Origin of the sequence: Achromobacter spanius (assembly GCF_039673305.1) — a bacterium.
In the GTDB taxonomy this organism is placed as follows: domain Bacteria; phylum Pseudomonadota; class Gammaproteobacteria; order Burkholderiales; family Burkholderiaceae_B; genus Achromobacter; species Achromobacter spanius_F.
In genome coordinates this window covers 1-56629 of sequence record NZ_JBDJLJ010000017.1, presented here as the reverse complement: position 1 = coordinate 56629, position 56629 = coordinate 1, and the positions used below count along the sequence as shown (strand labels likewise).

Annotated in this window: 52 protein-coding genes, 1 tRNA gene and 1 pseudogene (1 of these 54 cut by a window edge); 18 read left to right on the top strand and 36 right to left on the bottom strand. The window is 65.2% G+C overall.

Features of this window, described 5'->3' with window-relative positions; translation table 11 throughout:
* A protein-coding gene (locus ABE485_RS15935) for a hydroxymethylglutaryl-CoA lyase (RefSeq protein ID WP_346516235.1) crosses the window boundary here: on the bottom strand, positions 1-378 show its 5' portion. The gene continues 579 nt to the left of window position 1, outside the view; 378 of the gene's 957 nt are visible here — the first part of the coding sequence; it begins with the start codon at positions 376-378; the stop codon falls past the left edge of the window.
* Positions 379-496: 118 nt separating this feature from the next.
* On the opposite strand from ABE485_RS15935, the gene ABE485_RS15930 reads away from it, so the two are divergent.
* The 3 genes from ABE485_RS15930 to ABE485_RS15920 all read left to right on the top strand — a co-directional run bounded on the left by ABE485_RS15930 (position 497) and on the right by ABE485_RS15920 (position 2549).
* Positions 497-1402 (top strand): LysR substrate-binding domain-containing protein, encoded by a 906-nt coding sequence (locus tag ABE485_RS15930; RefSeq protein WP_346516234.1) that lies wholly within the window; start codon positions 497-499, stop codon positions 1400-1402.
* A 124-nt stretch (positions 1403-1526) separates the two neighbouring features.
* The gene (locus ABE485_RS15925) at positions 1527-2129 is read left to right on the top strand and encodes a LysE/ArgO family amino acid transporter (protein ID WP_346516233.1); all 603 of its coding nucleotides are present in this window, start codon (positions 1527-1529) and stop codon (positions 2127-2129) included.
* A gap of 81 nt (positions 2130-2210) precedes the next feature.
* A complete protein-coding gene (locus ABE485_RS15920; RefSeq protein WP_346516232.1) occupies positions 2211-2549 on the top strand; it encodes a hypothetical protein in 339 nt (112 codons plus the stop codon).
* A 32-nt stretch (positions 2550-2581) separates the two neighbouring features.
* On the opposite strand, the gene bamE is transcribed toward ABE485_RS15920, so the two are convergent.
* Positions 2582-3052 carry an outer membrane protein assembly factor BamE domain-containing protein gene (gene bamE / locus ABE485_RS15915; RefSeq protein ID WP_346516231.1) on the bottom strand — a complete coding sequence of 157 codons (471 nt, stop codon included), beginning with the start codon at positions 3050-3052 and terminating at the stop codon, positions 2582-2584.
* A 69-nt stretch (positions 3053-3121) separates the two neighbouring features.
* Between bamE and ABE485_RS15910 the strand changes: the two genes are divergently transcribed.
* A complete protein-coding gene (locus ABE485_RS15910) occupies positions 3122-4033 on the top strand; it encodes a DNA/RNA non-specific endonuclease (RefSeq protein WP_346516230.1) in 912 nt (303 codons plus the stop codon).
* 15 nt (positions 4034-4048) lie between these two features.
* Here the strand turns inward: ABE485_RS15910 and ABE485_RS15905 are convergent, their stop codons facing one another.
* From ABE485_RS15905 to ABE485_RS15860, 10 genes are all read right to left on the bottom strand, one after another.
* The gene (locus ABE485_RS15905; protein ID WP_346516229.1) at positions 4049-5131 is read right to left on the bottom strand and encodes a flavodoxin family protein; all 1083 of its coding nucleotides are present in this window, start codon (positions 5129-5131) and stop codon (positions 4049-4051) included.
* Between the two features lie 55 nt (positions 5132-5186).
* Positions 5187-6407 (bottom strand): beta-ketoacyl-[acyl-carrier-protein] synthase family protein, encoded by a 1221-nt coding sequence (locus ABE485_RS15900; protein ID WP_346516228.1) that lies wholly within the window; start codon positions 6405-6407, stop codon positions 5187-5189.
* Positions 6404-6868, bottom strand: a complete 465-nt coding sequence (locus ABE485_RS15895; RefSeq protein ID WP_346516227.1) for an acyl carrier protein — start codon at positions 6866-6868, stop codon at positions 6404-6406. Before ABE485_RS15895 ends, ABE485_RS15900 begins: the two co-directional genes overlap by 4 nt.
* A 268-nt stretch (positions 6869-7136) precedes the next feature.
* Complete coding sequence (locus tag ABE485_RS15890) at positions 7137-8297, bottom strand: fimbrial protein (RefSeq protein WP_346516226.1); 1161 nt, start codon at positions 8295-8297, stop codon at positions 7137-7139.
* Entirely contained in the window at positions 8294-10798 is a 2505-nt protein-coding gene (locus tag ABE485_RS15885; protein WP_346516225.1) for a fimbria/pilus outer membrane usher protein, read from the bottom strand. The genes ABE485_RS15890 and ABE485_RS15885 overlap by 4 nt, the downstream gene beginning before the upstream one ends.
* A complete protein-coding gene (locus tag ABE485_RS15880) occupies positions 10795-11535 on the bottom strand; it encodes a fimbrial biogenesis chaperone (RefSeq protein ID WP_346516224.1) in 741 nt (246 codons plus the stop codon). The genes ABE485_RS15885 and ABE485_RS15880 overlap by 4 nt, the downstream gene beginning before the upstream one ends.
* Positions 11536-11636: 101 nt before the next feature.
* Entirely contained in the window at positions 11637-12182 is a 546-nt protein-coding gene (locus ABE485_RS15875) for a fimbrial protein (protein WP_346516223.1), read from the bottom strand.
* A 202-nt stretch (positions 12183-12384) separates the two neighbouring features.
* On the bottom strand, positions 12385-12912 hold the full coding sequence (locus ABE485_RS15870; RefSeq protein WP_346516222.1) for a fimbrial protein: 528 nt from the start codon (positions 12910-12912) through the stop codon (positions 12385-12387).
* 49 nt (positions 12913-12961) lie between these two features.
* Positions 12962-13387 (bottom strand): hypothetical protein, encoded by a 426-nt coding sequence (locus tag ABE485_RS15865; protein ID WP_346516221.1) that lies wholly within the window; start codon positions 13385-13387, stop codon positions 12962-12964.
* Positions 13388-13392: 5 nt separating this feature from the next.
* Positions 13393-14811, bottom strand: coding sequence for an amino acid permease (locus tag ABE485_RS15860; RefSeq protein WP_346516220.1), 1419 nt, complete (start codon positions 14809-14811; stop codon positions 13393-13395).
* A 297-nt stretch (positions 14812-15108) separates the two neighbouring features.
* Between ABE485_RS15860 and ABE485_RS15855 the strand changes: the two genes are divergently transcribed.
* Positions 15109-16074, top strand: coding sequence for a Bug family tripartite tricarboxylate transporter substrate binding protein (locus ABE485_RS15855; RefSeq protein WP_346516219.1), 966 nt, complete (start codon positions 15109-15111; stop codon positions 16072-16074).
* A gap of 76 nt (positions 16075-16150) precedes the next feature.
* Here ABE485_RS15855 and ABE485_RS15850 read toward each other — a convergent pair.
* The 6 genes from ABE485_RS15850 to ppk1 form a co-directional block, all read right to left on the bottom strand.
* A tRNA-Pro gene (locus tag ABE485_RS15850) sits at positions 16151-16227 on the bottom strand.
* 274 nt (positions 16228-16501) lie between these two features.
* Entirely contained in the window at positions 16502-17278 is a 777-nt protein-coding gene (pstB, locus tag ABE485_RS15845) for a phosphate ABC transporter ATP-binding protein PstB (RefSeq protein WP_346516218.1), read from the bottom strand.
* Positions 17279-17331: 53 nt separating this feature from the next.
* Positions 17332-18186: a phosphate ABC transporter permease PstA gene (pstA, locus tag ABE485_RS15840; RefSeq protein ID WP_008158036.1), complete on the bottom strand. Its 855-nt coding sequence runs from the start codon at positions 18184-18186 to the stop codon at positions 17332-17334.
* Between the two features lie 26 nt (positions 18187-18212).
* A complete protein-coding gene (gene pstC, locus ABE485_RS15835; RefSeq protein WP_346516217.1) occupies positions 18213-19229 on the bottom strand; it encodes a phosphate ABC transporter permease subunit PstC in 1017 nt (338 codons plus the stop codon).
* Between the two features lie 102 nt (positions 19230-19331).
* A complete protein-coding gene (gene pstS, locus ABE485_RS15830) occupies positions 19332-20372 on the bottom strand; it encodes a phosphate ABC transporter substrate-binding protein PstS (protein WP_346516216.1) in 1041 nt (346 codons plus the stop codon).
* Between the two features lie 433 nt (positions 20373-20805).
* Entirely contained in the window at positions 20806-22878 is a 2073-nt protein-coding gene (gene ppk1 / locus ABE485_RS15825) for a polyphosphate kinase 1 (RefSeq protein WP_346516215.1), read from the bottom strand.
* 218 nt (positions 22879-23096) lie between these two features.
* On the opposite strand from ppk1, the gene ppx reads away from it, so the two are divergent.
* Entirely contained in the window at positions 23097-24584 is a 1488-nt protein-coding gene (gene ppx, locus ABE485_RS15820) for an exopolyphosphatase (protein ID WP_346516214.1), read from the top strand.
* 168 nt (positions 24585-24752) lie between these two features.
* On the opposite strand, the gene ABE485_RS15815 is transcribed toward ppx, so the two are convergent.
* The 5 genes from ABE485_RS15815 to ABE485_RS15795 form a co-directional block, all read right to left on the bottom strand.
* A complete protein-coding gene (locus ABE485_RS15815; RefSeq protein ID WP_346516213.1) occupies positions 24753-25562 on the bottom strand; it encodes a GNAT family N-acetyltransferase in 810 nt (269 codons plus the stop codon).
* A gap of 216 nt (positions 25563-25778) precedes the next feature.
* Entirely contained in the window at positions 25779-27122 is a 1344-nt protein-coding gene (gene glmM / locus ABE485_RS15810) for a phosphoglucosamine mutase (protein WP_346516212.1), read from the bottom strand.
* A complete protein-coding gene (gene folP / locus ABE485_RS15805; RefSeq protein ID WP_346516211.1) occupies positions 27119-27964 on the bottom strand; it encodes a dihydropteroate synthase in 846 nt (281 codons plus the stop codon). Before folP ends, glmM begins: the two co-directional genes overlap by 4 nt.
* A gap of 18 nt (positions 27965-27982) precedes the next feature.
* Positions 27983-29869 (bottom strand): ATP-dependent zinc metalloprotease FtsH, encoded by a 1887-nt coding sequence (gene ftsH / locus ABE485_RS15800; RefSeq protein WP_346516210.1) that lies wholly within the window; start codon positions 29867-29869, stop codon positions 27983-27985.
* A gap of 220 nt (positions 29870-30089) precedes the next feature.
* Positions 30090-30722 (bottom strand): RlmE family RNA methyltransferase, encoded by a 633-nt coding sequence (locus ABE485_RS15795; protein ID WP_175126048.1) that lies wholly within the window; start codon positions 30720-30722, stop codon positions 30090-30092.
* Positions 30723-30740: 18 nt separating this feature from the next.
* On the opposite strand from ABE485_RS15795, the gene ABE485_RS15790 reads away from it, so the two are divergent.
* Positions 30741-31343 (top strand): YhbY family RNA-binding protein, encoded by a 603-nt coding sequence (locus ABE485_RS15790; RefSeq protein WP_346516209.1) that lies wholly within the window; start codon positions 30741-30743, stop codon positions 31341-31343.
* A gap of 130 nt (positions 31344-31473) precedes the next feature.
* On the opposite strand, the gene greA is transcribed toward ABE485_RS15790, so the two are convergent.
* Positions 31474-31950 (bottom strand): transcription elongation factor GreA, encoded by a 477-nt coding sequence (gene greA / locus ABE485_RS15785; protein ID WP_008158056.1) that lies wholly within the window; start codon positions 31948-31950, stop codon positions 31474-31476.
* A 302-nt stretch (positions 31951-32252) separates the two neighbouring features.
* Complete coding sequence (locus ABE485_RS15780; RefSeq protein ID WP_346516208.1) at positions 32253-33563, bottom strand: solute carrier family 23 protein; 1311 nt, start codon at positions 33561-33563, stop codon at positions 32253-32255.
* 151 nt (positions 33564-33714) lie between these two features.
* Here ABE485_RS15780 and ABE485_RS15775 point away from each other — a divergent pair, with 151 nt between their 5' ends.
* From ABE485_RS15775 to ABE485_RS15750, 6 genes are all read left to right on the top strand, one after another.
* A complete protein-coding gene (locus ABE485_RS15775) occupies positions 33715-34134 on the top strand; it encodes a FlxA-like family protein (RefSeq protein ID WP_346516207.1) in 420 nt (139 codons plus the stop codon).
* 119 nt (positions 34135-34253) lie between these two features.
* On the top strand, positions 34254-35579 hold the full coding sequence (locus ABE485_RS15770) for an ABC transporter substrate-binding protein (protein ID WP_346516206.1): 1326 nt from the start codon (positions 34254-34256) through the stop codon (positions 35577-35579).
* Between the two features lie 92 nt (positions 35580-35671).
* Positions 35672-37384: an ABC transporter permease gene (locus tag ABE485_RS15765; protein WP_346516205.1), complete on the top strand. Its 1713-nt coding sequence runs from the start codon at positions 35672-35674 to the stop codon at positions 37382-37384.
* Complete coding sequence (locus ABE485_RS15760; RefSeq protein WP_346516204.1) at positions 37381-38466, top strand: ABC transporter ATP-binding protein; 1086 nt, start codon at positions 37381-37383, stop codon at positions 38464-38466. The genes ABE485_RS15765 and ABE485_RS15760 overlap by 4 nt, the downstream gene beginning before the upstream one ends.
* A 15-nt stretch (positions 38467-38481) precedes the next feature.
* Positions 38482-39390, top strand: a complete 909-nt coding sequence (locus tag ABE485_RS15755; protein ID WP_346516203.1) for a LysR family transcriptional regulator — start codon at positions 38482-38484, stop codon at positions 39388-39390.
* 26 nt (positions 39391-39416) lie between these two features.
* On the top strand, positions 39417-40061 hold the full coding sequence (locus ABE485_RS15750; RefSeq protein ID WP_346516202.1) for a histidine phosphatase family protein: 645 nt from the start codon (positions 39417-39419) through the stop codon (positions 40059-40061).
* 22 nt (positions 40062-40083) lie between these two features.
* Here the strand turns inward: ABE485_RS15750 and ABE485_RS15745 are convergent, their stop codons facing one another.
* The 3 genes from ABE485_RS15745 to carA form a co-directional block, all read right to left on the bottom strand.
* The gene (locus ABE485_RS15745; RefSeq protein WP_346516201.1) at positions 40084-40848 is read right to left on the bottom strand and encodes an SDR family oxidoreductase; all 765 of its coding nucleotides are present in this window, start codon (positions 40846-40848) and stop codon (positions 40084-40086) included.
* Positions 40849-40924: 76 nt separating this feature from the next.
* The gene (carB, locus tag ABE485_RS15740; RefSeq protein ID WP_346516200.1) at positions 40925-44164 is read right to left on the bottom strand and encodes a carbamoyl-phosphate synthase large subunit; all 3240 of its coding nucleotides are present in this window, start codon (positions 44162-44164) and stop codon (positions 40925-40927) included.
* Between the two features lie 10 nt (positions 44165-44174).
* A complete protein-coding gene (carA, locus tag ABE485_RS15735; protein WP_430795431.1) occupies positions 44175-45329 on the bottom strand; it encodes a glutamine-hydrolyzing carbamoyl-phosphate synthase small subunit in 1155 nt (384 codons plus the stop codon).
* Between the two features lie 237 nt (positions 45330-45566).
* Between carA and tal the strand changes: the two genes are divergently transcribed.
* Positions 45567-46520 (top strand): transaldolase, encoded by a 954-nt coding sequence (gene tal / locus ABE485_RS15730; RefSeq protein ID WP_346516199.1) that lies wholly within the window; start codon positions 45567-45569, stop codon positions 46518-46520.
* A 37-nt stretch (positions 46521-46557) separates the two neighbouring features.
* Here the strand turns inward: tal and ABE485_RS15725 are convergent, their stop codons facing one another.
* Positions 46558-47085, bottom strand: a complete 528-nt coding sequence (locus ABE485_RS15725; RefSeq protein WP_346516198.1) for a carboxymuconolactone decarboxylase family protein — start codon at positions 47083-47085, stop codon at positions 46558-46560.
* Between the two features lie 99 nt (positions 47086-47184).
* Between ABE485_RS15725 and ABE485_RS15720 the strand changes: the two genes are divergently transcribed.
* From ABE485_RS15720 to ABE485_RS15705, 4 genes are read left to right on the top strand one after another with little or no spacing between them, the layout of a single operon-like run.
* Positions 47185-49374: an ATP-binding protein gene (locus ABE485_RS15720; RefSeq protein WP_346516197.1), complete on the top strand. Its 2190-nt coding sequence runs from the start codon at positions 47185-47187 to the stop codon at positions 49372-49374.
* Positions 49375-49391: 17 nt separating this feature from the next.
* Entirely contained in the window at positions 49392-49757 is a 366-nt protein-coding gene (locus ABE485_RS15715) for a response regulator (protein ID WP_346516196.1), read from the top strand.
* A gap of 53 nt (positions 49758-49810) precedes the next feature.
* Positions 49811-50431 carry a hypothetical protein gene (locus tag ABE485_RS15710; protein WP_346516195.1) on the top strand — a complete coding sequence of 207 codons (621 nt, stop codon included), beginning with the start codon at positions 49811-49813 and terminating at the stop codon, positions 50429-50431.
* A complete protein-coding gene (locus tag ABE485_RS15705; protein WP_346516194.1) occupies positions 50428-50997 on the top strand; it encodes a biliverdin-producing heme oxygenase in 570 nt (189 codons plus the stop codon). Before ABE485_RS15710 ends, ABE485_RS15705 begins: the two co-directional genes overlap by 4 nt.
* A gap of 25 nt (positions 50998-51022) precedes the next feature.
* On the opposite strand, the gene ABE485_RS15700 is transcribed toward ABE485_RS15705, so the two are convergent.
* The 7 genes and pseudogenes from ABE485_RS15700 to ABE485_RS15670 form a co-directional block, all read right to left on the bottom strand.
* Positions 51023-51817: an ABC transporter permease gene (locus ABE485_RS15700; protein WP_346516193.1), complete on the bottom strand. Its 795-nt coding sequence runs from the start codon at positions 51815-51817 to the stop codon at positions 51023-51025.
* A gap of 3 nt (positions 51818-51820) precedes the next feature.
* Entirely contained in the window at positions 51821-52630 is an 810-nt protein-coding gene (locus ABE485_RS15695) for an ABC transporter ATP-binding protein (protein ID WP_346516192.1), read from the bottom strand.
* Complete coding sequence (locus ABE485_RS15690; RefSeq protein WP_346516191.1) at positions 52623-53663, bottom strand: ABC transporter substrate-binding protein; 1041 nt, start codon at positions 53661-53663, stop codon at positions 52623-52625. The genes ABE485_RS15695 and ABE485_RS15690 overlap by 8 nt, the downstream gene beginning before the upstream one ends.
* 11 nt (positions 53664-53674) lie before the next feature.
* Positions 53675-54934, bottom strand: a complete 1260-nt coding sequence (locus ABE485_RS15685) for a CaiB/BaiF CoA transferase family protein (RefSeq protein ID WP_346516190.1) — start codon at positions 54932-54934, stop codon at positions 53675-53677.
* Positions 54935-55003: 69 nt separating this feature from the next.
* Positions 55004-55612 (bottom strand): recombination mediator RecR, encoded by a 609-nt coding sequence (gene recR, locus ABE485_RS15680; RefSeq protein WP_346516189.1) that lies wholly within the window; start codon positions 55610-55612, stop codon positions 55004-55006.
* 22 nt (positions 55613-55634) lie between these two features.
* On the bottom strand, positions 55635-55961 hold the full coding sequence (locus ABE485_RS15675) for a YbaB/EbfC family nucleoid-associated protein (protein WP_008158099.1): 327 nt from the start codon (positions 55959-55961) through the stop codon (positions 55635-55637).
* A gap of 44 nt (positions 55962-56005) precedes the next feature.
* Positions 56006-56629, bottom strand: a pseudogene (locus ABE485_RS15670) (DNA polymerase III subunit gamma/tau); the annotation flags it as partial.

The window sequence follows — 56629 nt, the reverse complement described above, 5'->3', positions numbered from 1 at the left end:
CACTTCCCGGGGCGTCTTGCGCAGATTCGCCAGGCTGTGTGCGTGGCTGGCCGACAACGGCACCAGCATCAGGTCGGCGCCACTGGCCAGGGCGCGTTCGGCGCCTTTCATGTTGGGCACCAGCACCGACACCGACAGGCCGGGCAGGCGCCGTGCATGGGCGACCAAGTCGCCGGTGTCCGCCAGCTGCGGCAACAAGGCGGGGGGCACGAAAGAGCCCACCTCGATCTCGCGCTGCCCCGACGCGTAGGCCGCGTCGATCCACGCCAGCTTGGTTTGCGTGGGCAGCACCACGGGCAGGCTCTGCAGGCCGTCGCGCAGGCCGACTTCACGTACGGTGACGGCGGGGGGACGGACGGAAATCTCAGAGGCATTCATGGCGGACGAAACCGGCGAAATCTGGGAATGCCAGTTTTAGATATTCTCAAAATCACCACAAGCGCTATTTTGGAACCGCTAAAATTCCTGTTTGGAATATCTTAGGCAGACTTCCCTCATGCGCGATCTGGACATCACCACGCTGCGGCTGTTCATCTCCGTCTGCGACACGGGGAGCATCGCCCGAGCCGGCCAGCGCGCCAACATCGTGGGTTCGGCCATCAGCAAAAGGCTGGCTCAGCTTGAGGACACCGTCGGCGCCAAGCTCCTGACGCGCAGGCGCCGCGGCGTGGAACCCACCGAGGCCGGCGAAACGCTGCTGGAGCACGCGCGCGCCATCCTGGCCAGTTCCGAACGCATCGAGCGCGACATGTCGGCGTACGCCAGCGGCGTGAAGGGACAGGTGCGGATCCTGGCGACTGCTTCGGTGCTGGCCGAATCATTGGCCGAGGACATCGCGGCGTTCCTGCAGGCGCCGCCGCACCGCAACATCCGCGTCGACATGGAGGAACGGGTCAGCCACGAGGTCGTGCGCGGCGTCCAGGAGGGCATCGCCAGCCTGGGCATCTGCTGGGACGCGGCCGACTTCCACGGATTGGCCCGCCGTCCCTACCGCGGCGACCGCCTCGCCGTGGTCACCGCCCCGGAGCATCCGCTGGCGCGGCGCGACGCGGTCTGGTTCCAGGAAGCCCTGGACTACGAGCACGTCAGCATGCCCGCGGCCGGCGCCGTGCTACGCATGCTGCAGACAGCGGCGAGCCAAAGCGGCAAGACGCTGCAGCACCGGGTCACGGTCAGCAATTTCGACTCCGCGTTCCGGGTGGTGCTGGCCGGGCTGGCGATCAGCGTCGCCCCGATCGAGGTCGCCACCCCCTATGCCATGGCGCACGGCCTTCGGGTGCTGCCGTTGAAGGACGACTGGAGCCGCCGCCGCTTTGCCATCTGCATGCGCAGCGAAACCGGATTGACCGCAGCCGCCGCCCTGCTGCTGGAACATCTGGCCGCGGCGGGCGCGGCCGGCTGACACACCTGGCGTTCGCCACGTCGGCGGAGAACCTTAGATTGCCTAAATAATGATTAGGGAATTTAGTTTTTCTAATCATTTCAATCCCGGTAGGCTGTGCGCCTCGCCTCTCCGATTTTCCCGCATGACCACCGCCTTCATTCCCGGCTTCCTGCTCGGCCTGAGCCTGATCGTGGCGATCGGCGCGCAGAACGCCTTCGTGCTGCGCCAGGGCCTGCGCAAAGAACATGTGTTCGTGATCTGCCTGGCCTGTGCGCTGTCCGACGCCATTCTCATCGCGGCCGGCGTGGCGGGCTTCGGCATCGCGGTCGGCGCCCTCCCCTGGCTGGAACCCGCCATGCGCTATGGCGGGGCGCTGTTCCTGTTCCTGTACGCCGCGCGCAGCCTACACTCGGCGCTGCGCAAGCACCATGGCCACCTGTCGCCGTCCTCGCGGCCGTCCGTGGGACGGGGAGCGGCGCTCGCCACCTGCCTGGCCCTTACCTGGCTGAATCCGCACGTCTACCTCGACACCGTCATGCTGCTTGGCTCCATCTCCAGCCAGTACGAAGGAAGCAAGACGGCCTTCGCGCTGGGCGCGATCTGCGCCTCGTTTTTCTTCTTCTTTGCGCTGGGATACGGCGCCCGGCTGCTCCAGCCGGTATTCGCCAGCGCAACGGCGTGGCGGGCGCTGGATGCGGGCGTAGGCATCGTGATGGCGGCCATCGGCTTAAGGCTTGTGGCCTAGCCGCCTTCATCCCTACGCAGGACGCCGCTGCGCAATCCCCGCTGATACGCTGGCCTGCCACTCAGCGACGGGATACCGGCCATGAGAATCTCCCTTGGCGCCGCTTGCGCGCTTGCCGCCTTGCTTTGGCAAGGCCCGGCGTGCGCGCAGTATGTGGTGCAGACCCAGGAAATGGGCGGCAAATGGAGCGTGCCCAATCCCCACTACCCGGGCGTGCCGGAGTTGTTCCGGGCAAGCACGGGCGCCAAGCGCGCCTGCCTGGAACGCGCCTCGCCAAGCAACCTCTATCGCGCCACCAAGGTCATCGACCTGCGCACCGGCGAAGAAGTGCTGCTGGTCGATTGCATTCCCATCCGCAAGGAACAGCGCGAACGGTCCGAGCAGATCCGGGCAAATGCCGCAAAGCCGGCGGCGCCGTAAAAGACGCCAGGCCTGGCAAGGCGCCTGGGCTGCTAGCGGACCGGCTGGGCGGCCGTTTCTCCCGCGGACGCGTTCATGTAGTCCTTGACCGTGTGGTCCCGGTTGTAAGTCACCGTCAGCGTGCGCTGATCCTGCATTGCGCCATATTCGCTGTTGTTGAAATAAAACCAGGTCGCCGTCCGCAGGCCCTGCGCATTGATGTGCTGGGTTCTTGGCGGTCCGAAATCCCGGACCATCTCGTCGAACGTAGTGACGTTGATCTTGATGGCTTCCACTTTCTGCTGAGTGACCAGGTTCCCCGGCGCGGGGGCGGCGCAGCCCGCCACGATGGCGGCCACGAAAAGCAAGGGCAATCTCATGCGGTTTCCCCGTTTTTGCAAGCCGCCGTGCGCGGCTGACGTGTTGTTGAATTCCGGACGCCCATAAGAATACCTTGACCACGCCGGACCGCTGCGCACGCTTGCGTGGAGGCGACCATCAGCAAACAGCCCGGCGGCCGTCATTTTGCGGTCATCTACAATGCGGCCAGTTGCCGCGCGCGAAGAGGCGCCGGCCCGCAACACATAGGCAGCATGACGCGCGCGAAGAAATCAGCCCCCAGAAAGAAAGCCCCGGCAGCCCGAAACAAAGCCGCATCCTCCAGCGGCCTCTATCGATTCCTGCGAACGTTCGTCCTCACCTCGCTGGCCAGTTTTGGCGCGGCCACGTATGCGCTGAACCCGCAATGGCGCGCCCACTTTTCGCCCGACGAAATCCTGGCGCGCCTGGGATGGCCCAGCGGAGAAACGTACGCCCCGGCGGCGGCGCCGGCCGGCGGCATGGCCCACACCCGGTTCGCCGATTGTCCGCAGTTCTTCCCGAAGGAACGGGCGCCCATCGTGCCCGGCGGACAGGCCCTGCGCGAACTCTGCTTTTCCACCTTCGCCATCCTGCACAACGGCCAGACGAAGACGCCGGTTTTCGTGGCTGAACGGCTGAACCGCAAGATGCTGACCCAGGCCCAGGGCATGCCCCGATCGGACAAGTTCTATGCCGAGGCGCGCGTGCCGCGCGCCGAACGCGCCGAGCTGCAGGATTACCGCGGATCGGGCTATTCGCGCGGACACATGGCGCCGGCCGGAGACATGTCCACCCGCGAGGCCATGGCGCAGAGCTTCTCGCTGGCCAACATGGTGCCGCAGGACCAGAGCCACAATGCCGGCCCCTGGAGCCAGATCGAGCAGGACACCCGGAAGTACGCGATGCGTGCGGCGGGCGACGTGTACGTCTTCACGGGCCCCTACTATGGCGACCAGCCCAAGGCGATCGGGTCGGGCGTGGCCGTGCCCAGCCATCTCTTCAAAGTCGTCTATGACGCGACGACCGGCCGGTCCTGGGTGCATTGGCAAGCCAACAGCGCGCACACCAGTGTCAGCGCGCCCATCAGCTACGAGGAATTCACACGGCGCACCGGCATGCAGTTGCTGCCGTCCGCCGCGAACTGACGCCACGCCACCGGTTTACTTGGGCCGCGGCGACGGGAAGTCCTGGTCCACCGCCGGCCACTCGCCCGCCCGCAGCCGCGGCAGGCACTTGACCATTGCCCTGGCGACGTTGCGCACTTCTTCCTGGACTGCCAAGTCCCGGTCCAGGTCCGCGTGGCTGGTGGCATAGGGCGCGTAATAGCCGATGTAGCGATCCAGGCGGGACGACGCCCCCGCATCCACCAGGCCCATCCAGTCGAGCCAGTCGCTCAGCGCGCGCCGCTGGCCTTCGATGCCGGCCACGTCGCCATGCACGACCAGCCCATACGCCCGCCCCGCCAGGTGCTTCGGATAGGGCCAACCGTCCAGTTCAAGCTGCTTGGCCTTCATCGGGTCCTTGCCCGAAGTCGAGGTGGGATCGGGATTGCCGCCGTCGGCGCAGACAAGCCGGTCGATCATCAGCTTCAAGGGACTGGGCGACTGGTACCAGTAGGTCGGCGCCACCAGCACCACGCCATGCGCCGACACCCATTGCTCGTAGATGCCGTTCATCGCGTCGTTATCCTGGCCCAGCGAGTGGTTGGGGTAACAGCTGCAGGGCCAATGGCAAAGCGGCATCGCGGTGGACACGCAGCCTTTGCAGGGATGGATCAGATACTGGTATTCGGAAGTCAGCCGGCTCAGGTCCAGCATGTCCGCCTGCATGCCGGCGGATTCGATTTCGTCCCGCACGATCTGCGCGAGCCGCCAGCTTTTGGAAACCTCGCCCGGACAGGTGCCATCGTTGCGGGCCGCACCGATCACCACCAGGACGCGCGTGCGTGTGCCGGACTCGCGCTGGATCCGCGCAGCGCGCTCGAGACGGTCGTGCGTCTCCTTCCACTCCACCGACAGATCGTAGGCCGGATCGGCATAGCCGGGACCGGCCTTCTCGGTGACAGGCGCCTTGCGCCCCTGCTCGTAGGCGTCCCAGGCAATGGCCTCCAGACGCTCCAGGGCATCGCTTTCAGCCTGAAAGGCGGGATCGTAAAACCGGCGCATGAAGCGCAACCGGAAGGTATCGCGCGCCAGTTCGCCGGCGTATTGCCCGGTGCGGACATCGAGAGTGGGTTTGGCCATGGCGATCTGCCTGCGAAGACTGACCGGACCAGGCAGCAAATTCCGTTCCCGGCTATCAATCCAGCCGGCGAATGGCGAGCGTCGTGTTGTTGCCCCCCATGCCAAACGAGTTGCTGAGCGCCAGCGTCAGCCCCGGCAGGGCTCGCGGCGTTCCGGGGACATAATCCAGATCGCAATGTTCATCGCCCGGCTCGAAAAACAGTGTCGGCGGCACGATGCCTCGAGACACGGCCATCGCCACGACGCCCGCCTCGATGGCGCCGGCCGCGCCGATCGCATGGCCGATCGCGCCCTTGATGCTGCTGATCGGCAGATCGCGCGCGCGCTCGCCAAAAACGCGCTTGATCGCCGCGGTTTCGATCCTGTCGCCCACCAGGGTCCCCGTCGCGTGGGCGTTGAGATAGCCCACGTCCGACGGTGACAGGCCGCCATCGGCCAGGCAGCGCGACATCGCCAGCGCTTGTCCATCCGGGTCCGGACGCAGCGGATGCGTGCCATCGTTGCTGACGCCATAGCCGCAGATTTCGGCGATGGGCGTGGCCTTGCGGGCGGCGGCATGTTCGGCCGATTCCAGGACCAGCATCGCCGCCCCTTCGGCCAGCGCGAAGCCGGTGCGCCGCAGGCTGAACGGCCGGCAGCTTCCTTCCTGGTCATCGGCAGGATCCGCGCACAGGACATGCAACTGGGTCCAGGCCGCCATGATGATCGGCGTCAGCATGGCTTCCGTCCCGCCGGCGATCGCCACGTCCAGATAACCGTCGCGGATGCGGCGGAAGGCCTCGCCGATGGCAACCGCGCCGGCAGAACAGGCGGTGGTGTAGGTCTGCGCCTCTGCCTGCGTCCTGAGCAGCTGCGCAATGTGCGCCGTGGGCGCGTTGGGCATGGTCGCGGGCACGACCAGCACCGACCGCTTGGGAACGACGCCGTGGTAGGCCTCAACCGCTTCGACCAGCGTGCGGACCCCGCCGATGCCCGTCCCCACGAACACGCCGCAATGGGTCTTGCGACCGTCGTCCAGGCCGGCCTGCGCGATGGCCTGGCTGGCGGCATGCTGCGCCATGAGCGTGACGCGATCCATCATGCGGGCCTGTGCCGGGTGCACGCCAGCTGCGACATCCGCGCGGACATGACCCACACGCCGCCCGATCCCGGTATCGGGTGGCAGGTCCACGCCGCATCTTCCTTCGATCAATGACTCGAAAGTCTGCCCGGCGGTATCGCCAACGGGCGTCGTCATGCCGATGGCGGTGATCACGACCTTTTTCCTGTGCGTCATGGCGACCGCTCCGGCACATCGCTGGCTGCGACGGCAGCGTCCGGCGACGCCGCAGCCGCGGGCCTGGCATTTTCCGCAGGCGCAGCACGCCGCTCGGCCGCGCGCGCCATGCGCGCCGCCACGCTGCCCTCGGCGGGACCGGCGGCCAATCGTTCGACGACCTGATGCATGTAGGCGATCAAGCCGGAGAGATTCGAGGGAAAGATGCTGGTGATTTCCTGCGCCCCGACCTCATGATCCTTGGGCAGCATGTCATCGGTCTGGATATGGAACTCGGTTTCGATCTCGAGAAGGATCTCAAGAATGGCCAGGGAGTCGAACTGCGTGATCACGGCGGAAAACTGCTGGTCTTCGAGCAAGGGAGCAGGCTCGCAGCGGCACACGTCAGCGATGATCGCGGCGAGCTTGTCCCGCAAGATGGAATCTTCCGGCAGGGCGGGAATTGTCGGCTGGGTCTGCATGGTCGGGGCCCTCAAAAACAGTGAACCATCAACGTCGCAAGCAGATTCGCTATTTGAATCCTTTGCGACAAAATGCGCCAGGTGCCCTTTGGCGGACCGCTGGCTTGAAATCGCACTGGCCAATCCGCGGCCGCTCACACCGGGCCAACGGACCATGAGCCGCCAAGCGTTTCATTCGCCGGGCAAGTCGCTACAGGACATAAGCGAATCTCCGGCGAAAGAAGCGCCAGGAGATACGAATGCGGAGAACGGGAGCCGCACGAGACGATCAACTATAAGTAAAGGTAAGTGTCGCATTCGCACGCACCGCGCCTGCGGTGGGGGCGGCGGTCACCTGTTGATAGCTCGCGCCCACCTGGTACGACCAAGTATCCGTGGGCAGCGCCCCCACGGGCGATCCCAGATTCCTGTCCGCCACCCCCATGGTCGGCTGGCGAAACTCACCGGTTGTGGTATCACGCACCCACAGCTTCAATCCCACCCCTTTGGCGCCGGCGACCGAGGTGTCCTGGTTGCTCAGTGTCGCGGCATAACCGGCCACCGTCGTTCCCGTTATCGACATTGCGGGTGCCAGACTGCTGCCGCCGGTGCACACCACTTGGAGCGTGGTCGAGGTCACGTCCCCGGCGGTGCCACTCTTCAGCGCGGAAAGCGTGGCATCCGGCAATGCCAGATTCAGCGCGCTCGAGTTGGTTACGTTGCACGTGGGCATCGTGAACCTGACCGTCCCCGTCATTGACAATGAGTACAGGCCGCTAGGCAGCGCCCCATAGATCGGACCCGTTATGGTCGTAACGGCGGAAATATCGCTCGTATTCAAGGTGCCGGCTGAGATGGGTTCTCCGGTTGCGACGACTTCGATGCGGGCTTTGGCGCCGGGATAGTCTGGCGAACTGAATGGAAACAGCAGCACCCCACTTTCATATGGATTTATGAACTGTGCCGGAGCGGTCTGATAATTGCCATCGTCGAGCACGTAATAGAAAATTCGAAAGCCCACCCCCGCGAAGTTGGTTTTGTAGATGTCGGTTCCCTGAATCCGCGGTTGCGTGCTGGCGAACGTTTCGATGACACCCGGAGGACAGTTGTACAGGGGAGCCTTCTGTCCCTGGGCGCCACCCGACAGGGCGGGCAGCGTGTAATCCATTGCGAACAGCAAATCGCCTCGAGTGGGCTGAGACGGCACGGGAATACTGGTCTTGCTGGGAAACAGCAAATATTGACTGCCACTGTAGCCGTCATAGACAATGCCGCTGGGGGCCATCCCCCCCCTGTTGACCCAGCAATTCACGGCCCTTGCGTCCAGCGGCCCCGCCGATGCGTCCTGCGCGAATCCAAGGGATCCCAGCATTACGAGGCAGAACCCAGTCAATGCGCCTCTAACGGCTACGCGGTGGGCTGGGCCGCACGCAACAATCTTCTCGCTCATGCGCATGTCAGATCCTTGGTCGTTTCCTCCGCCCCGGATTCCACCGCGGAGGCGTCGAATTCAAATGTGCAGTGCTGTTCCTGCGCGCCGCCCCATTTCACTGCGAACCGGGCGACTCCCTGCAGTCCCGTCAACCAGGCGCGACCGACGGGACCGACGATGCCCCGTTGTTTGCCATCGGCGTCATAGATGGCCGCGCCGAAGGGAAGCTCCGCGCCCGCCGCGTTCTTGAGCACGACAAGTACCGTGTGGCCCAATTCGGTCTCAAACTTGGCGACCACGATCGCGCCACGGGAGGGAACGACCGTCGTGACGTTCTGTCCCAGCGTCGCCTGGGCGTTGTCGTAGTCAGGCCTCAAGGAAATGCGATTTTCCCGGTACGGCGTCGCGGACGGAACCAGCGCCCGCCCCGAACTGTTGGTGCGGACTCCCGGGTAGGAGTCGACCTCGACACCGGCTGCGCCTGGCGCATCCACGATGACGGCGGTTTCGCCGATGTTCTGACCCAGGAGCGGGCCTTTGCCATCGACTACGACCGCGCCGCTGAAGTCGATGTTAGTGTTGGACGCCCCCGCGTTGTAGCCATGGCTCAGGTTGGCGATGCCCACCGGCGTGGCGTAACCCAGCGAGCCGTAACCCCGGCCGCCGTTGCCCCCCATCGGCGATCCATGGGTTACGCCCCCCTGCACGGCGTAGGTCAGGGAATAGTCATCGGTCAATGCGCCGCTCAGATTCACATCCTGGCTGGTGCCCTGGCCCTGGGCCTTGGTCATGGTATAGCTTGCGTTGTGCCTGCCGCCCAACGGTATGCTGAACGTCAGCATGAAAGTCGACTGGCGCTTTTGCCAGGGGCCGGCATTGATGCCGTAGTTGAGTGCGTACCCCACCCGACCAATGGCGCTTGAATAGGACACCTGCGCAAACGTGGCATTGCGCGGTGCATTCCGGTAGACGACGCCGTAATAATTGAACGACAGCGAACTGGCCTTCCCGACCCGTTGCGACAGCCACAGCTGGTATTCATGCATGCGCTCGTAGCCCAGGTATTTATCGTCCTTGCTGCCCTGACGCACCGCATCGTCCAAGCTTCGGTAACCATCCGAGTTGTACCGGTATCCGGCCAGCGTCAGGTCGGTGCCATACGTCGGAAAGGCCTTGGCATACTGGATTCGCGCTGCGGTGCCCACCAGTTTCCCGCCATCGGCTCCGCGCGAGCGGGAAGTCGTGACGTCGGTGGAAATTGCCCCCATTTCCCGCAGGTTCAAGGCCAGGCCGGCCGCCCCCGCCTGATATCCCCCCTGCGCGCCCGTCACGCCGCCGTAGGCGGTAATGCCCCAAGGCAATCCATGGGCAACTGTCAGCTGCGTCATCAACGGGCGCTTGTTCACATAGCTCTGGCGATGCTGGCCCAGCGCAAAGCTGTAATTCCAGGTTCCTTCGCGCAGCATCGTCGGCAGGGCCGAGAACGGCTGAGAAAAGCGCGTCGTGCGTCCCCCCAGCTCTTCGATGGTCACTTCAAGGTCGCCCCCGCCTGGCGTGGAGTAAAGGTCGTCGATGACAAACGGCCCGGCCGGCACGAAGGTGGTGTAGATGGCGTAGCCATTCTGGCGCACGGTCACCTTGGCGTTGGACGGCGCGACACCCCGCACCACCGGGGCGAAGCCCCGCTGACTGTCCGGCAGCATCCCTTCGTCCGATTGCAGGATAACGCCGCGAAAACGCGTGGCATTGAAGATGTTGCCCGGCGTCGAGCTATCGCCCATGCGCAGCCAGCCGCGCCAGGCGGCGATGTCGCGCTCCGCATAAAGATCGCTCAGATTCCAGTTCGATCGTCCGGCGCTCTCGAAATAGCTGCCGTTGGCCCGCAGGCGCCATGCGCCTGCGTTGAATCCATTCCGGAAGTTGGCAAACGTGCTGCTCGAGTTGCCCCCCTGAGAGTTCGAGGAACGGGAGGCGTTATGCGACACGCGGTAGGACGACCAGAATGCGGTTGTGCCGTTGTCCCACCGATCGCGCGAGACGGTGCCGCGCGCCTTGCGGTCCAGCGCAGCCTGAGCGATGGACACCTCCAGGATATTCTTGTCCTGGTTGTAGCGGGCCTGGGCGTTGGGCAGCGCCTTCAACGGCCCCGCGCAACTGGCTGCCGCAGGCCCCTGCAGCGCAGGGAAGGCATCGACCTTGACGCCCATTTCCTTCAACAGCGCAACGGGAATACAGGCCTGAGCATCTTCCGCTCCTTCGACTGCGGCGAATTCGATCTCGCGCATACCGAAAGTCTGGCGGTTAAGCTCGATCATGACCAATTTCCTGCCCGGCAGGATACGGTTGGAAAAGGCGAACACCGAAAGATCGACGCCTTCACCCCCTGCTTTCTGGTGCAAAAAACTGCTGTCGAAAGTTGTGGCTTCCTGGGCGGCTTCCGCTGCGTGGGCTGCGGGGCAAGCCGCAATAATCGCAACCGCCGACAATCCCAGAGCCGTACGATTCGCGTTCGATTTCACTTTGGTGGCCCTTCTGGAGCGTCTGTCCCGGGGGCTACCGTCGCCTCGGCCCAGGTTTCGACCACACCGTAGTCATTGACGACTTTTGCCGTTGCCTTAATGGCGCCAATGGGGCATTTCGCCAGCGGCAGCAGCGTCGTTGCCATCGGCTTGGCGACGACGGTGCGCCCGAATCCATCGGCTTCGCCGGGGATGTCTATGCCCGAGAAATTGATGGTGAACACCGACGCATTCTTGATCGCAAGCTGGCATGCCTTGCCGTCCTTGCGCCATGACCACTGCACCAGCGAGGCGTCTCGCGGCATTTTCTGGATGGCTTCCGGACGGTAGAACAGCTTGATGCGCGTGCGCGTGGCCAGCGTGAGGCTGTTCTGCGCGGAACTCGCCTTTTTCTGCGGAATTTCCAGCACATTCAGCCAGAAATAGCTTTCACGATCCGTGGGCAGGTTGGCCCCCACACGCGTGACGACGAGGCCGCGCTCGGTGTTTCCGTCGAACCGACTCAAAGGCGGTGTCACGAAGAACGGCGTTTCCATTTCTTCGGATTCGCCGTCGATCCATGCCTGGACAACGTAGGGATCCGTGCCATGGTTCTTGGCGTAGACCGAGACGCTCTTATCCTTTTCGTTGAAGATGAGCCGCGTGCTGGACAGCTGCACGGCAGCCTGGACCGAAGTGACGGCCACCGCACCGGCGGCGACGGCGATGGAAACAAGGCATTTGGGGATGATGTTCATGAGACTGACGCGCGGCTCGCTGCGGACGACCCGACTGAAGTTCGAAGTGAGGAAATCAACCGCCGCATCGGCTTCATGACCGGGACAAGCCCGGACCGGCTTTAGGAGTACGACAACGTGATCGTGGCGGTGGCATTGGCTGTGCCCGACCGCATCGACGGCGCGTTGGAGGGATGTATGTAGTAGCTCGTGAACACAAACGTGCTTTTGGTCGAATTCACGTTGAAGGCATAGGCCTGGGTGCCGTCCATGCGGACATTCGTACCGGAGCCGTGGGTCGTGTCTTTCGTTTGCACCTGCACGCCAAAGCCGGTTGCGGTGCCCGCGCCAGCTGTCAGCGCAAGAATGGAGGCATCGCCAAATGCGGTCGTACCGGTGAAACGAAGGCTGGCCGCCTGCAAAGTGGATATTTCGCACGCGCCCAAGGTAACGGTGAAGTCCTTCCAATATTGCGAACGGGGGACAGTGGACGAACTGAATTCAGTGATCGGAACCTCGCCAATGGCCACCGCGGAGTCCACGGAAATCGTGCACGGCGTGCTGGTGATGCGCCCCGTAATGCTCAGCGTCGCTGTCTGGGCATTCGCAACGTTGGCGGACGACAACAAGATCGCCGCGAGAGTGAGTCGTTTGATTTCGAGATTCATAAGGTCCACCCGGCACGCCCACTTCTTTCTTAGGCGCCACCTTAAAACACCGTTTTCAAGACAGAAGGTGGTGCGGCGGCTTACGTCGCACCAGGCCTGACGCGATGGCAATGGACTCTCCCCGCCTGCGGCGGCGAATCCTGGGAGCTTTCCCAGGGCGGGCCGGTTGCTCACCGGCCCGCCGTCCATGAGTACCCGCGAATTACGAGTAGGTGACGTCAAACACCGCGCGGGCGTTGGCGGGGCCGGCCGTCACGGAAGCAGCGGTTGCCTCGTAGGACGCCTTGAACGTGATGATGTTGTTGCCGGTGATCAGCGTGCGGGTGACGGGCGAGCCGCCAACAATGACGTCGACTCCGTCCAGCGTCAGGGCCACCGCGACGCCCGTTGCGCCGGAGCCGCTTTCCAGGCCGAGCAGGCGACTGCTGATGACGCTGCCGGCGCCCGGACTGAAGGAGATGGCCGCCGTGTTCTGGGTGGAGATGTCGCAGTTCAGCAGCGTGATGGGGACGTCAACTTCGGCGCTACGGTCGCCGACCGCATTGAAGTTGTTGGTCGAGATAGAGCCCAGGGAAATCACCATGTCGGTACCCTGCTGACCGCCGCCGATCGAGCAGGGGGACGTGGTGATTTCGCCCTGGAAGGCGATGTTGCCGGTATCGGCCGAAGCGGCGCCGGCAAAAGCGGCGAAGCTGGTGGCGATCAGAGCATTGAGAACGAGCTTTTTCATGAGATAGAGTCCTAACTAGGTTGATGAAAAACAACGAGAAAAACAACAATCACAAAGACGATCTGGAAAACCGCCCAACCACTTGCATTCGGAGTCGACTGGAGAACGCGCCGACGTCGAACCGAACCATGTTTGCAAGGCAGCCCAACAACCGGTTGCCCGGCCAAAACACCCATCGGCGCACGATCCGGCCCAGCAGATGCTGCTGCTTGCTAATCCCTAATTCGTATTTCAGATCGGCGACCATCCACCGAACCACCACCGCAAGTTTCTTCGCCAGCGCCGGATGCCTTTGCATCAGCCGCAGGCACGGAATCGCCCAGACGCGATAGCCAAGGTAGGTCGTGGGCGAAAACCTCCTGGCGCAATAGCTCGCGTCGTACAACCAGTCCTGCATGGAGATCAGGTCTAGTCGGCGCAACTCGTTGCACACGATTTTTCTGCTGTAATCGGCCCATACGCCAAGCTTGCTCATATGAATCATTCGATCAATGGATGCGCAGACAGGCGGCCTGCGTTTGCCGGCGCTTCAGGCTTGAAGCGTGTTGTCTTTGCCTTGGTCATAAACCTGGAAAGAGCCGCGATCAGCCACAACAGCAGCAACGTCGGGAGGCCGATGCGCATGGTTGGCGCGAATTCGTCGATGGCTAATATGGAGGCCGCGATTGCCACCACCACCAATGCGCCAGCCGCCGCGGGGATGACGCTCAGGATGGCCGACTTGCTGAAGCGCCGCGCGCCGCCGTGACGGCCAAGCCGATGGCTGACATGGGACAGGAAAATAGCGAGCCACACGAATAACAGGCCTGTCGTGGCGACAGCCGTGGCCGCGACGAAGACGCCGCCAGCCAGCCAGCCATTGACAAGAAACACCACGATGGATATGCCGCCGGAGGCTCCGACAGCCCAGACGGGCCCGCGGGCAGCCGACACCCGGCCAAGCCCCGCCGGCGCCTGACCCGCCCGCGCCATGCTGAACAACATCCGCGATGCGCAGTACATTTGGCTATTGAGCACCGACAGAACCGTGACGAGTATCAGTACGCGCAGCAGGGTGTTGGGCCAAGGCAGGCCCGCAAGCTGGAGCAGCGCTCCGAAGGGGGGCTTGGACAACGACACCATGCCTGCCTGAAGCAGCGCGCCCGCCACAACGACCGCAACGAAGGCCAGGCCAACCACGGCAAACGAGGTGACGCGGATCCCGCGCCGCAGTGCGTCCGGCGTCGCCTTGGTCTCGGCTGCGACAATGGCCAGCGACTCGATGCCGATAAAGCCGAACACCGCCAGCATGAAGGCCTGCCAGATATTGGAAAATGGGACGATCAAGCTCGCGGCCGATTCATGAGTCGGCGTGGGCGCGCCATGCGCGATGTAGCACGCCAATCCGATGAGTCCCACCAAGGCAAGCACCTTGAACGCCGACAGCGCAACTTCGCAGCGGGCGAACGCCCTCGCTCCAAGCAGGTTGACGATTGCGAGCCCGGCAAGCACGGCGACAAGCATTGCATCGGCGCTCACATGCGGCACCCAGGCTGTCAGCACGGGCGCCAGCAGAGACACTTCGGTTCCGATGATCAGTACGAGCGAAGCAAAGTATGCGGCGCGCACCATGAAACCCACGGTGGAACCCAGATAGCATTCGGCGTAGGAACCAAACGCTCCGGGCGTCGGGTGCTTGGCAACCAGACGGCCCAGGCTGGCCATCAGCAGCAGCGCCACCAAGGCCGCGGCCGCGTACGCCGGGATGGCTGCGGCGCCGGCCACCAGCAGCGGAAATGCGCTGCCCGAAACCAGGCCGTAGCTGATGACGGTGCCGAAGGCGACCATCGACATCTGGCGGCTGCCCAGCACGACGGGCAGCGCCGATTCCCTATTCAGTATGTTGTTCAGATTACTCATGACGGGTTACCACGCCCTTAAGTCGACGGGTACACCGTAGACAGCGCAAGACCTCAATGGAGCCGTACTGTAGGCGTCGGTCGACCGCACGTATGTAGAAAACTTACGAAAGGCGTAAGCGTGGCGCCTGCGTCAGGTCTGCCGTTCGAGTCGCAGCCTTTCTTGCTGGCCGCGGGAAGCCCGTGAAAGGTGCCTTTCCAAAAATTCAATTCGCGGGCATTCGACGTCTCTAGCATGGGGATGCCGGCGCTCGCATGGACGGCGCCGCCCCCCTAACAAAAGACTTCGGAGACAAAAATGAATCAGTTCTTGAGGCGCGCGGCCGCCGGCTTTCTGCTGTGCGCCGCCGGCGCGGCCGCTGCGCAGGATTACCCCAGCAAGCCCATACGCCTGGTCGTATCTTTTTCGGCCGGAGGCACGACGGACATCCTGGCCCGTGAAGTGGCGCACCAGCTGTCCACACGTCTTAAACAGACCGTCGTGGTCGAGAATCGGCCCGGGGCCGGCGGCAACATCGGCACGGAGTTCCTGTCCAAGAGCGCGCCTGACGGCTACACGCTGTTGGCGACATCCGTGGGCCCGGTCGCGATCAACCCCACGCTGTACGCCAACCTGAAGGTCAATCCCCAAACGGCGCTGCTTGCGGTTGCGCCTATCGCGGACGTGCCGAACGTGCTTGTCGTCCATCCGGACCTCCCCGCAAAGAATGTGGCTGAGCTGGTGGCCTATGCCAAGAAGCGTCCCGACAAGTTGAACTACGGGTCGACCGGCATCGGCACGGCGGCGCATCTGTCAGGCGTGCTGTTCGCCGAGAAGGCCGGAGTGGACGTCGTCCACGTTCCGTACAAGGGCGCGGACGCCCTGAACGACCTGATCGCGGGCCGCATCGACTTCATGTTCGCCACGATTCCGTCGGTCATCGGGCATATCCGCGCGGGTCAGTTGCGTCCCCTGGCGGTGGCGTCCGCAAAACGCTCGGAAGCGCTTCCCGATACGCCAACCATGGCCCAGGCGGGCGTCCCGGATGTGGTCACCGGCGCCTGGTTCGGCCTGTTCGCCCCTGTCGACACGCCGCCAGCAGTCGTCGCCACGCTGAATCAGGCCGTGAACGAGTCCATCGCCAGCGCCGACGTGCAGAAGCGGCTGTTGGCCCAAGGGGCGGAACCCATGCGCATGGATGCGGCGGCGTTTGGAAGCTTCGTTGCGGCGGAATATGCGTCGTGGCGCCCGATCGTGCTCAGGTCCGGGGCCCGCATCGACTAGCGGCGCTGGGGCGTTCCCAGCGGCGAAAACGACAAAGGCCGTTAGTGGACACTGCCACTAACGGCCTTTGATTTGTTGGTCGGGGCGGTGGGATTCGAACTCACGACCCTCTGCTCCCAAAGCAGATGCGCTACCAGGCTGCGCTACGCCCCGAAGGGTGGGAACTATACCAGAAACCGGTCGGCCGCGGCCGCCCCACTGCCCGGGGAACCGTAACGGATTCCGTCCGAAAAATCGCTGACTGGCACCTATTTAATTCTCGCCTGAATCAAATCGGATTTTGGCGCAGCGCAGGCCGCCTTCAGACATGAAAAAACGGCGCGCCACCCGGCGCGCCGCTTCGAAAACCACAAGCGGGCGGCTGCGATCAGCCGGGCTGCGATCAGCCGGGCTGCGGTCAGTCGGGCTGCGGTCAGCCGGGCTGCGCTCAGCCGAAGCGGCCCGTGATGTAGTCTTCGGTTTCCTTGCGCGAGGGCTTCACGAAGATCTGGTCGGTCTGGCCGAATTCCATCAGTTCGCCCAGATACATGTAGGCCGTGAAGTCCGAGCAGCGCGCGGCCTGCTGCATGTTGTGCGTCACGATGACGACGGTGTAGTCGTTCTTCAGTTCGGCGATCAGTTCTTCGATCTTGGCCGTGGAAATCGGGTCCAGCGCCGAGCACGGTTCGTCCAGCAGCAGCACTTCCGGCTTGATGGCGACGCCGCGGGCGATGCACAGGCGCTGCTGCTGACCGCCCGACAGGCTGTTGCCGCTTTGGTGCAGCTTATCCTTCACTTCGTTCCACAGCGCCGCCTTGCTCAAGGCCCACTCCACGCGCTCGTCCATTTCGCCCTTGGACAGGCGTTCGAACAGGCGCACGCCGAAAGCGATGTTGTCGTAGATGCTCATGGGAAACGGCGTGGGCTTCTGGAAGACCATGCCGATCTTGGCGCGGATCAGCGAGATGTCGGTCTTGGCCGTCAGCAGGTTCTCGCCGTCCAGGACGATTTCGCCCTCGGCGCGCTGGCCGGGATACAGCTCGAACATGCGGTTGAACGTGCGCAGCAGCGTCGACTTGCCGCAGCCCGACGGGCCGATGAAGGCGGTGACCTTCTTCTCCTGGATCGACATGTTCACGTTGCGGATCGCGTGGAACTTGCCGTAGTAGAAGTTCAGGTTCTTGACCTCGATCTTGTTCTTGACGGCGGTAGCGGTATTTTCCATTGGGTTTCCCTTGGCTCCGGCGCGACCAGCGCGCCGGCAAAGCGATCTTTTCTTTACTTGCGGAACATGTTGCGGGCAATGATGTTGATGCCCAGCACCAGCAACGTAATCAGGGTGGCGCCGGCCCACGCCAGGTTGTTCCAGTCCTTGAAGGGGCTGGCGGCGTATTGGTAGATGACGACCGGCAGGTTGGCCATCGGCGCATTCATGTTCCAGGACATGAACTGGTTGGACAGCGCGGTGAACAGCAGCGGCGCGGTTTCCCCGGAAATCCGGGCGATCGCCAGCAGCACGCCGGTGATGATGCCGGACTTGGCGGCGCGATAGCACACCAGGGTGATCATGCGCCACTTGGGGCAGCCCAGGGCCGCCGCGGCTTCGCGCAGGCTGTTGGGCACCAGCATCAGCATGTTGTCGGTGGTGCGCACCACCACGGGGATCACCAGGATGGACAACGCGACCGCGCCGGCCCAGCCGGAGTAATGCCCGACCTGCGCCACGTACACCGCGTAGATGAAGAGGCCGATGATGATGGACGGCGCGGACAGCAGCACGTCGTTCAGGAAGCGCGTGGCCGGCGCCAGCCAGCCCCGGTGGCCGTATTCGGCCAGGTAGGTGCCGGCCAGGATGCCGACCGGCGTGCCGATCAGGGTGCCCACCCCGGCCATCATCACGCTGCCGACAATGGCGTTGATCAGCCCCCCGCCCTGGCCGGGTGGCGGCGTGATTTCGGTGAAGAGGGTGTACGACAGCGCCGGCGCCCCCTTCATCAGCAGCGTCAGGATGATCCAGAACAGCCAGAACAGTCCGAACGCCAGCGTTCCCATCGAGATCGCGAGCATGACGCGGTTGACCGCGCGGCGCCGGCGATAGATGCCGTTCTGCATGTTGAGTACGGATTCAGCCATGGTTTTTTCCTTGTGCTCCGGGCGCGTCAGGTTTTCTTGCCTTCACCCGCGGACAGGCGAACCAGCAGCGCCTTGGCCAGGGCCAGCACAATCGTCGTGATGAGGAACAGGATCAGTCCCAATTCCAGCAGCGCGGCCTTCTGGATGCCGCCCGCCTCGTTGAATTCGTTGGCGAGCGCCGAGGCGATCGAGTTGCCCGGCGAAAACAGCGAGCCGGACCACTTGAACGCGTTGCCGATCACGAAGGTCACGGCCATGGTCTCGCCCAGGGCACGGCCCAGGCCGAGCATGACCCCGCCGATGACGCCCGACTTGGTGAAGGGCAGCACCACGCGCCACATCACTTCCCAGGTCGTGCTGCCCAGCCCGTAAGCCGATTCCTTCAGCATCGCGGGCACCAGTTCGAACACGTCGCGCATCACGGCCGCGATGAACGGGATGATCATGATGGACAGGATCAGGCCGGCGGTGAAGATGCCGATGCCGAAAGGCGGCCCCGCGAACAGTCCCCCGATGATGGGCAGGTTGCCCAGCGTCGCGATAAGGAAGGGCTGCACGTACTGCTGGAACACGGGCACGAAGACGAACAGGCCCCACATGCCGTAAATGATAGACGGAATGGCCGCCAGCATTTCGACGGCGGTGCCCAGCGGGCGGCGCAGCCAGGTCGGCGAGAGCTCGGTCAGGAAGATGGCGATCCCGAAAGACACCGGGACGGCGATGATCAGCGCGATCGCCGACGTCAGCAGCGTGCCGATGATCGGCACCACGGCCCCGTAATTGGAGTTGACGGGATCCCAGTCGTTGAGCCACAGGAACGTCAGGCCATACTTGGCCAGCGATTCGCGGCTGCCGTAGATGAGGGAGACAAGGATTGCCGCAAGCAGTATGAACACCAGAAAGGCGAACGTGCGGGTCAGATTCTTGAACAGCGCATCCATCAGCGCGTTTTTGTTTTGCTTCATAGGCGAAGGCGTGCCGGTAGTCACGGAATCCGCCACGCTGGGCGGAAGCGGCACACTATTATCCATTACCGCGCTCATGGATGGACTTTCCTTAGGAAACCTGGGGAGACACCAGGTAGGTCATTTTTGCGGGCGGCGGCCCCCCCCGCCACTGGGCGTCGGGGGCCGCACGGTCCAGCCTTACTTCCAGACGGCCTTGCCGTCGGCGGACTTCACTTCGCCCCAAGCGGCACGGATTTCCTTGGTCACGGCTTCCGGCAGCGGCACGTAGTCCATGGCTTCAGCCGACTTGGCGCCGTTCTTGAACGTCCAGTCGAAGAAGTCCAGAACCGCCTTGCCCTGAGCCGGCTTGTCTTGCGACTTGTGGACCAGGATGAAGGTGGCGGCGGTGACGGGCCACGAATCGGCGCCCGGCTCGTCGGTCAGGACCACGCCCATGCCCGGCGCGCTCTTCCAGTCGGCATTGGCGGCCGCGGCGGCGAATGCCTTCTGCTCGGGCTGAACGAACTTGCCGTCCTTGTTCTGCAACTGCGTCCAGGCCAGCTTGTTCTGCTTGGCGTAGGCGTATTCGACGTAGCCGATCGAGTTCTTCAGCTGGCCGACGTAGGCGGCGACGCCTTCGTTGCCCTTGCCGCCCTGGCCGGTGGGCCACTTGACGGCCTTGCCTTCACCGACTTGCGACTTCCAGTCCGGCGACACCTTGGACAGGTAGTTCGTCCAGCCGAAGGTGGTGCCCGAGCCGTCCGAACGGTGCACGACGATGATGTCGGCCGCCGGCAGCTTGACGTCGGGGTTCAGCGCCTTGATGGCGGCGTCGTCCCACTTCTTGATCTTGCCCAGGAAGATGTCGGCCAGGACCTTGCCCGACAGCTTCAGCTTGCCCGGCTCGACGCCGTCGATGTTCACCACGGCCACGGTGCCGCCGATCACGGCGGGGAACTGCAGGAGGCCGTGCTTTTCCAGGTCGGCTGCCTTCATCGGGTCATCCGAGGCGCCGAAGTCGACCGTCTTGGCGATGATCTGCTGCTGGCCGCCGCCCGAACCGATGGACTGGTAGTTCACCGCGCTGTTGGTCGCGGCCTTGTAGTCGGACGCCCACTTGGCGTAGATAGGGTACGGGAACGAAGCGCCCGCGCCGGTGACATCGGCGGCCTGGACGGCAAACACGGCGGCGCTCAGCGCGACGCCCAGGGAAACTTGCTTGAAGACACGTTTGAACATCTGGGTTCCTTCTGTGCTCGTTAGGAGGAGTCTTGGCAGGCTTTGGTTACTGCCTGTCTTTCAGCGACCCTCGCATCTTAGAAGCCCAACGTGACAGGATAGTGACAGTCATATTCCCCCCCCGGGAGCATTCCCCCCCCGAAGCGCTGCGCGCTTCCCCCCAGGGGGCGCCGGTGGCGGACCGGCGGAGCCGGATCCGCGCGGCTGCGCTTGGGGCGATGTGCCTCGATTTCGCATTTCTGCCTGCGGGGGATCGGACCGGAACCGTTGCTCGCGGTGCGGATTGGGGCGACTTGCCTCGATCGTGCATTTCCGCCTGCTGAGGGTCGGACGGGGACCGATGCGCGGTGCGGATTGGGGCGGCGTCGCTCGAGACCTTCCACCGCCCGCGGGAGTGGCAGCGGGCACGGATTCGTGCCCGGTCCGTTTGGGGTCAGACCCCTAGTTTCTGCATCAAGACCTGGTGCAGGTTGAAGGGCTCGCGGCGGCTTTTTACCCGGGCGTAGCCGCCATCCGGCTGCTGTTGCCAGGCTAGCTGGTTGTCGCGCAGGGCGTAGGTGAAGGCTTCGTCGATGACGCGCTTTTTGAGCGTTTTGTCGTAGATGGGGAAGGCGATCTCGACGCGGCGGAAGAAATTGCGGTCCATCCAGTCGGCGGACGACAGATACACGGTCTCCTCGCCTTCCGCATAGAAGTAGAAGACGCGGGAGTGCTCGAGGAAGCGGCCCACGATGGAGCGCACGCGGATGTTTTCGGACAATCCGGGAACGCCGGCGCGCAGCGTGCAGACGCCGCGCACGATCAGGTCGATCTTCACGCCGGCCTGGCTGGCTTTGTAGAGCTCTTCGATGATCTGCTCTTCCAGCAGCGAGTTCATCTTGGCCATGATGCGCGAACGCTTGCCCGCCTTGGCCGCCCGCGCTTCCGCGCGGATCAGCGACACCATGCCTTCGTGCATCGTGAAGGGCGACTGCATCAGCGACTTGAGGGAGCGGCGGGCGCCCAGGCCGGTCAGTTGCGCGAACACTTTGTCCATGTCCTCGCACAGCTTCGGATCGGCGGTCAGCAGCCCGAAATCGGTGTACAGGCGCGCCGTGCGCGGGTGGTAGTTGCCGGTGCCCAGATGGGCGTAGCGGCGCAGGCGCCCCTTTTCCCGGCGCAGCACCACGGCCATCTTGGCGTGCGTCTTGTGCGCCACCACGCCATAGACGACGTGCGCGCCCACCTCTTCGAGCTTGGAGGCCCAGTTGATGTTGGTCTGCTCGTCAAAGCGCGCCATCAGCTCCACCACCACCGTCACTTCCTTGCCGGCACGCGCCGCCGCCAGCAGGATCTTCATCAGCTCGGAGTCCTCGCCGGTGCGGTAGATGGTCTGCTTGATGGCCATCACGTCGGGATCCAGGGCGGCCGCGGTCAGAAAGTCGATCACGGGCTGGAACGACTGGTAGGGGTGATGCAGCAGGCGGTCGCGTTCGGCCACGGCCTCGAAGAGCTCGGCCGGCTTGTCGCCCACGCGGTCGAACGGCGCCGGCACCGGCGCCCGGTAGTCCGGAAACAGCAGGTCCGGCCGAGCCGAGTTGCAGAGCTGCATCAGGCGCGACAGGTTCACCGGCCCTGGCACGCGATAGGTATCGTCCGGCTTGAGGGAGAACTCCCGCTGCAGGAAGGTTTCCAGTTCCGGCGGGGTCAGCTTGTCGATCTCGAGGCGGACGGCGGCGCCGAAATTGCGCTGGGAGAGTTCGCCCTGCAGCGCGTGGCGCAGATTGGTGACTTCTTCCTCGTCCACGAACAGGTCGCTGTTGCGCGTGACCCGCCACTGGTAGCAGCCCAGCATTTCCAGGCCCGGAAACAATTCGCCCACGAAGGCGCGCAGCAGGGACGTGAGCAGGATGTAGCCGTCCGGCTGCCCGGAGAGTTCCTGCGGCATCTTGATCAGGCGCGGCAACGCGCGCGGCGCCTGGACGATGGCGATCGATGCCTGGCGGCCGAAGGCGTCGGCCCCGGACAGCGACACGATGAAATTCAGGCTTTTGTTGTACACCCGGGGAAACGGGTGTGCGGGATCCAGCCCGATCGGGGTCAGCAGCGGCATCACATCGCGATGGAATACGTCACGCGCCCACTCCTGCTGCTGCGGATTCCATTCAGACGCGTGGTGCAGCGAGATGCCTTCGGCGTGCATGGCCGGCAGAATCGCGTCATTGAGCAGGTTGTACTGGCGGCCCACCAGTTCGTGCACCGCCTGCTGGACGCAATCGAACGCCTGGTCCGGCGTCATGCCGTCAGACCCGACCAGATTGGGCGACTGGCGCTGCTGCTCTTTCAGGCTGGAGATCCGAATCTCGAAGAATTCGTCCAGGTTCGAGCTGACGATGCACACGTAGCGCAGCCTTTCCAGCAGCGGCGTCTGGGGGCTCTCCGCCATCGCCAGCACGCGTTCGTTGAATTTGAGCAGCGACAACTCGCGATTCATGAGCAGAGGCTCGCCAGGCGGGCGTGTGGGCATACCGGATTCCATGCGAAAGGAGAGCGTGATGTTTTACTGCAAAATAGTGACGGTTCTATGACAGCGCCGAATCACTAGGGTACGTCAAATACGGGACATATGGAGCATCGCCCCGATGCGTCCAAGCTCCTGTTCCATAAGCAAAAACCCGAAGCTGGGGGCGCTGTCACATGGGGTCTCTATAATCGATCCACCTCACAGCCAATATTACGAGCCGCATGGATCAACTTCTGGCCGCGGTGGACCTCGGGTCCAACAGCTTTCGCCTCTCCATCGGACGCATCGTTCAACAGGACGGTACGCCCCAGATCTACCAGATCGACCGCCTCAAGGAAACCGTCCGGCTCGCCGCCGGCCTGGACGCAGAGAAACGGCTTGGCGACGACGCCATCGACCGTGCCATTGCCGTACTGGAACGATTCGGCGAGCGCCTGCGCAGTTTCCACCCCAACCGGGTCCGGGCGGTTGCCACCAATACGTTCCGCGTCGCCCGCAATACCCGCGATTTCCTGCCCCGGGCCGAAGCGGCCCTGGGCTTTCCCATCGAGGTCATCGCCGGCCGCGAAGAAGCCCGGCTGATCTTCTCGGGCGTGGTCCACACCTTGCCCCCCTCCCCCAACAAGCGCCTGGTCATCGACATCGGCGGCGGGTCCACCGAAGTCATCATTGGCAAGAGCCACGAGCCCGGCCTGATGTCATCGCTTTACATGGGATGCGTCAGCTACAGCCGCCAGTTCTTCTCGGACGGCGTCGTGGACGCCCACCAGATGAAGCAGGCCGAACTGGCCGCCCGCCGCGAAATCGAAGTCATCGCCAAGCAGTACCGCAAGATGGGCTGGAAAGAAGCCTATGGCTCCTCGGGCACCGCCAAGGCGCTGTTCGCCATCCTGACCGAAGGCGGGTATTCGGACCGCGGCATCACGCGCGTCGGGCTGACCAAGCTGAAGGACCGCATCGTGCGCTCGGGCCGGGTCATCCCGTCCGAACTGCCCGGCATCAAGATCGAACGCGCCGACGTGCTGCCCGGCGGCCTGGCGATCATGAGCGCGCTCTTCGATGAACTGGGCATCGATGTCATGCACACGGGCGACGGCGCCCTGCGCCTGGGCGTGCTGTATGACCTGCTGGGCCGCGACGACGAGCACGACAAGCGCGATGAATCGGTGCGCCAGTTCATGAAGCGCTACCACGTGGACGCCAATCAGGCGCGCCGCGTGCGCCACGCCGCGCTGAGCCTCTTCGACGCCATGTTCCCGGAAGGCCAGGAGCGCGCCGAACTGCGCCCCGCCCTGGGCTGGGCAGCCGACCTGCACGAGGTCGGCCTGTCCATCGCGCACAACGCGTATCACAAGCACACCGCCTACGTGCTCGAGAACGCGGACATGCCTGGTTTCTCGCGCGCCGACCAGCAATTGCTCGCGCTGCTGGCGCTGGGCCACCAAGGCAAGCTCAGCAAGCTCGAGCCCCTGGTGCGCACTCGCCCGCAATGGAAGGCCATCCTCAGCCTGCGGCTGGCGGCGCTGCTGTTCCGCCGCCGCGGCGAGATCGAACCGCTGCCGCTGACGGCATCGGTGCGCGACAACTCCATCGTGGTGCGGGTCGACCGCAAATGGCTCGCGCAGCACCCCTTGAGCGACTTCACGCTGCGCGCGGAAGAAGCCGAATGGAACAAGGTGGGGTTTTCGTTCGAACTGCTGGAGTTCTGAGAAAGGCAAGGAAGGCGGCACGGCCGCCCTCCTTGCCTTTCAGTCCGGGATCCTAGAACGGCGAAAGATCGGTTTCGCGCTCCAGTTGCCGCAGCTCCATGCGCAGCGGCCGGGTCGCCCGCCGTATCAATCTGATGGTCATCCGGCGAAGCAGGCGGCGCATGGCGTTCAGCGCTGGCAGTTGGCCACGGCGGCCGGCTGGTCCAGGCCGAAATGGCGGCGGTAGCGCTCGTCCATGCGCTCCATCTTCAGCAGCACGGGGAAGTCGGCGGCATTGAAATCCGGATCCCATGCGGGTTCGCCACAGACCTTGGCGCCCAGCTTCAAATAGCCCTTGATCAGCGGCGGCACGCGCGCCGGCAGGGTGCTGTTGAGCTTTTCCACCGGGTAGCGGTGCAGCGGCACGACACGGGGCTCGTCGCCCTGGGGCATCTGCTTGGACACGGTGCGCCACACTTCCGCCGCCGTGACGCCGTCGTCGCGCAGGCTGACGCTGGCGCAGCCCAGGACATATTCGTAGCCGCCGCGGCGCAGGTATTCGGCCAGGCCCGACCACAGCAGCATGATGACTGCGCCGCCGCGGTAGTCGGCATGCGTGCACGAGCGGCCGACTTCAACGACTTCGTCGCGGATGGCGCCCAGGCCCGACAGGTCGAATTCGGATTGCGAGTAGTAGCCGCCCGCCTCGCGCGCCTTTTCCGGCGTAAGGATGCGGTAGGTTCCCACCACCCGGTCGGTATCGATTTCGCGAACCATCAGGTGTTCGCAATAGGGGTCGAAGCGATCCTGCTCGATCCCATCCTGGGCATCGGGAAATACCGCGCCCATGTCCTCGGTGAACACGTCATAGCGCAGGCGTTGAATCTGCTCGATTTCCTCAGCCGTGCGCGCCAGGCCGACCGCCAGAACCTTCGGTGCGGCGCCCGTCCAGGGTTCAGCGGCATTACGGGTCGGATTGATGCGTGCTAGTTCCAGCATTGCGCGAAGCTCCTAGAGAGTCCAGCCAGTGTGGACGCCCTGTATGTCAATGACTTGACCAATATGTTACGTGACTATGAAGTTTAGTTCGGGGCAGATCGATTCACTTTTGGTGAATTTCGATAAAACATTTCTAGTAGATGCAATAGGCACATGTACAAAGGCCACGCGTCGTTTATCGACGCGTGGCCCTCATATTAAATCGAAATTCAGGGTTTACCCTAGGCTTGCCGCAAGCTTTTCGGCGGAAACCGTTGCAAGCGCCTCGTCTTCGGCTTCCACCATGAGGCGCAGCTTGGGTTCAGTGCCCGATGCGCGGATGAGAATCCGGCCCCTTCCGTCGAGGTCGGCTTCCACGGCCTGGCGGGCGGCAGTCAGTCCCGCGTGCGTTTTCCAGTCCTGACCGGGCGTCAGCGGCACGTTGATCATCTTCTGCGGGTACATGCGCAGGTCGCTCACCCAGGACGCCAGCGACGCGGTATTGCGGCGCAGCGCGGTCAGGACCTGCAGCGCGGCCACGATGCCGTCGCCGGTGGAATGGCAGTCCAGGCACAACAAATGGCCCGAGCTCTCGCCGCCATAGAGCCATCCACGGGACTGCATCTGCTCCAGCACGTAGCGGTCGCCCACGTTGGCGCGGTCGAAGCCCACGCCCAGGCGCTTCATTTCGCGCTCGAAGCCGAAGTTGGTCATGAGCGTGCCCACCACCCCTTCGACCTTGCCGCGCTGCATGCGCTCGCGGACGATGGCGTACATGAGCTCGTCGCCGTTGTAGATGCGGCCGTCTCCGTCCACCATCTGCAGGCGGTCGGCGTCGCCGTCCAGCGCAATACCGATCTGCGCGCCGCGCGCCTTGACTTCCTTGGCCAGGAGCTCGGGATGCAGCGCGCCCACGCCCTTGTTGATGTTGAAGCCGTCGGGGTGCACGCCGATTGCGTGGACTTCGGCGCCCAGCTCGCGGAACACGTGCGGGGCGATGTTATAGGCGGCGCCATGGGCGGCGTCCACCACGATCGACATGCCGTTCAGGTCCAGATCGTTGGGGAACGTGCTCTTGCAGAATTCGATGTAACGGCCCTGGGCGTCGCCCATGCGGCGCGCCCTGCCCAGCGCTTCCGAGCTGACGCAGCCCAGGGGTTCGTCCAGCGCGGCCTCGATGTCCGCCTCGATCTCGTCGGGCAGCTTCATGCCCTGCGCCGAGAAGAACTTGATGCCGTTGTCCTGGTAGGGGTTGTGCGACGCGCTGATCACGATGCCGGCCACCAGGCGCAACGCGCGGGTCAGGTAGGCCACGGCGGGAGTCGGGATCGGACCGGCGAGCAGGACGTCGATGCCGGCGGCCGACAGGCCGGCTTCCAGCGCGGATTCAAGCATGTAGCCCGAGATCCGGGTGTCTTTGCCGATCACCACCTGCGGACGGCTGCCACCGCGTACGGCGTGCTCGCGCGCCAGCACGCGGCCGGCCGCGTAACCCAGGCGCAGTGCGAACTCGGCATTGATCACCGGGCCGCCCACTTCACCGCGAACGCCGTCGGTACCGAAATATTTGCGTCGAATCATGAACTGATTGCTCCTTGTTCAGCCGCGTGCCATACCTTAAGCGCATCCACGGTGGCGGCAACATCGTGCACGCGCACGATGGAAGCCCCACGCGCAACGCAGGCAAGGGCGGCGGCAATGCTGCCGGGCAGCCGGTCGCCCACGGGCCGGCCCGTGGCCTGGCCGATCATGGTTTTACGCGACAGGCCGATCAGCAATGGATAACCGGTGCTGCGCAGGCTGGACAGCCGGCGCAGCAATTGAAAGTTCTGGTCGCCAGTCTTGCCAAAGCCAAAGCCCGGGTCAAGCACGATACGGCGAGGATCGATCCAGGCCGCGCGCAGCTTTTGCGCGCGCGCCCCCAGGAACAGGCCGATTTCACCGATGAGGTCGGTGTATTCGGGCGGGGCGGCCTGCATGGTGCGAGGCTCCCCCTTCATATGCATCACGCACAGCCCGCAGCGCGATTGAGACACCGCCTCGATCGCGCCCGGCTGCCTGAAGCCATATATGTCGTTGATCATGTCGGCGCCGGCGTCCAGCGTGGCCCGCATGACTTCCGGCTTGAAGGTGTCGATGGAAAGCGGCACGCCGCAATCCCGCAGCGCCTCCACCACTGGCAGCAGCCGGGCCAGCTCGTCCGCCACCGAAACGGGGTCGGCCCCCGGCCGCGTGGACTCGCCGCCCAGGTCCAGGATCTGGGCGCCTTCTTCGATCAATTGGCGCGCATGCGCCACGGCGGAATCGGTATCGTCGTGCTGGCCGCCGTCCGAAAAAGAATCCGGCGTGACGTTGACGATGCCCATGACAAGCGGGCGCTCGAGATCAAACTCGAAGCGCCCGCAAAGAAAGTTAATTGCCATAAACCAGAACTGGCGACCTCAGACCGCGGCTGCCGTATTGCCGCCTGCAGCCAGGCCGGTCGGCGGCGTGTCGGACGTATCCGACGGGCCTTGCGGCGTCTTGGGGGGACGCGGGGGGCGGCCCTCGATGATGTCGTTGATCTGGTCGGAATCGATGGTTTCCCATTCGAGCAGCGCGGCGGTCATGACTTCGACCTTGTCGCGGTTGTCTTCCAGGATCTTGCGCGCAACACCGTACTGCTCGTCGATGATGCGGCGGATCTCGGTGTCCACCTTCTGCATGGTGGCTTCGGACATGTGCGTCGTCTTGGTGACGCTGCGGCCCAGGAAGACCTCGCCTTCGTTTTCGGCGTACACCATGGGGCCCAGTTCGTCGGTCATGCCGTAGCGCGTGACGATGTCGCGGGCGATGGCGGTGGCGCGCTCGAAGTCATTCGATGCGCCCGTCGTCATCTGGTCCATGAACAGCTCTTCGGCGATGCGCCCGCCAAACAGCACGGCGATCGTGGACAGCAGACGGCCCTTGTCCATGCTGTAGCGGTCGGTTTCGGGCAACTGCATCGTCACGCCCAGCGCACGACCGCGCGGGATGATCGTGACCTTATGGACCGGGTCGGTCTTGGGCAGCAGGCGCGCAACGATCGCGTGGCCGGATTCGTGGTACGCGGTGTTCTTGCGTTCCTCTTCGGGCATGACGATGGAGCGGCGCTCGGCGCCCATGATGATCTTGTCCTTGGCCTTTTCGAAGTCGGACATATCCACCGTGCGGCCATTGCGGCGGGCGGCGAACAGCGCGGCTTCGTTGACCAGGTTGGCCAGGTCGGCGCCCGAAAAGCCGGGGCAGCCGCGCGCCAGGACGGTCGCGTCGACGTTGGGCGACAGCGGCACCTTGCGCATGTGGACCTTCAGGATCTGCTCGCGGCCGCGGATGTCGGGCAGCGGCACCACGACCTGGCGGTCGAAGCGGCCCGGACGCAGCAGCGCCGGATCCAGCACGTCGGGACGGTTGGTCGCGGCGATGACAATCACGCCCTGGCCGGATTCGAAGCCGTCCATTTCCACCAGCATCTGGTTCAGCGTCTGCTCGCGTTCGTCGTTGCCGCCGCCCAGGCCGGCGCCGCGCTGGCGACCCACCGCATCGATTTCGTCGATGAAGATGATGCAGGGAGCATGCTTCTTGGCGTTTTCGAACATGTCGCGGACACGGGCAGCACCCACGCCGACGAACATTTCAACGAAGTCCGAACCGGAAATGCTGAAGAAGGGAACCTTGGCTTCGCCAGCGATGGCCTTGGCCAGCAGCGTCTTGCCGGTACCGGGCGAGCCGACCATCAGCACGCCGCGCGGGATACGGCCGCCCAGCTTCTGGAACTTGCTGGGGTCGCGCAGGAAATCGACCAGTTCCTGGACGTCTTCCTTGGCTTCATCGCAGCCCGCGACATCGGCGAAGGTGATCTGGTTGGTGTTCTCGTCGAGCATCCGGGCGCGGGATTTGCCGAAACTGAAGGCACCGCCCCTGCCGCCGCCCTGCATCTGGCGCATGAAGAACACCCACACGCCGATCAGCAGCAGCATCGGGAACCACGACACGAAGATGCTCATCAGCAGCGACTGCTCTTCGCGCGGCTTGCCCGAAACCTGCACGCCGTACTTCAGAAGATCGGAGACCATCCAGAGGTCGCCGGGAGACGTCAGCGTATAGGCCCGGCCCGCGTCAGGGGTGACGTACAGCACGTCGCCTTGAACGTCGACCTTGCGGATACGTCCCGCCTTGGCATCGTCCATGAACTGCGTGTAGGTCACGCCGTCCTGGGTCTGGGCACGTCCGTCGAACTGCTTGAAGACGGTGAACAGCACAAGGGCTATCACCATCCAGACAGCGACTTTGGAAAATGAATTGTTCAAGGTCGATCTCCTGCTTTCGATTCCGACCGGCGACTGCGCACCCGCGTATGGCACAGTCACAAGTATGTCAATAGCCCATTCTACCCTGTCGGACGGAGTTGCGTCCTGGCAGCCGTGGGGCCCATTTAATTACATTTGATTCTTGAGTTTTCTGGTCGTTGTCTCGGCAAGCCGGGGTTTTCTTGGCCAGGGCGACATGCCCCGGATGGGTACGCAAGGGTTACTTCAGATCGCGCGCCACCAGAAAGGTTTCAGAGGACTTGTCCCTTGAGGCCTTCGGCTTGCGTTCGACCACCCGGCGGAAGCGCTTTTTGAAGGATTCCACGATCTGCGAAAAGCCGGTGCCGTGGAAAGCCTTGACGATCAGCGCCCCGTTGGGCTTCAGATGGGCGCAGGAAAATTCCATCGCCAGTTCGCAAACATGCTGGATGCGCGCGGAATCGGCAATACCCACCCCGGACAAGTTGGGGGCCATGTCGGAAATAACAAGGTCCACCGCGCGGGATCCGACCATGTCTTCCAATTGTTTCAAAACTTCGTCTTCGCGGAAGTCGCCCTGGATGAATTCGACGCCGGCGACGGGCTCCATGGGAAGGATGTCCAGCGCGATGATGCGGCCGTCCACGACGCCGCCCGGCCCCGCCAACCGCTCGCGCGCCACCTGGGACCAGCTGCCCGGGGCCGAGCCCAGGTCGATGACCAGGTCGCCCCGACGCATCAGTTTTTCGGTGTCCAGGATCTCGATCAGCTTGAACGCGGCGCGGGCGCGATAGCCCTTCTGTTGCGCCAGCTTCACATAGGGATCATTGATGTGCTGGTGAATCCAGTCTTTAGAGAATTTATTCTTGGCCATTACCGTACAATTCCACGCATGCCTATATTAGAACTTACCTCTCGTGAGCGCAGCGACCTGCGGTCCGCCGCTCACCCTCTGCGCCCCGTCGTCCTGATTGGCGACAACGGGTTGACCGACGCCGTGCTCAAGGAAATCGACCGGGCACTGACGTCGCATGGTCTCATCAAGGTGCGCGCCGGCGGCGATGATCGCGAAGCCCGCGACGCCATGCTGGCCACGATCTGCGAAACGCTATCCTGCGCGCCCGTGCATCACCTGGGCAAGACCCTCATCCTGTTCCGCCCGCTGCCCGGCAATATCAAGCCCGCCGCGCTGGCCGCCCAGGAACCCGAAGCGCCTGCCAAGCGCCGCGCCTCCGAGCCGTACACGCCCAAGAAGCTGGCCGCCGAAGGCCGGACCCTTGCCAAGCGCCCGCGCCGCAGCGAATCCGAAGAACCCGCGCCCGCCAAGAAGCGTTACGTCCCCCAGGACGAACTCAACAAGAACGGCAAACCCATGCGGCCCACCAGCAAGCGTTCCACGTCGGGCGGACACGGCATTCCGCGCCGCGCCGGCAGCGCGCTGAGCCTGCGGGCCGGCGCTCGCAGCGGCACCAGCCGCAAGACCGCAAAAAGGTAAGGCCAGGCACAAAAACGGGCGCTTTACGCGCCCGGTCCACCATAGCGATCCGCAATGTACCGCGGAATTCAGACGAACGCTGCGTCAGGGCCAGGGTGGTTTGACATTTTTACCGCTTGAGACGTTTGCGTCAGATGTAACGCACGCCCAGGACTTCATACTCGCGAACGCCAGCCGGGGCCATGACCTCGACAACATCGCCTTCGCTTTTTCCGATCAGCGCGCGAGCCACGGGGCTGGACACGGAAATCAGGTTGGACTTGATGTCGGCTTCGACGTCGCCGACGATCTGGTAGGTAACGCGATCGCCCGAATCCAGGTCTTCGATGTCGACGGTGGCGCCAAACACGGCGCGGCCTTCGGCCTCGAGGGAGGACGGGTCGATGATGTGGGCATTGGAAAGCGTGCCTTCAAGCTCGGCAATCCGGCCCTCGATAAAGCCCTGGCGCTCGCGAGCTGCATCGTATTCGGCGTTTTCCGACAGATCACCCTGCGCGCGAGCCTCGGCGATGGCGTTAATCACGGCAGGACGTTCCACGGTTTTCAGCCGTTGGAGCTCTTCTTGCAAGCGCTCGGCCCCGCGCACGGTCAAAGGAATGGCAGACATGTCGTTTCCCAAACAAAAAGTAGAAAAACGCCCCGAAGGAGCGTTCTCGGTGAAGGTCGCGGACTGGCGCGCTGGCCGTTCAAATGCTTGAAACAGACTGGGCTAGCGGCACGGACGACCAAAACAAAACCCCGGCTCGGGTCGGAACCGGGGCAATCAAAGTCATATTGTGGTCAAAGTCCACGGGAATTGCAAGCCATCGGAGAAAACGGCCTTTTCGGCGCATTTCGCCGCTGTAACCCGCGAGAAACGGGGATTTCGCCCCGTCCGATCGCTGCGCGCATCCCGGACGGGGTCAGCCGTCAATTCCTGCGGCGCAGCAGCGCGTACAGGATGATGGCCCCGAAGGTGGCGGTGCCGATGCCGCCCAGCGTGAAATTGCCCAGCTTGACGGTGAAATCGCCCGCGCCCAGCACCAGCGTGACCGCTGCCACGATGAGATTGCGGTTGTCGCTGAAATCGACCTGGTTGACCACCCAGATGCGCGCCCCGGCGATGGCGATCAGGCCGAACACCACGACCGACATGCCGCCCAGGACCGGCGCGGGAATGGTCTGGATCAAGGCGCCGAACTTGGGGGAAAAGCCCAGGACGATGGCGATCAGGGCGGCGATGACGAAAACCAGCGTCGAGTAGATGCGGGTGACGGCCATGACGCCGATGTTCTCGGCGTAGGTGGTGACGCCCGTACCGCCCACGGCGCCCGACACCATGGTCGCGACGCCGTCGCCGACGAAGGCCCGGCCCAGGTAGCGGTCCAGGTCGCGCCCGGTCATGGCGCTGACGGCCTTCACGTGGCCCAGGTTCTCGGCGACCAGGATGATGGCGACCGGCACGATCAGGCCCATCGCCTCGGCCTTGAAGACCGGCGCGGCGAAGTGCGGCAGGCCGATCCACGCGGCCGCCGACACCGCGGAAAAGTCGATGGGCTTGCCCAGGCCCATGCCGTTGGCCAGGACCGCGTACACCACGCAGGCGAGGATAAGGCCGACCAGGATCAGCAGGCGCTGCACCATGCCGCGCGTATAGACGGCGATGCCGCCCACGCACACGATCGTGACGATCGCCATGACGCTGTCGAAGCCCGAGGCGCCCATGGCGCCCTTGGCGGCGATGGGCGCCAGGTTCAGGCCGATCACGGCGACCACGGCGCCCGTCACGACGGGCGGCATGAGCGCGTCGATCCAGTTGGCCCCGCCCCCGGCGCGCGCGTTGACGATCCAGACGATGACGCCGATCAGCGTATAGGCCAGGCCGCACGCGATGATGGCGCCCAGCGCCACGCCGATATTGGCGTTGGCCCCCACGCCGGCGTAGCCCGTGACCGCGATCACCCCGCCGATGAAGGCGAAGCTGGAACCCAGGTAGCTGGGCACCCGTCCGCCCACGAACAGGAAGAAGATCAGGGTACCGATGCCCGACATCAGGATGGCGACGTTGGGGTCGAAGCCCATGAGCAGGGGCGCCAGGACCGTGGAACCGAACATCGCAACCACGTGCTGGGCGCCCATGGCCACGTTCTTGGGCCAGGACAGCCGTTCATCGGGCGCGATGATGACGCCGGGCTCGGCGTCGTCCGCCAGGCGCCAGCGCGGAAAATAGGAATTGGACATGGATTCCCCGGGGGAGATTCGAATAATGGGTTCTGACTGCGAGCGGGCGCCAGTGTAAAGGGGGCCATGAACAGGCGGCAACGTTTAAGTTTCGCCCTGCGCTTGCCGTATTAGTGGAAACCCCGAAATCCTTCAGGCAGCAGGAGCAATCATGGCGATCAATTCCATCAGCGGCACGTCCCGCATCGGCAGCCTTGCCGACATGTGGGCCGAAAAGATCCAGGCCAACAAGGAAGCGAAGAATGCCTCGGGCCAGGATGCCGTTTCGGTGACCGCGGAAGGCAAGATCCGCGTCAACAATCCCGCCAGCTCGAAAGTGGCCAACTCGCAGGCCACCGAGGAAACCGACAACGACGACGAATACACGCGCCAGATCAAGGAGTTGCAGAAGCAGCTCAAGCGGATCATGGACCAGATCGCCAAGGTGAAGGCCAGCGGCATGTCGGCCGAGATGAAGGCGCAGCAGGTCATGGCGCTGAACGCCCAGGCAGTGCAGATCCAAGGTCAGATTTCGCATCTCCTGGCGGAGCAGGCGCGCGCGGCGCAGGGCGGCGTTTCCGCGACTGCTTGACGCGCGGGCCTGCGGCCCGGGGCGCCCCCGATGATGGCGCGCATCAAAATTTCTGATTGGACGCCCGCCATACCGGCCAGTACTGTCTCCTGACAAATCTAAAACCACGGAGACAAACCATGCACGCAATGCGCACAGCCCTTGCAGGGGCGCTGCTGGCCGTTTGCGCGGCGCCGGCCCTGGCCGGCACCGTCACGGTGATCACGTCGTTTCCCAAAGACCTGACCCAGGCCTACAAGACCGCGTTCGAAAAGGCCAACCCCGGCATCACGCTGGAAATCCTGAACAAGAACACCGTCTCGGGCATTGCGTTCGTGCGCGAGACTCCCGCCGGCCAGCGGCCGGAGGTGTTCTGGGCCAGCGCGCCCGACGCCTTCGAAGTGCTGGGCCGCGACAAGCTGCTGGCCAAGTCGGCCGACATCGCCAACAAGGACGTGCCGGACAAGATCGGCAGCTACCCCATCAACGATCCCGGCGGCATGTACCTGGGCCAGGCGCTGGCGGGCTACGGCATCATCTACAACACGCGCTACATCACGGCGCACAAGATCCCCGCTCCCGTCGAATGGAAGGACCTGCTGTCGCCGGCGTGGTTCGGCCACGTCGGCATCACGTCGCCGTCGCGCTCGGGCACGATGCACCTGACCGTGGAAACCATCCTGCAGGGCGAAGGCTGGGATGACGGCTGGCGCACGCTGCTGCGCATGTCGGGCAACAGCAGCGCCGTCACCGAACGGTCGTTCGGCGTGCCCGACGGCGTGAACAACGGCCAGTTCGGCGCCGGCCCGGTCATCGACTTCTTCGGGCTGTCCAGCAAGTACTCCAAGTTCCCGGTCGAGTTCGTCTACCCGTCCGAGACCGCGATCGTCCCCGCCAACATCGCCCTGATCGAAGGCGCCAAGAATACGGACGAAGGCAAGAAGTTCATCGCCTTCACGCTGAGCCAGGCGGGCCAGGAACTGCTGCTGGAGCCGAAGATCTCGCGCCTGCCGGTGCTGCCCTACTCCGCGCTCGCCGGCAAGATTCCGCCGGGCTATCCCGATCCGGCCGAAATCGCCAAGCGCAGCAAGGTCCACTTCGATGCGGACCTGTCCCAGTCGCGCTACTACGTCGTGCAGTCGCTGTACGACCAGACCGTCACGTTCCGACTGAAGGAGCTGCAGGCGGCCACCAAGGCCATCTACGACGCCGAAGCCAAGCTGGGCGACAAGGCGAAGAACGGCAAGGCTGCCGAACTGCTGGACCAGGCGCGCAAGCTGGCCTGGGCGCCGCTGGTCGATGGCAAGCAGGCGGCCGACCCGGCCTTCCTGGCGATCTTCGCGGGCAACAAGAAGGACGCCGCCGTGAACCAGCAGATCACCAAGCTGGAAGGCGAGTGGAACGGCCGCGCCCGCGCCAACTACGAAGAAGCCGTCAAACTGGCAAGGCAAGCCGCGGCGCTCTGACCCGCAGGCCACGCTGACCGCGGCCCGCCGGCGATGACAGCCGGCACGCCGCGGTCGGCGGCTGTCCCCTGGCAACGATTTCGGGAATCTCGATGAATCATTCGGGCCATTCACGCCTGCCCGCCGGCCCCGTATTGGTGGCGCTGCTGGTTTTCGGCTTTCTGCTGCTCTTTCTGGCCGTGCCCGTGGGCACGGTGTTTCACAGCGCCTTCGTGAATGCCGATGGCAGCTTCACGACGGGCCACTTCGGCGCGTTCTTCAACCAGCCGCTGATGCGCGAGGCGTTCTTCAACAGCCTGTACGTGGCGGGCTGGTCGGCGCTGCTGGCGTCGCTGATCGCGGTGCCACTGGCGTACTTCACGGTGCGCTTCGACTTCCGCGGAGCGCTCCTGATCCAGACCCTGGGCGTACTGCCCCTGATCATGCCGCCCTTTGTGGGCGCGGTGGCCATGCAGCTGATCTTCGGCCGCTCGGGCAGCGTCAACCTGCTGCTCAACGACTGGTTCGGCTTCACGATCCCCTTCATGGAAGGGCTGAACGGCGTCATCTTCGTGGAGTCGATCCACTACTTCCCGTTCATCCTCATGAACCTGGTCGTGGCCCTGCGCAACATCGACGGCGCCATGGAGGAAGCGGCCTTCAACCTGGGGTCGCGCGGTTTCCGCCTGTTCCGACGCGTGATCTTTCCGCTGGCCTTGCCCGGCTATGTGGCCGGCGCCTCGCTGGTGTTCGTGAAGGTGTTCGACGACCTGGGCACGCCGCTGGTACTGGGCACGACCAACATGCTGGCGCCGCAAGCCTACCTGCGCATCACGCAGGTCGGGCTGGAAGATCCGCTGGGCTATGTGATCAGCGTGATCATGGTCGGGTTCTCGATCCTGGCGCTGTGGCTGTCCGCGCGGGTGCTCAGGGGCCGCGACTACTCCACCCTGCAAAAGGGCGGCAATTCGATCCAGAAGCGCAAGCTGCGTCCCGTGGAAAGCGCGCTGGCCTACGGGTGGATCATCCTGGTGCTGCTGCTGGTGCTGTCACCGCACATCGGCGTGCTGCTGCTGTCCCTGGCCAGCGTGTGGAGCTACGCGCCGCTGCCGGACGGATACACGCTGGCGCACTATGCCGCCGTGTTCTCCGAGTCGCAGGGCATGATCGCCAACACCCTGCTCTATTGCGGCCTGGCCGCAGGCATCGACGTGATCCTGGGCACCGCCATCGCCTACCTGATGCTGCGCACCCGGCTGCCCGCGCGGCAATGGCTGGACTTCATGGCGTCCGCCGCGCTGGCGATACCGGGCATCGTGCTGGCCATCGGCTTTCTACGTACGTTCCGCGGCATCGAGCTGCCGGGCACGGGCACCCTGCTGACCTCGTCGTGGATCATCATCATGCTGGCGTACTCGGTGCGCAGGCTGCCGTATGCGCTGCGCTCGTGCGTGGCGGCGCTGCAGCAGATCCACGTTTCGCTCGAGGAAGCCGCCCAGTCGCTTGGCGCCACGCGCATGAGCACGATACGCCGAGTGGTCGTGCCGCTGATGGCCGGGGGCATGTTGGCCGGGTTCGTGACCAGCTTCGTGACGGCCGCCGTCGAACTGTCGGCCACGATCATGCTGGTCACCAAGGACAGCCAGGCGCCCATGAGCTACGGCATCTATCTGTACATGCAAAGCGCCGCGGGGCGGGGCCCCGGCGCGGCGCTCGGCGTGCTGGCCGTGGTCGCCGTGGCCATCGGCACGTATGTATCGCACCTGCTGGTGGAGCGTGCCTCGGCACGTCAGCGGCCGGCTCGCAATGAAGGGGAATCCGCATGAAGAAAGTCAGCGTCGAATGCCGCAACATCCAGCTGTCCTACGGCAAGACCGAGGTGCTCAAGGACGTCAGCATCAGCATCGAACCCGGCGAATTCTTCGCCCTGCTCGGGCCATCGGGATCGGGAAAGTCCACCCTCCTGCGGCTGATCGCGGGCTTCAACCGCCATAGCGCGGGGCAACTGCTGGTGGACGGCAAGGACATCAGCGGCACCCCGCCCTGGAACCGCAACATCGGCATGGTGTTCCAGAATTACGCGCTCTGGCCGCACATGACCGTCTGGGACAACGTGGCCTTCGGGCTGGTCGAGCGCAAGCTGCCGCGCGCCGAGATCCGGACCAAGGTGGAGGCCGCGCTCGACCTGGTGGGGTTGTCCCAGTACGCCAAGCGGCGCCCCAACCAGCTGTCGGGCGGGCAGCAGCAGCGCGTGGCGCTGGCCCGCACCATCGTCATCGAGCCGCAGGTGCTGCTGCTGGACGAGCCGTTGTCCAACCTGGACAAGAAGCTGCGCGTGCAGATGCGCCAGGACCTGCTGAGCCTGCAGCGCCGCCTGGGCATCACCACGATTTTCGTCACGCATGACCAGGAAGAGGCCATGACCACGGCCGACCGTATGGCGGTGCTGGATCACGGCGTGGTCCAGCAGATCGGCGCGCCGAGCACGCTGTTCGACTATCCCGTGAACCGCTTCGTCGCGAATTTCGTGGGCACGATGAACGTACTGGAAGGCAATGTGCGCGAACGCACCAGCAGCAGCCTGGTGCTGGCGGTCGAGGGCGTGGGCGACCTGCATCTGCCGCTGGCGGGCGAGGCGCCCGCCGCCTCGCGGCTGGCCGCGAGCTTTCGCCCTCATACCGTGCAGATCGAGATGGCGGATGGTCTGGGCGATGCGCGCTACGTGTGGCTGCCGGGCATCGTGGAGAGCAGCGAATTCCTGGGCGAGTTCACGCGTTACCAGGTGCAGGTGGGCGAACAGCGGCTGACGGCGGACCAGTCGCATCTGGCCGGGTTGTCGCCGTTTCCGGTGGGCGCGCCCGTATCGGTGGGACTGGAGCCCACGCAGGTGCGGCTGCTGGCAGCCTGACCTACACTTGCGGCCATGGAAATCTACCAGATCCGCGCCTTCGTCACGGTCGCCCGGCTGGGCAATCTGACGAAGGCGGCCGAAGCGCTGTCGCTGACCCAGCCCGCCGTGACGGCGCAGATCAAGGCGCTGGAGCAGAGCCTGGGCGTGGCCCTGTTCGACCGCAGCGGCGGCCGCCTGGCCCTGGCCAAGGCGGGCGAAGTGCTGCTGCCCACGGCGGAATCGCTTCTGGTGCTGGGGGCGCAGTTCAAGTCCGAAGCCCAGCAACTGCAGGGCAGCCTGCACGGCGTCGTGGAACTGGGCGTGCCCAGCGAGAAGCCCGACTTCCTGCGGCTTGGAGAACTGGCCTCTGCCGTCACGCAGCGCCTGCCGCTGGTGGAACTGAAAACCCAGACCCAGCCTGCCGCGGCGCTGGCCGAGCAGGTCAGCACGGGCCGCCTGCCGGCCGCGCTGACCATCGCCGCGAATGCGCCGCGCGGCGTGCTGTGGCTGCCGCTGCGCAGCGTGCGCTACCGCATCGCCATGCCGGGCGAACATGCCGCCGTGCTCAAGCGCGGCGGCTGGCGCGAGGTGGCGCAGCTGCCCTGGCTGGACGGCCCTTCCGGCAGCCATACGCACCTGCTGCTGCGCGACATGTTCGAACGGCACGGCCTGTCCCCGCGCGTGGTGATGCAGAACGACGACCAGGCCAATCTGGATGCGCTGGTGCGCGCCGGCGCCGGCTGCGCCCTGCTGCGCGAGGAAACCGCCCTGGCAGGCGCGGCGTCCAACGACTTCATCGTGTGGGGCCAGGCGCGCGTCGACGCCATGCTGGGATTCATCCTGCCGTACGAACGCGCTAGCGAGCCCGCGCTGGTCGCGTTAAGCTCGATCATTCAAGCCATCTGGAAGCCGCGCGCACCCATTGCGCCGGCCCAGGCATAAGCCTCAATCCCCGCTTCAACACCGTAATGACTGAAATCTGGTTCATCCGCCATGGCGAAACCGACTGGAACCGCCAGCGCCGCCTGCAAGGCTGGCAAGACATCCCCCTGAACGAATTCGGCGTCAACCAGGCGAGCCTGCTGGCCGCGCGGCTGCGCGAAGAGGCCCGCCACACGCCCATACACGCCATCTACAGCAGCGACCTGCAGCGCGCGCATGCCACGGCCATGCCGGTTTCCGAGCAGCTTGGCCTGCGCGTGCGCGTGGAACCCGGCATCCGCGAGCGCGGCTTCGGCGTGCTGGAAGGCTTGGACCACGACCGCATCGACGTGCAGGCGCCCGAGGCCGCGGCCGCCTGGAAAAGCCGCGATCCGCTGCGGCTGCTGGATGGCGGCGAGACCCTGGGCCAATTCCAGTCGCGCGTGATCTCGACGGTGGACGACGTCGCCAGCCGCCATGAGGGCGAGCGCATCCTGATGTTCACGCACGGCGGCGTGCTCGACATCATCTGGCGCCATGCGTCGGGCGTGCCGCTGAACGCGCCGCGCGATGCGGCGCTGCTCAATGTCAGCATCAACCGCGTCGGCGTGCTGGGGCGCAAGTGGGAAGTGCTGGACTGGGGCGACGTGGGGCACGTGGCCGCCGAGGTCGGCGACGACGTCGTGCCTTGAGGCAATGCCGGGGCGGCTGGCCTCAGGCCGCCTTGCGCGGCTTGCGCGGCGCGTTGCGCGCCAGCCTGTCGTAGACCGCATTGGGCAGCAGCCGCATCAGCTTGGCCACCACGCCCATCTGCCACGGGATCACCGTGTAGCTCGTGCCCCGGAGGATCGCCGCCTGCGCGCGCCGGGCGAAGTCGTCCGCTTCCATCAGGAACGGCATGGAATACGGATTGTGGGCCGTCATGGCCGTCTTGATGTAGCCGGGCGCGATCGTCACGACACGGATGCCTTGCGCGGCCAGTTCCAGCCGCAGGCTCTCGCAGTAGGTCACCACCGCGGACTTGGACGCGCTATAGGCGCCCGCCCCCGGCAATCCGCGCACGCCGGCCACGCTGGCGATGCCCACCAGGCGCCCCGCCCCGGCGGCGCGCATCGGGCCGATGAAGGGCTCGAACGTGGCGACCGTGGCCAGCAGGTTGGTGTCCACGATGGCCTTGAAGACGTCGTAGTCCTCGCCATGGTCGGTCAGCGTGCCAGCGCTGATGCCGGCGCTGGCGACCACCACATCCACGCGCCCCTGGCAGAACGCGATGAAATCGAGCGCCGCGGCGTGCAGGGCCTGGCGCTCGCGCACGTCCACGGCGTAGCAGCGGTGCGTGCCGGGCAGGCTGTCGGCCAGTTCGCGCAATGCGTCCTCGCGGCGGCCCAGCAGGCCCAGGGTGGCGCCCCTGGCGGCATACTGCTGCGCCAGGGCGCGGCCCAGGCCGCTGCTGGCGCCGGTGATGAAGACTCTGTCCATGTGTGCTGACCCGCCTGTTGTCGCGTTGCAAAGAATTAGGGCACGCTCTCGCGTGCCCTAATCGTGTACTGCCGGCTTACTTCTGCAGGGAAGCGTGAAGCTCTTGCAGCGGATAGACCTGCAGGCCCAGGCCTTGGCGCAGATACTGCATGCCTTCGACCGCGGCGCGGGCGCCGGCGATGGTCGTGAAGAAGGTCACGCGGGCGGCCAGCGCCTGGGTGCGGATGGTGCGCGAGTCGGCGATGGCGTTGCGGCGTTCTTCGACGGTATTGATGACCAGCGAGATTTCGCCGTTCTTGACCATGTCGACGATGTGCGGACGACCTTCGTTGACCTTGTTGACCACCTGCACCGGAATGCCGGCGGATTCGATTTCGGCCGCGGTGCCGCGCGTGGCGACCAGCTTGAAGCCCAGGGCATGCAGGCCGCGCGCCACTTCAACGGCGCGGGTCTTGTCCTGGTTCTTGACGCTGATGAACACCGTGCCGGATTCCGGCAGGCGCACGCTGGCGGCCAGTTGCGACTTGACGAAGGCTTCGCCGAAGCTCATGCCCACGCCCATCACTTCGCCGGTCGACTTCATTTCCGGACCCAGGATGGTGTCCACGCCCGGGAACTTCACGAACGGGAACACGGCTTCCTTGACCGAGAAGTAAGGCGGCACGACTTCCTTGGTGACGCCCTGGGCGGCCAGGGTCTGGCCGGCCATGGCGCGCGCGGCGATCTTGGCCAGTTGCAGGCCGGTGGCCTTGGACACGTAGGGCACCGTGCGCGATGCGCGCGGGTTCACTTCCAGCACGTAGACGTCGCCGCCCTGGATCGCGAACTGCACGTTCATCAGGCCGCTGACGTTCAGGGCCTTGGCCATCATCGTGGTCTGGCGCTTGATCTCGGCGATGACTTCCGCCGACAGCGAGTACGGCGGCAGGCTGCAAGCCGAGTCGCCCGAGTGCACGCCGGCCTGCTCGATGTGTTCCATGACGCCGCCGATGAAGACGGTTTCGCCGTCGGCCAGGCAGTCCACGTCGACTTCGGTGGCGTTGTTCAGGAAGCGGTCCAGCAGCACGGGCGAGTCATTGCTGACCTTCACGGCCTCGCGCATGTAGCGTTCGAGGTCTTGCTGCTCGTGCACGATTTCCATGGCGCGTCCGCCCAGCACGTAGCTGGGACGCACGACCAGCGGGTAGCCGATTTCGGCGGCGTGGGCCAGGGCCTCGCCTTCGGTGCGCGCGGTGCGGTTGGGCGGCTGGCGCAGGCCGAGCTTGTTGAGCAGCTTCTGGAAGCGCTCGCGGTCTTCGGCAACGTCGATGGATTCGGGGCTGGTGCCGATGATCGGCACGCCGTTGGCTTCCAGGGCGCGCGCCAGCTTCAGCGGCGTCTGGCCGCCGTACTGGACGATCATGCCGACCGGATTTTCCTTGTGCACGATTTCCAGCACGTCTTCGAGCGTCAGGGGCTCGAAGTAGAGACGGTCGGAGGTGTCGTAGTCGGTGGAGACGGTTTCCGGGTTGCAGTTGACCATGATGGTCTCGTACCCGTCATCGCGCAGCGCCAGCGCGGCATGCACGCAGCAGTAGTCGAATTCGATGCCCTGGCCGATACGGTTCGGGCCGCCGCCCAGCACCACGATCTTCTTGCGATCGGTGGGCGCGGCTTCGCACTCTTCCTCGTACGTGGAGTACATGTAGGCGGTGCGGGTGGCGAATTCGGCGGCGCAGGTGTCGACGCGCTTGTAGACCGGGCGCACGTTCAACTGGTGGCGCAGCTTGCGCACTTCGGATTCCGAGGAATCCAGCAGGAAGGCCAGGCGGCGGTCGGAGAACCCGCGACGCTTGAGTTCAAACAGCGTGGCGTAGTCCAGGTCGGCCAGCGTCTTTTGTTCCAGCGCCAGTTCGATGTCGACGATTTCCTTGATCTGCGACAGGAACCACGGATCGATGTGCGTGATGTTGTGCACTTCGTCCAGCGTGAAGCCCTGCGCGAAGGCGTCGCCCACGTACCAGATGCGTTCCGGACCGGGTTCGCCCAGTTCGACCTGCAGCTTTTCGCGGTCGGTGGTCTTCTGGTTCAGGCCGTCGACGCCGACTTCCAGGCCGCGCAGCGCCTTCTGGAACGATTCCTGGAAGGTGCGGCCGATGGCCATGACTTCACCGACGGACTTCATCTGGGTGGTCAGGCGCGCGTCGGCGGTGGGGAATTTTTCGAACGCGAAACGCGGCACCTTGGTGACGACGTAGTCGATCGAGGGTTCGAACGAGGCGGGCGTGGCGCCGCCGGTGATTTCGTTCTTGAGCTCGTCCAGCGTGTAGCCCACGGCCAGGCGCGCGGCGACCTTGGCGATGGGGAAGCCGGTGGCCTTGGATGCCAGCGCCGACGAACGCGACACGCGCGGGTTCATCTCGATGACGATCATGCGGCCGTTCTTGGGATTGACGGCGAACTGCACGTTCGAGCCGCCCGTATCCACGCCGATTTCGCGCAATACCGCGATCGATGCATTACGCATGATCTGGTATTCCTTGTCGGTCAGCGTTTGCGCCGGCGCCACGGTGATGGAGTCGCCCGTGTGCACGCCCATCGGGTCCAGGTTTTCGATGGAGCACACGATGATGCAGTTGTCCGCCTTGTCGCGGACCACTTCCATTTCGAATTCCTTCCAGCCCAGCAGCGATTCTTCGATCAGGAGTTCGCTGGTGGGCGAGGCTTCCAGGCCGCGGCGGCAGATGGTTTCGAATTCTTCGGCGTTGTAGGCGATGCCGCCGCCCGAACCGCCCATGGTGAAGCTGGGGCGGATCACGGCGGGGAAGCCCGAGGTGCCGACTTCAGCCGCGATGCGGCGCTGCACTTCCCAGGCTTCGTCCATGCTGTGGGCGACGCCCGACTTGGCCGATTCCAGGCCGATGTCGGTCATGGCCTGCTTGAACTTCTGGCGGTCTTCGGCCTTTTCGATGGCGTGCTCGTTGGCGCCGATCAGTTCGACGTTGTGCTTCTTCAGCACGCCGTGATGGGCCAGGTCCAGCGCGCAGTTCAGCGCGGTCTGGCCGCCCATGGTGGGCAGCAGCGCATCGGGCTTTTCGCGTTCGATGATCTTTTCGACGGCTTGCCAGGTGATGGGCTCGATGTAGGTGACGTCGGCCGTTTCCGGGTCCGTCATGATCGTGGCCGGGTTGCTGTTCACCAGGATGGTGCGGTAGCCCTCGGCCTTGAGCGCCTTGCACGCCTGCGCGCCGGAATAGTCGAATTCGCAGGCCTGCCCGATGATGATGGGGCCGGCGCCGATGATGAGTATGCTTTTTAGGTCTGTACGCTTGGGCATGATGCAATCTTTACTTTTGGCCGGACATCAGGCTGATGAACTTGTCGAACAGCTCCAGGATGTCGTGCGGACCCGGGCTGGCTTCAGGGTGGCCCTGGAAGCAGAAGGCCGGGCGGTCGGTGAGCTCGAAGCCCTGCAGCGTGCCGTCGAACAGCGAGACGTGCGTCACGCGCGTGTTGGCCGGCAGGCTGGCGGCGTCGACCGCGAAACCGTGGTTCTGGCTGGTGATGAACACGCGCTTGGACTGGAGGTCCTGCACGGGATGGTTGGCGCCGTGATGGCCCGTCTTCATCTTGACGGTCTTGCCGCCCACCGCCAGGCCCATGATCTGGTGGCCCAGGCAGATGCCGAACACCGGCAGCTTCTTGTCCAGGAAGGCGCGCGTGGCCTCGATGGCGTAGTCGCAGGGCTCGGGGTCGCCGGGGCCGTTGGACAGGAACACGCCGTCGGGATTGAGCTTGAAGACGTCTTCGGCGGTGGTCTGGGCCGGCACCAGCGTGATGCGGCAGCCGCGGTCGGCCAGCAGGCGCAGGATGTTGCTCTTTACGCCGTAGTCATACGCGACCACGTGGAACTTGGACTGCTCGGGCGACGTGTAGCCTTCGCCGAGCTCCCAGGTGCCTTCGGTCCAGCCGGTGCTTGCCTTGATCGACACGACCTTGGCCAGGTCCTGGCCGGACATGCCGGGAAAGCCGCGGGCCAGTTCAACGGCGCGCTCGGCGTCGGAACCCACGAAGATGCACGCGCCCTGGGCGCCCTTTTCACGCAGGATACGCGTGAGCTTGCGGGTATCGATGCCGGAAATGGCAACGATGCCCTGCTCGGTCAGGTACTCGGGCAGGGATTGCGTGGAACGGAAGTTCGACACGCGGGCGGGACAGTCGCGGACCACCAGGCCGGCGGCATAGACCCGATTGGCTTCCACGTCTTCGGCGTTGACGCCGGTGTTGCCAATGTGCGGATAGGTCAGCGTGACGATCTGACCGCTATAGCTGGGATCGGTGAGAATTTCCTGGTACCCGGTCATCGCGGTGTTGAACACCACTTCGGCAACGGTATGGCCAGGCGCACCGATCGACACGCCTCGAAAAATGGTACCGTCCGCCAGAGCCAGAATTGCAGGAGGGAAGCGGTTGATCCCCTCGGGAAAGAGTTGCGGCAGCACAGTAAACCCCGGTTTTAGAATCGATAATCAAACCTTCGGATTATACCTTGAGCCGCCGTTTTTCCCGGCGAACCGCGCCAAATAAGGCCGAAACGGGCGTTTTCGGCTGTTTTGCGGCGTCATTGCAGGGCCTTTGCCCCTGCCCCGTCTCGCCCTTGCGGCGGACAGCGGCGCGGCACCGACGGTGATACGCTAGGGGCACCTTCAACCCTAGCAAGCTGCGAGCCGTATACGTCCATGTCCAGCCAACTTGACGCCCTGCGTGACCACACCACCGTCGTCGCCGACACCGGCGATTTCGAAGCCATGAAGGCGTTGCGTCCCACGGATGCGACCACCAACCCGTCCCTTATTCTGAAGGCCGTCCAGCAGGACGCCTATCGCCCCCTGCTGGAAAAGACGGCCCGCGAGCACCGCGGCGCGTCCACCCCCGAGCTCATGGACCGCCTGCTGGTCGCCTTCGGCCGCGCCATCCTGGACATCGTGCCCGGGCGCGTGTCGACGGAAGTGGATGCCCGGCTGTCGTTCGACACCCGCGCGACCATCGAGCGCGCCCGGGGCCTGATCGCCCTGTACGAAGCCGCCGGCATCCCGCGCGAGCGCGTGCTGATCAAGATCGCATCCACCTGGGAGGGCATACAGGCCGCCCGCGCCCTGCAATCGGAGGGCATCCGCTGCAACCTGACCCTGCTGTTCTCGCTGCCGCAGGCCGTGGCGTGCGCCGATGCGCACGTGCAACTGATCTCGCCCTTTGTCGGCCGCATCTACGACTGGTACAAGAAATCGGCCGGCGCCGCGTGGGTGGAAGCCGACAACGCCGGCGCGCGCGACCCCGGCGTGCAGTCCGTCACCGCCATCTATCGCTACTACAAGCATTTCGGCATTCCCACCGAGATCATGGGCGCGAGCTTCCGCAATGTCGGCCAGATTCTCGCCCTGTCGGGCTGCGACCTGCTGACGATCAGCCCGGACCTGCTGAACAAGCTGGCCTCGACCGAGGGCGACGCCCCCGCCCAACTGCGCGTGGCCGACGCCTCGGGCGACATCGCCCGCATCGGGGCCGACGAGGTCACGTTCCGCACCCTGCTGAACGAAGACGCGATGGCGAGCGAAAAGCTGTCGGAAGGCATCCGCCTGTTCGTGGCGGACGCCATCAAGCTGGACGCGCTGATCGACGCGCAGCGCGGCTGATCCGGCGGCGGGCGCGCGGCAAGCGCGCCTGCCGCGGTCAGCGATGATCGTGGGAGTGCACCTGCAGCGCTTCCAGGAACCGCGACACCATGTTGTACGCCGCCACCGTCGCGGTCAGTTCCACCACCAGTTTTTCCGAGCCCATCGCCGTCCTGGCCGCCTGGAACACTGCGTCCGGCACCTGGACGTGCCGCGTCATGGCATCGGTATAGGCGAGCACGGCCTTTTCGCGTTCACTGAACAGGTCCGAATCCTCCCAGGCGTCCAGCGCGTCCAGTTGCGCCTGCGACACGCCCTCTTTCAGGGCGATCGGCGCATGCTGGTCGGCTTCGTACGGCGCGCCGTTGATGGCGGCCACCCGCATGATCACCAGTTCCCGCAGATCGCCCGGCAGGGTGCTCAGTTGGCGGATGGACGTCAGGTAGTTGAGCCACCCGCCGGCCACGGCGGGGCTGTGAAGCAGCATCTGGTACAGGTGCAGCACGCTGCCGCGTTCGGCGACGATGCGGTCGACCAGGGGCCGTGCTTCGGGATGAGTCAGATCAGCGTAGGGAAGGCGGGCCATGGAAGCTCCAGAAAGGTGAATGGGCAGCAAATGCACACATTCTCACAATATATTTGACATAATGACAGGACAGCTGCGCGTCTACGGTACCCGATACGAATGAATGCGCCGACCCAATCCTACCCCCCGTTCACGCTCGCAAACTGCGACAGCGAACCCATCCACATCCCGGGCGCCATCCAGCCGCTCGGGGTGCTGCTCGCGTTCGACGGGGACGGAACGTTGCGCTACGCCAGCGAAAACGCGGCGCAAATGCTGGACACCTGCCTGACGCTGGACCAGCCCTGCCCGCCCGGCGCGCTGCCGCCCGCCTTGGCCCAAAGCCTTTCCGCCTGGGTCGGAAACCCCGACCCCATCTTCGATCCCGTCACCGTCACGCTGGGTGCGCAGGCCTACGACGTCATCGGCCATCGCAACGCGGACGGCCTGACCATCGTCGAACTGGAATCACGGGCCGACGGCGCCGGCATTGCCGCTCCGGAAGCCATCTACCGCAGCATCGAGCGGGTCCGCCGGCAGCGGGGCACCCAGGGACTCTTGGACAGCATGGTGCGGGAAGTGCAGCGGGCCACCGGCTTCGACCGGGTGATGGCCTACCGCTTCCACCCCGACGACAGCGGCGAAATCGTGGCCGAGCAGCGCCGCGCCGATCTGGACGACTGGGTGGGCCGCCGCTATCCCGCCGGCGACATTCCCGCTCAGGCACGCCGCCTCTACACGGTGAACACCCTGCGCCAGATCGCCGACGCCACCTACCAGCCGGTCCGCGTGCTGGCGGCGCCGTCGCCGGAACCGCGGCCGCTGGACATGAGCTTCAGCGTCCTGCGCAGCGTGTCGCCCATCCACCTCGAATACATGGCGAACATGGGCGTACGCGCGTCGATGAGCCTGTCGCTGGTGATCGGCAACAGGCTGTGGGGCATGATCGCCTGCCATCACCACACGCCGCGGCCCATCCCCTACCCCGTCCGCCTGGCGTGCGAGGCGCTGGCGCAGGTGGTGTCGGCGGCGCTGGCCAACATCGAAACCGGCGCGCGCGCCGAACAGGCCCGCCAGAGCGCGGCGCTGGTAAGCCATCTGGCGGAACGCGCGTCCGCCCTTGAAAACGTCCACCAGGCGCTGTCGCGCGGCGAGGAAACCCCCGCATCGCTGATTCCCAACGACGCCGCGCTTTGCCTGTGGGGCAACAGCGTGACGGTGTTCGGCGGCATCGCGCCGCGCGGCGAACTGGCCGGCATCCTGTGCGCGCTGGACCAGAGCGGCCAGCGGCTGGTTCACACCACCAACATCGCACGCGACTACCCCGAACTGCAGACCGACCTGGTGCCCTATGCGGGGCTGCTGGCCTGCAAATTCGATCCCATGAACAATGGCTGGCTGATTTGGCTGCGCAAGGAACAGGTCGAGACGGTCGTCTGGGGCGGCAAGCCGGAAAAGCAATATGCGGTGGGCAGCCTGGGACCGCGCCTGACGCCGCGCGGCTCGTTCGAAGCGTGGCGGGAAGTCGTGCGGGGCATCTGCACGCCCTGGCTGCCGGCCGAGCTGGACGCCGCCGACAACCTGCGCGACGAACTGTCCCACATCGCCACCAGCCGGGCCGCCGACGTGGACCGGGCGCGCACGGCGCTCCTGGCCATGCTGGGCCACGACCTGCGCGATCCGCTGCAATCGATCTCGATGGCCGCCACCCTGCTGTCCCGAACCGATTCCGGGGCGCGCATGGGCGAGCGCATCCGCTATTCCAGCGGCCGGATGCAGCGCCTGATCTCGCAGGTGCTGGACCTGTCTCGGCTGCAGGGCGGCCTGGGGCTGGGCATCGAAAAGCGCTTGTGCGACCTGTCGGGAATGCTGGCCAGCCTGATCGAGGAAAAGCGCCAGGCCTATCCCGGACTGCGCATCGAACCCGACGTGCCCGCCGGCCTGACGCTCATGGCCGACACCGACCGCATCGCGCAGGTCGTCACCAACCTGATGAGCAACGCGCGCCAGCACGGCGCCCCGCGCCAGCCCATCCTGGTGCAGGCCGCGCTGGCCGGCGACGCCATCGAACTGACCGTCACCAATCATGGCGAACCGATAGCGCCGGATCTGCTTGCGCATCTGTTTTCGCCCTTCAAGCCCGAATCGGTCGGGCACTCGCGCAACCGGAGCGGCCTGGGGCTGGGCCTTTATATCGCCGAGCAGGTCGTGCGTGACCATGGCGGCCGGATCTCGGTAGATTGCCGCGACGGGCTGGTCATCTTCACGGTGACTTTGCCGCGCGCCATGCATGAAACAAAACCCTCTTGAACTGTGGAGATACAACTTTGAACGAAGCGCGTCCGTTGCGGGTCCTGCTGGTTGACGACAACGAAATGGGATCGGAACTGCTGGCAGAGTTCCTGGCGCTTTCCAATCTGGAAACACGCTGCGCCGCCAATGCCGCCGAAGCCCTTGAACTGGCGACCGAATTCGCGCCCGATGCCGTGCTGCTGGACATCCTGCTGCCCGACATGGACGGCTACCAGTTGGCAAACCGCCTGCGCGACCGCCCGAACCCGCCCCGCATCTACGCGCTGAGCGGCCTGGCGCGGCACGAACGGCGCGATGATTCCGGCAGCCTGTTCACCGGCTGGATCGAAAAGCCCGCGGATCCCGACGCGCTGCTGGCTCTCCTGCGCCAGGCCGGCTGACTGCCACACCGATGATGTTCCCCGACTTTTCAAGAGCCCTGGCGGTGAAGGGCGTGCAATTCAAGATCCTCGGCCTGGCTTTCCCCGTCCTGCGCCATGACGTCCTGGGCCCGCTGTCCAACGCATCGCTGGCCACGTCGATGCTGCGCCAGGCGCCCGAAGGCGCCCCGGCGGATGCGCTGCAGCAGCGCTGCCAACGGCTGTCGGACGACGTGTCGGCCATGCTGGAGGAAAGCGTGGACACCGTGCGTGGCCTGGAGCAATGGCTGGGCGACGACGGCGCCGTCGTGCCCGCCGGCGACTTGCTGCAGGAATGCCGCCGGCTGATGTTCTCGCAACTGCTCCTGTCCCGTCGCACCATCCGCTGGCCCGAGCACGTGGCGCCCGCCGAACTGCCGCGGTTCAGTTCGCGTTACCTGGCGCTGGCCTGGCTGCTGAGCCTGGTTTCGTTGCTTGCGGCCGACGCCGAGCTGGAACTGGATGCTTCCGAACCCGGTGTGTGGCGGGCCCGCCTGCCCCAGGACACGGCGAACGCCGCCGCGCAGCCGCCGGCCATCGACCCGGGCGAAGTCGAGCTTCTGGCGGCCGACGCGGGCTGGCGCCTGGAACGCCAGGCGCGGTGCTGGGCGCTGTATCTGCCCTCGCAGCCTGCCAACAGCGAGCCGAAGCCATGATATCTCCGGTGCACCAGACGCTGCGCGAAGGCACGCGCGAACGCCACGAGACGCTGGACCGGGGGCTGGCGCTGGCCGACGGCCCCGTCGACCGCGCCAGCTATCTGAACTACCTGCGCGCGCTGCTGGGCTGGCTGGAACCTCTGGAACAGAGGCTCTGGCAACTGGGCTGGCCCGCCAGCCTGCGGGCGGCGGAACGCGCCGGCAAGAGCGCCTGGCTGCGCGAGGACCTGGCCGAGGCCGCAGCCGACACGCCGCGCTGCGACGACGCGCCCAGGCTCGGGACGCCCGACGCCTACGCGCTGGGCGTGGTCTACGTGGTGGAGGGTTCGCAGTTGGGCGGACGCTTTCTGGCCAAGCGCCTGCAAGACGTCGTCCCCGCCCTGCCCCTGCGCTACCTGCAGGGCTACGGCGAGCAGATGGGACCGCTGTGGAAGGAATTCCTGCTGCACCTGGACAGCGAGGCCGGCGCCCTGGGCCGCGAGACGCAGGCCCTGCAAGGCGCCTGCGACGCTTTCGACAGCCTGACCGGCTGGCTGCGCAGCCGGCAAGCGCTGCGGGCCTGACGCCCGCCTTGCCGCCGGCCGCCGGCTACAGCTTTTCGGTTTCGCCCGACTTGGGCTGCCACTTCATCAGGCGCTTTTCACCCACGCCGACGATGGTGTCCAGGATCAGCGCAAAGGCTGTCAGCACGATGATGCCCGCGAACACCGTGTTCACGTCGAACGTGCCCTCGGCCTGCAGGATGAGGTAGCCCACCCCGCTTGCGGAGCCCAGGTATTCGCCCACGACCGCGCCCACGAAGGCCAGGCCCACGGACGTGTGCAGGCTGGAAAACACCCAGCTGGTGGCCGAAGGCAGGTACACGTGGCGCAGCAGCTGGCGCTTGCGCGCGCCCAGCATGCGGGCGTTGTCCAGCAGGGTCGGGCTGACTTCGCGCACGCCCTGGTAGACGTTGAAGAACACGATGAAGAACACCAGCGTCACCGCCAGCGCCACCTTGGACCAGATGCCCAGGCCGAACCACATGCCGAAGATGGGCGCCAGGATGACGCGCGGCATGGAATTGGCCGCCTTGATGTAGGGATCCAGGATCGCGCTGGCGCGCGGCGACAGTCCCAGCCACAGGCCGAAGCCCAGGCCGGCGATGGTGCCGATGAAAAACGCCAGCACGGTTTCGGTCAGTGTCACCGCAAGATGGCCGTAGATATCGGCATTGGTGACGAACCAGGCCCAGATGCGGCCCCACACCTTCAGTGGCTCACCGAAGAAGAACGCCACCTTGGGATCGCGCGACGCGAAATGCCAGACGGCCAGGATGAGGACAAGCAGCAGCAATTGCCAGAAGCGCAGGCTGGAGGAACCGGGTTTGATCAGCTTGGCCATGACTCAGACTCGCTTCTGTTGGGCATAGCCCTTGAGCACTTCTTCGCGCAGCACGCCCCAGATGGCGGCGTGCAGTTCGACGAAGCGCGGATCGATGCGCACTTCCGCCACGTCCCGCGGACGCGGCAGGTCGATCGTGAATTCTCCGATGGGATGCGTGCCGGGGCCGGCCGACAGCACGATCACGCGATCGCTCATGGCGATGGCTTCGTCCAGGTCGTGCGTGATGAACAGGACGGCCTTGCGCTTGGCCATCCACAGGTCCAGGACCTCGTTCTCCATGAGCTGGCGCGTCTGGATGTCCAGCGCCGAGAAGGGTTCGTCCATCAGGATGATGTCGGGGTCGCGGATCAGGGTCTGCGCCAGCATCGCGCGCTTGCGCATGCCGCCCGACATCTGGTGCGGATAGCGTCCCTCGAAGCCGCCCAGGCCGACGCGGCGCATCCATTCGCGGCCCCGCTCCAGCGCTTCGGCGCGGGGCACGCCGGCGAACTCCAGGCCGGCGATCACGTTGTCCAGCGCGCTGCGCCAGGGCAGCAGCGCCTCGCCCTGGAACATGTAGCCCGCGCGTTCGTTGATGCCGGCCAGGGGCTGGCCGAATACCTTCACCTGCCCCGTGGACGGCGCAAGCAAGCCCGCGCTGACGTTGAGCAGCGTGGACTTGCCGCAACCGGTCGGGCCCACCACCGACACGAACTCCCCTGGCGCGATGGCCAGGGTCGTGTCGCTGACGGCGGTGTAGCGCTGCGAACGGTCGTCACGCGAGACAAAGGTGCAACTTATGTTTTCCAGCGACAGCGCGGCTTCAGCCATTGGCGTACTTCTCGTTGGCGCGGCGCGCGAAATCGTTGGTCCAGACCTTGGAGGGATCGATCTTGGCGCCGTCGAAGTCCGCCTGATAGGCGGCCAGGGCCTTGAGCGCGGTGGCGGCGCCGTCTTCGGGAATCATGCCGTCGGGCGACAGGCCTTCCATGCTCTTGGCGAGCGCGGCCTTGTACACGGCCGGATCGCCCAGCAGGTAGGCTTCGGGCACGACCTTGGCGATTTCTTCCGGGCCGGCCTTCTGGATCCACTTGTCGGCGCGCACCATCGCGTTGGTCAGCGCCTGGGTGGTGTTGGGATTGGCGTCGATGAACGCCTGCGGCGCATACAGGCAGCCGGCGGGCATGTTGCCGCCGAAGATGTCCTGCGTATCCTTGAGCGTGCGGGTGTCGACGATGATCTGGATTTCGCCCGGCATTTCCAGCATCGAGACCACGGGGTCGGTGTTGGAGATGGCGTCGATCTGGCCGCTGCGCACTGCCGTGACGGCGCCCGCGCCGGCGCCCACGCCGATGAAGGAGACGTCGGAAGCCTTCAGCCCGTGCTTGGCCAGGAAGAAGCTGACCACCATGTTGGTGGAGGAGCCGGGCGCGGTCACGCCGATCTTCTTGCCCTTGAGGTCTGCCGGACCCTTGTAGCCGGGCAGGTTCTTCTTGGACACGCCCACGCCGATCATCGGCGCGCGGCCCTGCAGCACGAAGGCGCGATAGGCCTGGCCCTTGGACTGCATGGACAGCGTGTGCTCGAACGCGCCGGACACCACGTCGGCGCTGCCGCCCACCACGGCCTGCAGGGCCTTGGAGCCGCCGGCGAAGTCGGCGATGCTGACATCCAGCCCTTCGTCCTTGAAGTAGCCGCGCACTTCCGCGATGGTGAGCGGGAGGTAGTAGATCAGCGGCTTGCCGCCGACTGCGATCTGGACCTTGGACTTTTCGAGCTTCTGTGCGCGCACGATGGCGGGGGCCATGCCCATGACGCCGGCGGCGCCGGCCATCTTGAGCAGTTCACGGCGGGTGACTGACATTGGTTTGTCTCCTAGTTGTAGGGCTTGCCGATAGCGCCGGTCTTCGCCAGCTCGTCGATAGCCGAGGAATCATACCCCAGCGATTTCAGGACTTCCTCGGTATGTTCCCCTAATTTCGGGCCCACCCAGCGCGTCTGGCCGGGGGTTTCCGACAGTTTGGGAACCACGGCGGGGAGCTTGACCGGACTGCCATCCGCCAACCGGTGCTGCTCGATCATGCGGCGCGCCAGGAACTGCGGATCGTTGAACATGTCGGCCACGCTGTAGATCTTGCCCACGGGCACGTCGGCGCGCTTGAGGGCGTCCAGCGCCGCATCGATGCCGCGTCCGTCGCACCACTGCTGGATGGCGCCGTCGATCTCGGCGACGCGCCGCGCGCGGCCGTCATTGCGCACCAGGTCCGGATCCTCGGCCAGGTCGTCGCGGCCGATCGCCCGCATCAGGCGATGGAAGATCGCGTCGCCATTGCCGGCGATGACGATGTTCTGCCCGTCGTTCGTGGTGTAGGTATTGGAGGGCACGATGCCGGGCAGCGCGCCGCCCGTGCGTTCGCGCACCACGCCGGCCACGTCGTATTCGGGAACCAGGCTTTCCATCATGTTGAACACGGCTTCGTAAAGCGCCACGTCCACCATCTGCCCCTGCCCCGCCCGGCATGCGTCGCCGGACTTGCCGTTCCAGCGTCCGCCGGTGGCGTCGCGGTGGCGCAGCGCCATCATCGCGCCGATCACGCCGTGCAGCGCCGCGATGGAATCACCGATCGAGATGCCGACCCGCAGCGGCGGACGGTCGGGATGGCCCGACACATAGCGCAGGCCGCCCATGGATTCGCCGATGGCGCCAAAGCCCGGCTGGTCCTTCATGGGGCCGGTCTGTCCATAGCCGGACAGGCGCACCATGATGAGCGCCGGATTGATGGCACGCAGCTGCTCGTAGCCCAAGCCCCATTTCTCCAGCACGCCGGGGCGGTAGTTTTCCACCACCACGTCGGCGTCCAGCGCCAGCTTGCGGGCGATCTCCTGCGCGCGCGGATCCTTCAGGTTCAGTGCGATGGATTGCTTGTTGCGCGCCTGCACCGTCCACCACAGGGAGTTGCCCTCGTGCAGGTGGCGCCAGCTGCGGATGGGATCGCCGCCGCCCGTGCCGTCAGGCCCGTGCGGCGTCTCCACCTTGATGACGTCGGCGCCGAATTCGCCGAAGATGCGCGCGGCGAACGGGCCGGCGATAAGCGTGCCGAGTTCCAGGACCTTCAGTCCGGTCAGCGCTGACATGGCTTGTCTTCCTCATGTTTTCTTGCCTTGCCGATACGTTGCCGGCAGGACGTTATGGGGCCGCGAGCGTCAGGTGGTCTTGCGCTCCATCAGTGCCCAGGCGATGGTGCCCGCGTCCACGTATTCCAGTTCGCTGCCGGCCGGCACGCCGCGCGCCAGGCGCGTGACCCGCAGGCCGCGCTCGCCCAGCGCCTCGCCCAGGAAGTGGGCGGTGGTTTCGCCTTCCGCGGTGAAGTTGGTGGCCAGGATGACCTCCTGCACCACGCCGTCGGTGGCGCGCTTGATCACGCGGTCGAAGTCCAGTTCACGCGGACCGATGCCTTCCAGCGGCGCCACGCGGCCCATCAGCACGTAGTACAGGCCGCGGTAGCCGTGGCTGGACTCGATCATGTTCTGGTCGGCCGGGGTTTCCACGATGCACAGCAGCGAGGGATCCCGCTTGGGATTGGAACAGGTGGCGCAGACCTCTTCTTCGGAGAAGCTGTTGCAGCGCGCACAGTGCTTCAGGTCCCGCACCGCGCCCTCGAGCGCCCGCCCGAGCATGTCCGCGCCTTGCGGGTCATGCTGCAGCAGATGGTAGGCCATGCGCCTGGCCGAGCGCACGCCCACGCCGGGCAGCCGGCGCAGGGCCTCGATCAGCGAGACCAGCGGCTCGGGTTCGGGCAGTAAGGGATCCATCGCAACCTGCGGCAAATGGCGATCAGAACGGCAGCTTCATGCCCGGGGGCAGCGGCATGCCGGCGGTCACGGACGCCATCTTTTCCTGGGAGGTGGCTTCGGCCTTGCGCAGCGCGTCGTTGAACGCGGCGGCCACGAGGTCTTCCAGCATGTCCTTGTCGTCGCCCAGCAGGGACGGGTCGATCACGACGCGCTTGACGTCGTGGCGGCAGGACATGGTGACCTTCACCAGACCGCCGCCGGAGGCGCCTTCGACCTGGATTTCGGCCAGCGCATCCTGCGCCTTCTTCATGTTTTCCTGCATCTGCTGCGCCTGGCGCATCAGGCCGGCCAGTTGTCCTTTCATCATGATGGAGCTTCCTTGAACGAGGGGAATGAGGAATGGCCGCCGCCTCAGGCGGCGGCGGGGGAATCGACGTGGCGGATGGAGCCGGCCACGACCTGGCCTCCGAAATCCGCCACCAGCGCCTGCACGAACGGATCGACGGCCACCGCGTTTTCGGCGGCCAGCTGGCGCGCCGCGCTTTCGGCCTGCGCCACCGCATGGGCGGTGGCGTCGCCGGTGACGCCGACCTGCACGTCCAGGCGTATGCCCTGCCCGAAATGTTCGCACAACACGGTCTGCAGGCGCACGCGGCTTTCGCTTTCGGCCAGCGTCTTGACGGCCACGCGCAGGATGATGGCATCACCCTGCACGCCGGCCCATTCGCTCTGGCGCGCCAGTTCCGCGGCCAGGCCGGTCACCGGCAGGCGAGCAGCCAGCTCCGGCCACAGGACCGAGGTCATGTCGGCCAGGCGGGCGCGCGACGAGCGCTTGCGCGCGGGCGCCGGGCCCTCGCGCCGGACGGCTGCCGGCACGGGCGCCGCCGAGGGCGTGGTGGCCAGGGTTTCGAAATCGTCGTCGGGATCGGACGTGAAGCCGCTTTCCGGAACGAAGCCGCCTTCGGCTTCGAAGGGAATTTCTTCGTCGACCCACGCCGGCGGGCCATCCGCGTCGTCCGGCGCCGGGGCGGGCGC

Bases quoted from the DNA above. Each gene is read 5' to 3' on its own strand.
- ABE485_RS15930 (WP_346516234.1), top strand. From the start codon at position 497: ATGCGCGATCTGGACATCACCACGCTGCGGCTGTTCATCTCCGTCTGC.
- ABE485_RS15925 (WP_346516233.1), top strand. From the start codon at position 1,527: ATGACCACCGCCTTCATTCCCGGCTTCCTGCTCGGCCTGAGCCTGATC.
- ABE485_RS15920 (WP_346516232.1), top strand. From the start codon at position 2,211: ATGAGAATCTCCCTTGGCGCCGCTTGCGCGCTTGCCGCCTTGCTTTGG.
- bamE (WP_346516231.1), bottom strand. From the start codon at position 3,052: ATGACGGCCGCCGGGCTGTTTGCTGATGGTCGCCTCCACGCAAGCGTG.
- ABE485_RS15910 (WP_346516230.1), top strand. From the start codon at position 3,122: ATGACGCGCGCGAAGAAATCAGCCCCCAGAAAGAAAGCCCCGGCAGCC.
- ABE485_RS15905 (WP_346516229.1), bottom strand. From the start codon at position 5,131: ATGGCCAAACCCACTCTCGATGTCCGCACCGGGCAATACGCCGGCGAA.
- ABE485_RS15900 (WP_346516228.1), bottom strand. From the start codon at position 6,407: ATGACGCACAGGAAAAAGGTCGTGATCACCGCCATCGGCATGACGACG.
- ABE485_RS15895 (WP_346516227.1), bottom strand. From the start codon at position 6,868: ATGCAGACCCAGCCGACAATTCCCGCCCTGCCGGAAGATTCCATCTTG.
- ABE485_RS15890 (WP_346516226.1), bottom strand. From the start codon at position 8,297: ATGAGCGAGAAGATTGTTGCGTGCGGCCCAGCCCACCGCGTAGCCGTT.
- ABE485_RS15880 (WP_346516224.1), bottom strand. From the start codon at position 11,535: ATGAACATCATCCCCAAATGCCTTGTTTCCATCGCCGTCGCCGCCGGT.
- ABE485_RS15875 (WP_346516223.1), bottom strand. From the start codon at position 12,182: ATGAATCTCGAAATCAAACGACTCACTCTCGCGGCGATCTTGTTGTCG.
- ABE485_RS15870 (WP_346516222.1), bottom strand. From the start codon at position 12,912: ATGAAAAAGCTCGTTCTCAATGCTCTGATCGCCACCAGCTTCGCCGCT.
- ABE485_RS15865 (WP_346516221.1), bottom strand. From the start codon at position 13,387: ATGAGCAAGCTTGGCGTATGGGCCGATTACAGCAGAAAAATCGTGTGC.
- ABE485_RS15860 (WP_346516220.1), bottom strand. From the start codon at position 14,811: ATGAGTAATCTGAACAACATACTGAATAGGGAATCGGCGCTGCCCGTC.
- ABE485_RS15855 (WP_346516219.1), top strand. From the start codon at position 15,109: ATGAATCAGTTCTTGAGGCGCGCGGCCGCCGGCTTTCTGCTGTGCGCC.
- pstB (WP_346516218.1), bottom strand. From the start codon at position 17,278: ATGGAAAATACCGCTACCGCCGTCAAGAACAAGATCGAGGTCAAGAAC.
- pstA (WP_008158036.1), bottom strand. From the start codon at position 18,186: ATGGCTGAATCCGTACTCAACATGCAGAACGGCATCTATCGCCGGCGC.
- pstC (WP_346516217.1), bottom strand. From the start codon at position 19,229: ATGAGCGCGGTAATGGATAATAGTGTGCCGCTTCCGCCCAGCGTGGCG.
- pstS (WP_346516216.1), bottom strand. From the start codon at position 20,372: ATGTTCAAACGTGTCTTCAAGCAAGTTTCCCTGGGCGTCGCGCTGAGC.
- ppk1 (WP_346516215.1), bottom strand. From the start codon at position 22,878: ATGCCCACACGCCCGCCTGGCGAGCCTCTGCTCATGAATCGCGAGTTG.
- ppx (WP_346516214.1), top strand. From the start codon at position 23,097: ATGGATCAACTTCTGGCCGCGGTGGACCTCGGGTCCAACAGCTTTCGC.
- ABE485_RS15815 (WP_346516213.1), bottom strand. From the start codon at position 25,562: ATGCTGGAACTAGCACGCATCAATCCGACCCGTAATGCCGCTGAACCC.
- glmM (WP_346516212.1), bottom strand. From the start codon at position 27,122: ATGATTCGACGCAAATATTTCGGTACCGACGGCGTTCGCGGTGAAGTG.
- folP (WP_346516211.1), bottom strand. From the start codon at position 27,964: ATGGCAATTAACTTTCTTTGCGGGCGCTTCGAGTTTGATCTCGAGCGC.
- ABE485_RS15795 (WP_175126048.1), bottom strand. From the start codon at position 30,722: ATGGCCAAGAATAAATTCTCTAAAGACTGGATTCACCAGCACATCAAT.
- ABE485_RS15790 (WP_346516209.1), top strand. From the start codon at position 30,741: ATGCCTATATTAGAACTTACCTCTCGTGAGCGCAGCGACCTGCGGTCC.
- greA (WP_008158056.1), bottom strand. From the start codon at position 31,950: ATGTCTGCCATTCCTTTGACCGTGCGCGGGGCCGAGCGCTTGCAAGAA.
- ABE485_RS15780 (WP_346516208.1), bottom strand. From the start codon at position 33,563: ATGTCCAATTCCTATTTTCCGCGCTGGCGCCTGGCGGACGACGCCGAG.
- ABE485_RS15775 (WP_346516207.1), top strand. From the start codon at position 33,715: ATGGCGATCAATTCCATCAGCGGCACGTCCCGCATCGGCAGCCTTGCC.
- ABE485_RS15770 (WP_346516206.1), top strand. From the start codon at position 34,254: ATGCACGCAATGCGCACAGCCCTTGCAGGGGCGCTGCTGGCCGTTTGC.
- ABE485_RS15765 (WP_346516205.1), top strand. From the start codon at position 35,672: ATGAATCATTCGGGCCATTCACGCCTGCCCGCCGGCCCCGTATTGGTG.
- ABE485_RS15760 (WP_346516204.1), top strand. From the start codon at position 37,381: ATGAAGAAAGTCAGCGTCGAATGCCGCAACATCCAGCTGTCCTACGGC.
- ABE485_RS15755 (WP_346516203.1), top strand. From the start codon at position 38,482: ATGGAAATCTACCAGATCCGCGCCTTCGTCACGGTCGCCCGGCTGGGC.
- ABE485_RS15750 (WP_346516202.1), top strand. From the start codon at position 39,417: ATGACTGAAATCTGGTTCATCCGCCATGGCGAAACCGACTGGAACCGC.
- ABE485_RS15745 (WP_346516201.1), bottom strand. From the start codon at position 40,848: ATGGACAGAGTCTTCATCACCGGCGCCAGCAGCGGCCTGGGCCGCGCC.
- carB (WP_346516200.1), bottom strand. From the start codon at position 44,164: ATGCCCAAGCGTACAGACCTAAAAAGCATACTCATCATCGGCGCCGGC.
- tal (WP_346516199.1), top strand. From the start codon at position 45,567: ATGTCCAGCCAACTTGACGCCCTGCGTGACCACACCACCGTCGTCGCC.
- ABE485_RS15725 (WP_346516198.1), bottom strand. From the start codon at position 47,085: ATGGCCCGCCTTCCCTACGCTGATCTGACTCATCCCGAAGCACGGCCC.
- ABE485_RS15720 (WP_346516197.1), top strand. From the start codon at position 47,185: ATGAATGCGCCGACCCAATCCTACCCCCCGTTCACGCTCGCAAACTGC.
- ABE485_RS15705 (WP_346516194.1), top strand. From the start codon at position 50,428: ATGATATCTCCGGTGCACCAGACGCTGCGCGAAGGCACGCGCGAACGC.
- ABE485_RS15700 (WP_346516193.1), bottom strand. From the start codon at position 51,817: ATGGCCAAGCTGATCAAACCCGGTTCCTCCAGCCTGCGCTTCTGGCAA.
- ABE485_RS15695 (WP_346516192.1), bottom strand. From the start codon at position 52,630: ATGGCTGAAGCCGCGCTGTCGCTGGAAAACATAAGTTGCACCTTTGTC.
- ABE485_RS15690 (WP_346516191.1), bottom strand. From the start codon at position 53,663: ATGTCAGTCACCCGCCGTGAACTGCTCAAGATGGCCGGCGCCGCCGGC.
- ABE485_RS15685 (WP_346516190.1), bottom strand. From the start codon at position 54,934: ATGTCAGCGCTGACCGGACTGAAGGTCCTGGAACTCGGCACGCTTATC.
- recR (WP_346516189.1), bottom strand. From the start codon at position 55,612: ATGGATCCCTTACTGCCCGAACCCGAGCCGCTGGTCTCGCTGATCGAG.
- ABE485_RS15675 (WP_008158099.1), bottom strand. From the start codon at position 55,961: ATGATGAAAGGACAACTGGCCGGCCTGATGCGCCAGGCGCAGCAGATG.